Annotated in this window: 53 protein-coding genes (2 of these 53 only partly in view); 33 read left to right on the top strand and 20 right to left on the bottom strand. The window is 56.4% G+C overall.

Annotated features, from left to right (window positions below):
- The 4 genes from mmsB to GS632_RS03525 all read right to left on the bottom strand — a co-directional run.
- Nucleotides 1-198: the beginning of a 3-hydroxyisobutyrate dehydrogenase gene (mmsB, locus tag GS632_RS03540; RefSeq protein ID WP_171237508.1), read on the bottom strand. 675 nt of this gene lie to the left of the window's left edge; 198 of the gene's 873 nt are visible here — the first part of the coding sequence; its start codon is at nt 196-198; the stop codon falls past the left edge of the window.
- 3 nt (nt 199-201) lie between these two features.
- Nucleotides 202-1,242 carry an enoyl-CoA hydratase/isomerase family protein gene (locus tag GS632_RS03535; protein ID WP_171174279.1) on the bottom strand — a complete coding sequence of 347 codons (1,041 nt, stop codon included), beginning with the start codon at nt 1,240-1,242 and terminating at the stop codon, nt 202-204.
- A 7-nt stretch (nt 1,243-1,249) separates the two neighbouring features.
- Nucleotides 1,250-2,392 carry an acyl-CoA dehydrogenase family protein gene (locus tag GS632_RS03530; RefSeq protein WP_171237509.1) on the bottom strand — a complete coding sequence of 381 codons (1,143 nt, stop codon included), beginning with the start codon at nt 2,390-2,392 and terminating at the stop codon, nt 1,250-1,252.
- 101 nt (nt 2,393-2,493) lie between these two features.
- A complete protein-coding gene (locus GS632_RS03525; protein WP_171237510.1) occupies nt 2,494-3,609 on the bottom strand; it encodes a carboxylate-amine ligase in 1,116 nt (371 codons plus the stop codon).
- A 137-nt stretch (nt 3,610-3,746) separates the two neighbouring features.
- On the opposite strand from GS632_RS03525, the gene GS632_RS03520 reads away from it, so the two are divergent.
- Together GS632_RS03520 and GS632_RS03515 are read left to right on the top strand one after the other, a co-directional pair.
- Complete coding sequence (locus GS632_RS03520; RefSeq protein ID WP_171721390.1) at nt 3,747-4,598, top strand: class I SAM-dependent methyltransferase; 852 nt, start codon at nt 3,747-3,749, stop codon at nt 4,596-4,598.
- 71 nt (nt 4,599-4,669) lie between these two features.
- On the top strand, nt 4,670-5,146 hold the full coding sequence (locus GS632_RS03515; protein WP_171237512.1) for a fasciclin domain-containing protein: 477 nt from the start codon (nt 4,670-4,672) through the stop codon (nt 5,144-5,146).
- 67 nt (nt 5,147-5,213) lie between these two features.
- On the opposite strand, the gene GS632_RS03510 is transcribed toward GS632_RS03515, so the two are convergent.
- Nucleotides 5,214-5,798 carry a L,D-transpeptidase gene (locus GS632_RS03510; protein WP_171089788.1) on the bottom strand — a complete coding sequence of 195 codons (585 nt, stop codon included), beginning with the start codon at nt 5,796-5,798 and terminating at the stop codon, nt 5,214-5,216.
- A 201-nt stretch (nt 5,799-5,999) separates the two neighbouring features.
- On the bottom strand, nt 6,000-7,499 hold the full coding sequence (locus GS632_RS03505) for a CoA-acylating methylmalonate-semialdehyde dehydrogenase (protein WP_171237513.1): 1,500 nt from the start codon (nt 7,497-7,499) through the stop codon (nt 6,000-6,002).
- A gap of 104 nt (nt 7,500-7,603) precedes the next feature.
- On the opposite strand from GS632_RS03505, the gene GS632_RS03500 reads away from it, so the two are divergent.
- The 3 genes from GS632_RS03500 (at nt 7,604) to coaD (ending at nt 9,582) form a co-directional block, all read left to right on the top strand.
- Complete coding sequence (locus GS632_RS03500) at nt 7,604-8,506, top strand: LysR family transcriptional regulator (RefSeq protein WP_171234187.1); 903 nt, start codon at nt 7,604-7,606, stop codon at nt 8,504-8,506.
- Nucleotides 8,507-8,567: 61 nt separating this feature from the next.
- Nucleotides 8,568-9,005: a CBS domain-containing protein gene (locus GS632_RS03495; protein ID WP_171174266.1), complete on the top strand. Its 438-nt coding sequence runs from the start codon at nt 8,568-8,570 to the stop codon at nt 9,003-9,005.
- Between the two features lie 85 nt (nt 9,006-9,090).
- Nucleotides 9,091-9,582: a pantetheine-phosphate adenylyltransferase gene (coaD, locus tag GS632_RS03490; protein WP_171237514.1), complete on the top strand. Its 492-nt coding sequence runs from the start codon at nt 9,091-9,093 to the stop codon at nt 9,580-9,582.
- On the opposite strand, the gene gap (GS632_RS03485) is transcribed toward coaD, so the two are convergent.
- The 3 genes from gap (GS632_RS03485) to gap (GS632_RS03475) all read right to left on the bottom strand — a co-directional run bounded on the left by gap (GS632_RS03485) (nt 9,574) and on the right by gap (GS632_RS03475) (nt 11,877).
- On the bottom strand, nt 9,574-10,578 hold the full coding sequence (gene gap, locus GS632_RS03485) for a type I glyceraldehyde-3-phosphate dehydrogenase (RefSeq protein ID WP_171174262.1): 1,005 nt from the start codon (nt 10,576-10,578) through the stop codon (nt 9,574-9,576). The genes coaD and gap (GS632_RS03485) overlap by 9 nt on opposite strands.
- An 82-nt stretch (nt 10,579-10,660) precedes the next feature.
- Nucleotides 10,661-10,804: a hypothetical protein gene (locus GS632_RS03480; protein WP_171174254.1), complete on the bottom strand. Its 144-nt coding sequence runs from the start codon at nt 10,802-10,804 to the stop codon at nt 10,661-10,663.
- Nucleotides 10,805-10,875: 71 nt separating this feature from the next.
- A complete protein-coding gene (gap, locus tag GS632_RS03475) occupies nt 10,876-11,877 on the bottom strand; it encodes a type I glyceraldehyde-3-phosphate dehydrogenase (protein ID WP_171237515.1) in 1,002 nt (333 codons plus the stop codon).
- Nucleotides 11,878-12,058: 181 nt separating this feature from the next.
- Here gap (GS632_RS03475) and GS632_RS03470 point away from each other — a divergent pair, with 181 nt between their 5' ends.
- Nucleotides 12,059-13,021, top strand: a complete 963-nt coding sequence (locus tag GS632_RS03470; RefSeq protein ID WP_171174242.1) for a DUF808 domain-containing protein — start codon at nt 12,059-12,061, stop codon at nt 13,019-13,021.
- A gap of 56 nt (nt 13,022-13,077) precedes the next feature.
- On the opposite strand, the gene tkt is transcribed toward GS632_RS03470, so the two are convergent.
- Nucleotides 13,078-15,102 carry a transketolase gene (gene tkt, locus GS632_RS03465; RefSeq protein WP_171237516.1) on the bottom strand — a complete coding sequence of 675 codons (2,025 nt, stop codon included), beginning with the start codon at nt 15,100-15,102 and terminating at the stop codon, nt 13,078-13,080.
- A 236-nt stretch (nt 15,103-15,338) separates the two neighbouring features.
- On the opposite strand from tkt, the gene GS632_RS03460 reads away from it, so the two are divergent.
- The 3 genes from GS632_RS03460 to GS632_RS03450 are packed head-to-tail and all read left to right on the top strand — an operon-like array spanning nt 15,339 to nt 16,932.
- Nucleotides 15,339-16,193 (top strand): hypothetical protein, encoded by an 855-nt coding sequence (locus tag GS632_RS03460; RefSeq protein WP_171237517.1) that lies wholly within the window; start codon nt 15,339-15,341, stop codon nt 16,191-16,193.
- Nucleotides 16,193-16,585 carry a cell division protein ZapA gene (locus GS632_RS03455; RefSeq protein WP_171174235.1) on the top strand — a complete coding sequence of 131 codons (393 nt, stop codon included), beginning with the start codon at nt 16,193-16,195 and terminating at the stop codon, nt 16,583-16,585. Before GS632_RS03460 ends, GS632_RS03455 begins: the two co-directional genes overlap by 1 nt.
- Entirely contained in the window at nt 16,585-16,932 is a 348-nt protein-coding gene (locus tag GS632_RS03450; protein ID WP_171237518.1) for an MliC family protein, read from the top strand. The genes GS632_RS03455 and GS632_RS03450 overlap by 1 nt, the downstream gene beginning before the upstream one ends.
- 6 nt (nt 16,933-16,938) lie before the next feature.
- Here GS632_RS03450 and grxD read toward each other — a convergent pair whose 3' ends face one another.
- From grxD to GS632_RS03425, 5 genes are all read right to left on the bottom strand, one after another.
- On the bottom strand, nt 16,939-17,301 hold the full coding sequence (gene grxD / locus GS632_RS03445) for a Grx4 family monothiol glutaredoxin (RefSeq protein ID WP_171174231.1): 363 nt from the start codon (nt 17,299-17,301) through the stop codon (nt 16,939-16,941).
- 180 nt (nt 17,302-17,481) lie between these two features.
- A complete protein-coding gene (locus tag GS632_RS03440; protein ID WP_039530494.1) occupies nt 17,482-17,718 on the bottom strand; it encodes a BolA/IbaG family iron-sulfur metabolism protein in 237 nt (78 codons plus the stop codon).
- Nucleotides 17,719-17,863: 145 nt separating this feature from the next.
- On the bottom strand, nt 17,864-20,023 hold the full coding sequence (gene purL / locus GS632_RS03435) for a phosphoribosylformylglycinamidine synthase subunit PurL (protein WP_171721391.1): 2,160 nt from the start codon (nt 20,021-20,023) through the stop codon (nt 17,864-17,866).
- Between the two features lie 180 nt (nt 20,024-20,203).
- The gene (locus GS632_RS03430; protein WP_171174227.1) at nt 20,204-22,444 is read right to left on the bottom strand and encodes a mechanosensitive ion channel family protein; all 2,241 of its coding nucleotides are present in this window, start codon (nt 22,442-22,444) and stop codon (nt 20,204-20,206) included.
- Nucleotides 22,445-22,714: 270 nt separating this feature from the next.
- Nucleotides 22,715-23,623: a LysR family transcriptional regulator gene (locus GS632_RS03425; protein ID WP_171174225.1), complete on the bottom strand. Its 909-nt coding sequence runs from the start codon at nt 23,621-23,623 to the stop codon at nt 22,715-22,717.
- 169 nt (nt 23,624-23,792) lie between these two features.
- On the opposite strand from GS632_RS03425, the gene GS632_RS03420 reads away from it, so the two are divergent.
- The 10 genes from GS632_RS03420 (at nt 23,793) to GS632_RS03375 (ending at nt 35,233) form a co-directional block, all read left to right on the top strand.
- Nucleotides 23,793-27,212: an indolepyruvate ferredoxin oxidoreductase family protein gene (locus GS632_RS03420; RefSeq protein ID WP_171237521.1), complete on the top strand. Its 3,420-nt coding sequence runs from the start codon at nt 23,793-23,795 to the stop codon at nt 27,210-27,212.
- A gap of 78 nt (nt 27,213-27,290) precedes the next feature.
- Nucleotides 27,291-28,169: a lysophospholipid acyltransferase family protein gene (locus GS632_RS03415; RefSeq protein WP_171237522.1), complete on the top strand. Its 879-nt coding sequence runs from the start codon at nt 27,291-27,293 to the stop codon at nt 28,167-28,169.
- A gap of 8 nt (nt 28,170-28,177) precedes the next feature.
- Nucleotides 28,178-28,987: a glutamate racemase gene (locus GS632_RS03410; RefSeq protein ID WP_171237523.1), complete on the top strand. Its 810-nt coding sequence runs from the start codon at nt 28,178-28,180 to the stop codon at nt 28,985-28,987.
- Nucleotides 28,988-29,081: 94 nt separating this feature from the next.
- Nucleotides 29,082-30,110: an N-acetyl-gamma-glutamyl-phosphate reductase gene (gene argC / locus GS632_RS03405; RefSeq protein ID WP_171174217.1), complete on the top strand. Its 1,029-nt coding sequence runs from the start codon at nt 29,082-29,084 to the stop codon at nt 30,108-30,110.
- Between the two features lie 7 nt (nt 30,111-30,117).
- On the top strand, nt 30,118-30,564 hold the full coding sequence (ccmE, locus tag GS632_RS03400) for a cytochrome c maturation protein CcmE (RefSeq protein WP_171089834.1): 447 nt from the start codon (nt 30,118-30,120) through the stop codon (nt 30,562-30,564).
- 144 nt (nt 30,565-30,708) lie between these two features.
- Entirely contained in the window at nt 30,709-31,320 is a 612-nt protein-coding gene (locus tag GS632_RS03395) for a holin-associated N-acetylmuramidase (protein ID WP_171174215.1), read from the top strand.
- Nucleotides 31,311-31,889 carry a holin family protein gene (locus GS632_RS03390; RefSeq protein WP_171237524.1) on the top strand — a complete coding sequence of 193 codons (579 nt, stop codon included), beginning with the start codon at nt 31,311-31,313 and terminating at the stop codon, nt 31,887-31,889. The genes GS632_RS03395 and GS632_RS03390 overlap by 10 nt, the downstream gene beginning before the upstream one ends.
- Nucleotides 31,890-31,964: 75 nt before the next feature.
- Complete coding sequence (locus GS632_RS03385) at nt 31,965-33,929, top strand: heme lyase CcmF/NrfE family subunit (protein ID WP_171174210.1); 1,965 nt, start codon at nt 31,965-31,967, stop codon at nt 33,927-33,929.
- Entirely contained in the window at nt 33,926-34,381 is a 456-nt protein-coding gene (locus GS632_RS03380) for a cytochrome c-type biogenesis protein (protein ID WP_171174208.1), read from the top strand. Before GS632_RS03385 ends, GS632_RS03380 begins: the two co-directional genes overlap by 4 nt.
- Before the next feature lie 75 nt (nt 34,382-34,456).
- A complete protein-coding gene (locus GS632_RS03375; protein ID WP_171237525.1) occupies nt 34,457-35,233 on the top strand; it encodes an enoyl-CoA hydratase-related protein in 777 nt (258 codons plus the stop codon).
- Between the two features lie 11 nt (nt 35,234-35,244).
- Here the strand turns inward: GS632_RS03375 and bmt are convergent, their stop codons facing one another.
- Nucleotides 35,245-36,258, bottom strand: coding sequence for a betaine--homocysteine S-methyltransferase (bmt, locus tag GS632_RS03370; RefSeq protein WP_171174204.1), 1,014 nt, complete (start codon nt 36,256-36,258; stop codon nt 35,245-35,247).
- 122 nt (nt 36,259-36,380) lie between these two features.
- Nucleotides 36,381-36,698 carry a DUF1476 domain-containing protein gene (locus GS632_RS03365; RefSeq protein ID WP_171174201.1) on the bottom strand — a complete coding sequence of 106 codons (318 nt, stop codon included), beginning with the start codon at nt 36,696-36,698 and terminating at the stop codon, nt 36,381-36,383.
- Nucleotides 36,699-36,885: 187 nt separating this feature from the next.
- On the opposite strand from GS632_RS03365, the gene purC reads away from it, so the two are divergent.
- The 7 genes from purC (at nt 36,886) to GS632_RS03330 (ending at nt 46,436) form a co-directional block, all read left to right on the top strand.
- Nucleotides 36,886-37,641 (top strand): phosphoribosylaminoimidazolesuccinocarboxamide synthase, encoded by a 756-nt coding sequence (gene purC / locus GS632_RS03360; protein WP_171234202.1) that lies wholly within the window; start codon nt 36,886-36,888, stop codon nt 37,639-37,641.
- 236 nt (nt 37,642-37,877) lie between these two features.
- Nucleotides 37,878-38,108, top strand: coding sequence for a phosphoribosylformylglycinamidine synthase subunit PurS (purS, locus tag GS632_RS03355; protein ID WP_171234565.1), 231 nt, complete (start codon nt 37,878-37,880; stop codon nt 38,106-38,108).
- A gap of 4 nt (nt 38,109-38,112) precedes the next feature.
- The gene (locus GS632_RS03350; RefSeq protein WP_171721392.1) at nt 38,113-39,156 is read left to right on the top strand and encodes a zinc-dependent alcohol dehydrogenase family protein; all 1,044 of its coding nucleotides are present in this window, start codon (nt 38,113-38,115) and stop codon (nt 39,154-39,156) included.
- Between the two features lie 11 nt (nt 39,157-39,167).
- Nucleotides 39,168-39,836 (top strand): phosphoribosylformylglycinamidine synthase subunit PurQ, encoded by a 669-nt coding sequence (purQ, locus tag GS632_RS03345; RefSeq protein WP_171237527.1) that lies wholly within the window; start codon nt 39,168-39,170, stop codon nt 39,834-39,836.
- Between the two features lie 36 nt (nt 39,837-39,872).
- Nucleotides 39,873-41,651, top strand: coding sequence for an ATP-binding protein (locus GS632_RS03340; protein ID WP_171174196.1), 1,779 nt, complete (start codon nt 39,873-39,875; stop codon nt 41,649-41,651).
- 12 nt (nt 41,652-41,663) lie between these two features.
- A complete protein-coding gene (locus GS632_RS03335) occupies nt 41,664-42,998 on the top strand; it encodes a sigma-54 dependent transcriptional regulator (protein ID WP_050603452.1) in 1,335 nt (444 codons plus the stop codon).
- A 507-nt stretch (nt 42,999-43,505) separates the two neighbouring features.
- Nucleotides 43,506-46,436, top strand: coding sequence for a ribonuclease E/G (locus GS632_RS03330; RefSeq protein WP_171721419.1), 2,931 nt, complete (start codon nt 43,506-43,508; stop codon nt 46,434-46,436).
- Between the two features lie 48 nt (nt 46,437-46,484).
- On the opposite strand, the gene GS632_RS03325 is transcribed toward GS632_RS03330, so the two are convergent.
- On the bottom strand, nt 46,485-46,718 hold the full coding sequence (locus tag GS632_RS03325; RefSeq protein WP_171174194.1) for a sulfurtransferase TusA family protein: 234 nt from the start codon (nt 46,716-46,718) through the stop codon (nt 46,485-46,487).
- Nucleotides 46,719-46,824: 106 nt separating this feature from the next.
- Between GS632_RS03325 and GS632_RS03320 the strand changes: the two genes are divergently transcribed.
- From GS632_RS03320 to GS632_RS03305, 4 genes are all read left to right on the top strand, one after another.
- A complete protein-coding gene (locus GS632_RS03320) occupies nt 46,825-47,577 on the top strand; it encodes a cytochrome c biogenesis CcdA family protein (RefSeq protein WP_171237528.1) in 753 nt (250 codons plus the stop codon).
- A 62-nt stretch (nt 47,578-47,639) separates the two neighbouring features.
- Complete coding sequence (locus GS632_RS03315) at nt 47,640-48,854, top strand: hypothetical protein (protein ID WP_171237529.1); 1,215 nt, start codon at nt 47,640-47,642, stop codon at nt 48,852-48,854.
- Nucleotides 48,851-50,200, top strand: coding sequence for a cytochrome P450 (locus GS632_RS03310; RefSeq protein WP_171721393.1), 1,350 nt, complete (start codon nt 48,851-48,853; stop codon nt 50,198-50,200). Before GS632_RS03315 ends, GS632_RS03310 begins: the two co-directional genes overlap by 4 nt.
- Nucleotides 50,201-50,273: 73 nt before the next feature.
- On the top strand, nt 50,274-51,155 hold the full coding sequence (locus GS632_RS03305) for a fructose bisphosphate aldolase (protein WP_171237531.1): 882 nt from the start codon (nt 50,274-50,276) through the stop codon (nt 51,153-51,155).
- A gap of 127 nt (nt 51,156-51,282) precedes the next feature.
- Here GS632_RS03305 and GS632_RS03300 read toward each other — a convergent pair whose 3' ends face one another.
- The gene (locus GS632_RS03300; RefSeq protein WP_171721394.1) at nt 51,283-51,630 is read right to left on the bottom strand and encodes a hypothetical protein; all 348 of its coding nucleotides are present in this window, start codon (nt 51,628-51,630) and stop codon (nt 51,283-51,285) included.
- A 396-nt stretch (nt 51,631-52,026) separates the two neighbouring features.
- Here GS632_RS03300 and GS632_RS03295 point away from each other — a divergent pair, with 396 nt between their 5' ends.
- From GS632_RS03295 to GS632_RS03285, 3 genes are all read left to right on the top strand, one after another.
- Nucleotides 52,027-52,995: a TAXI family TRAP transporter solute-binding subunit gene (locus GS632_RS03295; protein ID WP_171089876.1), complete on the top strand. Its 969-nt coding sequence runs from the start codon at nt 52,027-52,029 to the stop codon at nt 52,993-52,995.
- Between the two features lie 98 nt (nt 52,996-53,093).
- Nucleotides 53,094-55,703, top strand: coding sequence for a TRAP transporter permease (locus tag GS632_RS03290; protein ID WP_171237534.1), 2,610 nt, complete (start codon nt 53,094-53,096; stop codon nt 55,701-55,703).
- Nucleotides 55,700-56,131, top strand: coding sequence for a universal stress protein (locus GS632_RS03285; protein WP_171234212.1), 432 nt, complete (start codon nt 55,700-55,702; stop codon nt 56,129-56,131). Before GS632_RS03290 ends, GS632_RS03285 begins: the two co-directional genes overlap by 4 nt.
- A gap of 22 nt (nt 56,132-56,153) precedes the next feature.
- Here the strand turns inward: GS632_RS03285 and GS632_RS03280 are convergent, their stop codons facing one another.
- Nucleotides 56,154-57,013, bottom strand: the 3' portion of a protein-coding gene (locus tag GS632_RS03280) for a lipocalin-like domain-containing protein (RefSeq protein ID WP_171237535.1). It continues 181 nt past the right edge of the window; the window shows 860 of its 1,041 coding nt (coding positions 182-1,041); its start codon lies beyond the right edge, outside the window — the gene reads right to left on this strand; its stop codon occupies nt 56,154-56,156.

The following is a 57,013-nucleotide window of genomic DNA, read 5'->3' as shown; positions in this document are numbered from 1 at the left end:
CCTTAGAATAGCGCCGTTTGGCAGCATGGTGATGACCGCATCAGCACCCGCAACCGCGTCAGACGCCGTTTCGACCTGAGTGACACCTTCCACGGTGACGCCAGCCGTATCAAACCCCAGAACCTGATGCCCGGCTTTTGCCAGGTTGGCCGCCATGGGCGCGCCCATATTTCCCAGCCCAATGAAACCGATCTGCATCTTTTAGTCCTCCTCAAATGTCAGGGTATCCGCGCCCAGCGGTTGCAGCATTTTCGAAACGGCCGTCAAAGGGACGTTCATATCGGCAAACTGCCAGTTCGGGCTGCGGTCTTTATCGATGATTTGCGCGCGGATACCTTCCAGAAAGTCACCGTGTTCCATCGACCGGTGGGTGAAACGGTATTCCAACTCCAGGGCGCGCCGTATGGACAAAGCGGGGCCGCGCAGACGGTGCAGCATTTCAACCGTACAGGCCGTGGAAAGGGGGGCGTTTTTTCCCAGAGTCGCTAGGGTTTTCTGCGAAAAATCGTGGTCGCTGTTGCGCAGGCTCGTCACGATGTCGCCAAGTGTTTCGCCCGAGAAATGCTGATCAATGTCGGCCTGCAACTCGGCCAGTTCTCCGGCGGGTGGTGTTTCGGCATGTTGTGAAATCAGCCCTGCGTCGCCAGAGGCCTCAAGCATCTCAGTCAAATCGGACCAGTGTGATTGAGGGATGTAATGGTCCGCGAACCTTGCCAGAATTGCATCCGCAGGGCCCATTCGGAACCCAGTCGTTCCCAAAAACTCGCCCAACCGACCGGGGGCGAGGGCCAGCATAAGCGAGCCGCCCACATCCGGTACCAAACCAATCGAGCATTCTGGCATCGCGATTTTCGAGCTTTCCCCGACAACGCGATGGCTGCCATGGCACCCGATGCCGACACCGCCGCCCATGGTAAAGCCCTGAAGAAAGCTGATGACCGGCTTGGGATATTCGAAGATCATTGCATTCAGACGGTACTCGTCACGCCAGAATGTCTGCCCGTAGGCATAGTCGCCCTTGGTCCCGGTTTCGTAGAGCTCGGCGATGTCTCCACCTGCGCAAAAGGCTTTTTCACCTTCGGCGTCCAGAATGATAAGGTCAACGGCATCGTCTTCGCGCCAGTTGCGCATCGCCGCGTCGATGGCCATGCACATCTCGTAGCTCATTGCGTTCAAAGCATGTTGGCGGGTCAGGGTGATGCGTCCGGCACGGCCTGTGGTGCGGATTTCAATGTCTGACATGTGGCCCTCAGCGGTTGGCAAGCATCTGACGCGATACGATCACGCGCATGATCTCATTTGTGCCTTCCAATATCTGATGCACCCGAAGATCGCGCACAAGCTTTTCAATGCCGTAGTCGGCAAGATAGCCATAACCACCATGCAGCTGCAGGCACTGATCCACCACCTTCGATCCGGTTTCGGTCACGAATTTTTTGGCCATGGCGCAGAACTTAGTGGCGTCGGGCGCGCCGTTATCTAGTTTCCAAGCGGCTTGACGCAGAAAGGTCCGTGCGGCTTGTAGTTCAATCTCCATATCCGCCAGGCGGAACTGAAGGGCCTGGAACTGGTCGATGGATTGGCCAAACGCCTTGCGTTCGGACATGTATTGCAACGTCATATCCAAACCGGTCTGCGCGGCACCAAGGGAACAGGCCGCGATGTTCAGTCGCCCGCCGTCGAGGCCCATCATGGCATATTTGAAACCGTCGCCTTCGGTGCCGACAAGATTGCCTGCCGGGATTTTGCAATCATCGAACTGCACCTGCGCGGTGGGCTGACTTTTCCAGCCCATTTTCTCTTCCAGTGCTCCAAAGCTAAGACCCGGAGTTCCGTCCTCGACATAAACGGTTGAAATACCCTTGGGGCCGTCCTGACCGGTGCGCACCATGCATACATAGGCATCGGAATACCCACCGCCCGAGATGAATGCCTTGGTGCCGTTCAACGTATAGCCTTCGTTCGTGCGTACGGCGCGTGTCTTCAAGGACGCTGCGTCCGAGCCGGAACCGGGTTCGGTGAGGCAATAGCTCAGAACCGTATTGAGGCTCAGAACATCGGGCATGATCCGCGCCTTCAGGTCATCATCCGCGAAATTGTCCAACATCTTGGCGCACATGTTGTGGATCGACAGGAAGGCCGCGACCGAAGGGCAGGCCATTGAAAGGGCCTCAAAAACCAGTGTTGCATCCAGGCGGGTCAGGTTCGAGCCGCCGCTGTTCTCGGAAACATACAAAGCTCCGAAACCAAGCTCGCCGATCTGTGGCCACAAAGTTTTGGGAATGGTGCCATCGGATTCCCACTGCCGCGCAAAAGGTGCAATGTTTTCCTGACCAAATGCATGCGCCATGTCGAAAATGGCTGTTTGTTCTTCGCTGAGTGCGAAATCCATGGCGCTGTCTCCCGTCGGCAATGAATTGAACGGTTGTTTATTTCCGAATTCTTACAGAAATTTTGCAGGTTCAACAATGGGGCGCAAAACGCTGGAGCAGTCTAGAGATCCGCGTGGAATTCCTCGATCAGATGGCGCACGACTGCTTGCCCGGGATCGTCCCCGCGCGCGACGGCCTCGGCGTGAACGCGGCGTTGACGGGTGGCCGAAGTGCCGTTTTCGGCGATCTGCCGTAACCGCGCAAGTTCGGTCATCGTTCCAAGCGCTTCGGTGTCTTCCGCCAACAACCCCATAAGGTCGCCGATCAGTTCGGACATCGGCTTGACCGAGCGGTCGCCGAAGTCAATCAATCCTTCGCCCACGCCATAACGCTGCGCACGCCAACGGTTTTCTCCGATCAGGAAGCGATCATATTGCCGCCAACGCAGGTTGCGGTCTTTCAGTCGACACAACATTCGGGTCAGTGCCTGAACGAGTGCTGCGAGGGACAACGTGTGCTCCAGCCGGGGTTGCACGTCCATGATCCGGGTTTCAAGCGTAGGGAAACGATGCGACGGGCGCAGGTCCCACCATATCTTGGTCGTGTCCTCAATCACGCCCAGTTCGACGAGTATACCTGTGGTGCGCTCATACTCAGCCCAACTGCCAAAAACTGGGGGCAGGCCGGTTCGTGGAAGGTTGTCGAACACGGTCAAGCGATACGATGATAGGCCGGTATCTTCACCGCTCCAAAATGGAGAGGATGTGGACAGCGCCAAAAGATGGGGCAAAAAGTAAGAGAGCTGCGGCATCAGATCGGCGCGCAGGGCGGGGTCTTCGACCCCCACGTGTACATGCATCCCGCAGATCAGCATCCGACGTGCTACGCCGCCTAACGCGTGTTGCAAGGCGTCATATCGTTCCTTGCGGGTGTGATGTTGATCCTTCCAATTGGCGAAGGGATGACAGGATACTGCGATCGGGGACAGATTGTATTCGGCAGCACGTTTTGACACGCAGGATCGCAGGCGTTTCAGGTCTTCCCGCGCCGAGGCGATTGTTGTGTGCGGGCGCGTGCCGACTTCAATCTGACATTGCAGGAACTCGGGGCTTACCTGACCTTCGAAATCATTCTGACAGGCCTCCATCAGCGCTTCCGGGGCCTCTGACAATTGCAGGCTGTCGCGATCCACCAGAAGATACTCTTCTTCAATGCCCAGTGTGAATTCTTGCTGCATGGAGCCCCCTTTGGCTGTCGTAAGTTTCAGTGAATACGGAAATTTGCCTTTTGCCAAGGGTTTGCCCGTCTTGTCCTTGCACTGGCACTGGCGGCAATTGTAAGGAACGGATCAGCACAGACCGTGGAGCCAACGCCGTGAAACCCAGAAAATTCCCAAAGATTAACGCTGCTCTGGACGAGTTGGGGGTGAGGCTGATCGACAAGGTTACCGAACAGGATGAACGCGCGCGGCTTGAGGCTTTTGAAGCTGCCGGAGGGCTGACACGCCCGGCCTACGCGTTATCTCCGGGTATGGAAGGTTTCGATGTCGCGCAACTGGTGGCGGAATATGACCGTCACAAGGCGGAACTGCAGGCGTTGAAAGACCCGGCGCGCAATCAGACTGGCTATCGCACAGGCAACGGCTATTACGACAGCCCGGATGCAGATGCGTTGTATCTGATGATCCGCCGCTTTCAGCCCAAGCGCGTGATCGAGGTGGGGTGCGGGAACTCAACCCGTGTGACCCGGCAAGCGATTATTGACGGCGGGTTGGACACCACGATCACTGCCATTGACCCTTACCCGCGGGCCGACATTGCCCATATCGCGGACCACTTCGAACAAAAACGTCTTGAAGAAGTTGACCCGTCGCTTTTTGCCGAGCTTGAAGCCGGAGACGTTCTGTTCATCGATTCAAGCCATGTTGTGCGGATGAGCAACGACGTCGCCCATCTGTTCTGCCGCATCATTCCTGCGCTGAAAGCCGGCGTGGTCATTCATGTGCACGATGTTTTTTTACCCTACGAATATCCCAAACGTTTCTTCTATGATTGCCCCGGTTGGGGAGAGCAGTACATGCTGCACGCGTTGCTGCAATCTGGCGCGTATTCAATGCTTTGGCCGGGATATTACCTTCAACAGGAACGCCCGGATGCCGTTGCCGCCTTGCCGTTTCTGACTGAGGGACGAGCGCAGAGCATCTGGGTGCAACTCAAAGAAAAATGATCTCAGAGTGATCCGCTGCGGCAAAAGGTCCGTACCCCTTTTCATAACACGCTGGAGAGGAGAAGACAGCTATGTTCCGTCGCACATTCATGGGCGCAGCCGCCGCACTTGCATTTGCCATGCCGCTGAAGGCGCAGGCCGCTGACATTGTTGACACGGCCGTTGCCGCCGGATCGTTCAACACTTTGGTCGCTGCCGTTCAGGCCGCTGGTCTGGTTGATACGTTGAAGGGCGATGGCCCATTCACCGTATTTGCCCCGACTGACGAGGCGTTCGCAGCATTGCCTGAAGGTACGGTGGAATCCCTGCTGCTGCCCGAGAACAAAGATCAGCTTGTGTCGATCCTGACCTATCACGTGGTTCCGGCCAAAGTGATGTCTGGCGACATCGCTGACAAGCGCGCCAAGGTTCTGACCGTTCAGGGCGACCGGCTGAGCGTTAACGCAAAGAACGGCGTTAAGGTGAATGATGCCAAGGTTGTGCAAGCCGACATTGAAGCCAGCAATGGCGTGATTCACGTGGTCGACGCGGTTATTCTGCCGGAATAAGCCACGGATTAAAAAACAACAAAGCCCCGGCGATTGACCGGGGCTTTTGCTTTTTACGACTGGCAAATCAGACCAGACGCACCTGTGTCCCAATCTGAACCAGTGGATACAGCTCTTCCACGTGCTGATTGTAGAGTCCGATACATCCAGACGAGCTCTGACGGCCAATCTTGCGCGTGTCATGCGTTCCGTGAACCAGGTAAGCTGGCCAGCCCAGATACATAGCGCGGGTGCCCAATGGATTGCCAGGGTCGCCACCTTCCATCCGTACAGGCAACGAGGGATCCCGCTCGCGCATGGACGCCGTTGGTGTCCAGCTTGGGAATTCGGTTTTGCGTACGACTTTTGTGTAACCGCGTTTGGTGAGTTCCTCACTCATCGGAACCGAACTTGGGTAAAGCTTATACGTTCCGTCCGGGCTCCAATAATGCACGGCGCGGCTTGTGATATCGGCCAGCAGGCAGCCAACACCAAGCTCATCAAAGTGATCCTGCCAGTTCTGTTGCGAGAACGAGGACACGTTGCGGCGCACTGGCAATTGCGTGCTGATGGCGTCTTCTGTTTCTGGGAAAGCATCTGTGCTTTGTGCCCGAACAAGGGCAGGGGTTGCCACCAATGATGCTGCGCCCAACAGGGCGGAACGACGGGTCATACGGGAATGGGACAAGACTGCCTCCGATAATTTCACTGCTCGGTACACACTTCCCGACAAAATATTTTGCTTTGATGAGTTTTTCCAGAGTATCAAAGCTGAATTTCTCGTGAGATTGGCACGTGAGCCTGCTTATCGGCGGAAAAATGCAAAACCCGGCCCAAGATAAGGCCGGGTTTGTCAGCGTAATGATCGTTCCAATCAGTCCATGGCTTTGAAGTTGAACTCGCCACCTTCTTTGATGCCCGACGGCCAGCGCGAGGTCACGGTTTTGGTTCGGGTGTAGAATTTGAAGCTGTCAGGGCCGTGCTGGTTCAGGTCCCCGAACATCGATTTCTTCCAGCCACCAAAGGTGTGATAGGCCAGCGGAACCGGGATCGGCACGTTGATGCCAACCATGCCGATATTGATCCGGCTGGCAAAATCACGCGCGGTGTCACCGTCACGGGTGAAAATCGCGGTTCCGTTGCCATATTCATGGTCCATCGCCAGCTTCAGCGCCTCTTCATACGAACCGGCGCGTACGGTGGACAGGACCGGGCCAAAGATTTCCTGTTTGTAGATGTCCATGTCCGGGGTGACATGGTCGAAGAGGTGGGGGCCAACAAAAAAGCCATCTTCATAGCCCTGCAGGCTGAAGTCACGGTTGTCGACAACCAGCTTGGCGCCTTGCTCAACACCCGAGTTGATCAGACCTAGGATGCGTTCTTTTGCGGCCCCGGTGACGACCGGACCCATATCGACATCATCACCGGCCGTGTAAGGGCCGACTTTCAGCTTTTCGACACGCGGGATCAGCTTTTCGATCAGCTTGTCCGCAGTTTCTTCACCAACGGGAACCGCGACCGAGATTGCCATGCAGCGTTCGCCTGCCGCTCCAAATCCGGCACCAACCAGAGCGTCAGCCGCCTGATCTAAGTCAGCGTCGGGCATGACGATCATGTGGTTCTTGGCACCGCCAAAACACTGGGCGCGTTTGCCGTTGGCGGTTGCGCGGCTGTAGATATATTGCGCAATCGGGGTAGACCCCACAAAGCTGACACCCTGGATGATTTCGCTGTCGAGGATCGTATCAACGGCTTCTTTGTCACCGTTCACGACCTGGAACACACCTTTGGGCAGACCGGCTTCGATGAAGAGTTCAGCCAGCATCAGCGGAACCGACGGGTCACGCTCGGACGGTTTCAGGACCACGGCGTTCCCACAAGCCAGCGCCGGTCCAACATGCCAAAGCGGCATCATGGCGGGGAAGTTGAAGGGCATGATCGAACCCACAACACCCAAAGGCTGGCGCATCGAATACATGTCTATGCCGGGGCCTGCGCTGTCGGTGAACTCACCCTTAAGCATTTGTGGCGCGCCGATGCAGTACTCGATCACTTCAAGACCACGCTGCAGGTCGCCCTTGGCATCGGGAAGAGTTTTGCCGTGTTCGCGGCTTAGCGCCTCGGCCAGTTTGTCCATGTCGCGGTTCATCAAGCCAACCATGGCCATCATGACGCGCGCACGTTTCTGCGGGTTGGTTGCGCCCCATGCGGGCTGGGCCGCTGCTGCCGCTTCAATTGCTGCCGTGGTTTCTGCCGCGCTGGCCATTGGGCATTTGTATTGAACTTCGCCCGTCGCCGGGTTGTAAACGTCGTCGAAACGACCGGATGTACCGGCGACCATTTCGCCGTTCAGGAAATGGGTCAGATCTTGCATCAATAGCTCCTCCGATAGATTTGCGCGCAGAATAGGCTTGCAGAAATCCCGCGAACAGAGGCAATGTCTCAAAGGAGTTTTGCAAAAATGCAAAAGAGTGTGAGATGACCCCAAACTGGGACGATATGCGGATTTTTCTGGCCGTGGCACGCGAAGAAAGCTTGTCTTCTGCTGGTCGTATCCTGAAAATTGATCCTGCCACTGTCGGGCGTCGTGTGGCGCGGCTCGAATCCACTTTGGATTCTTCGTTGTTTACCAAGTCCCAGCAAGGCTATGTTCTGACACCGGCTGGGCAACGTCTTTTAGAGCACGGGCTACACGCCGAAGAGGCGATGCGTGCCGCTGCCGGAGCTGTCACCGGACCGACCAAATCACTCAGCGGACAAATCAGGATCGGCGCACCGGATGGCAGCGCCAATTACCTGCTGCCGCAGGTCTGCGCAAAAATCAGCGATGCGAACCCTGATCTGGACATTCAGATTCTTGCACTTCCGCGGGTAATCAACTTGTCCCGGCGCGAGGCGGACATGGCTGTGACAGTCAGTGCGCCAACAGCCGGCCAACTGCGTGTGAAAAAGATCAGCGACTATAAACTGCATATGGTTGCGACCGAAAACTACCTGCACCGACATGGTCCGATCCGCTCCGTCACAGACCTGAAAGGGCACAGGTTGATCGGCTATATCCCCGACATGATCTTCGACCGAGAGTTGGATTACCTCAACGACATTGGTATTGACCGTGTCGCGCTTGCATCGAACTCGGTCTCGGTTCAATTGCGGCAGGTGACGCTGGGAACCGGGGTTTGTGTGGCCCATGATTTCACGCTGCCCTTCCATCCCGATCTGCGGAAAATCCTGACGGAACAAGTGAGTTTGACGCGCAGTTTCTATCTTGTGCGGCATGAAGGTGACCAACGCAACGAACGGTTGAACCGCTTTGCCGAAGCTCTGACGCGCGGCATTCGCGAGGAAGTGCTTCGTTTGGAAGCAGTGGCCGACGCTTGACAGGTCGCGACAATCGCGCAACGCTTTGGAATAAGTGTGATTATTTCCGGAGGTATTCTTCATGCTAGTACAGGCCATCCTGAAGTCTAAGGCGACCGATGGTGTCGTGACCGTGGCGTCGACAGCGACTGTCTCAGAGGCCTCGAAGATTCTTGCGGAGAAGCGTATCGGTACAGTCGTGGTTTCCGACGATGGTGGCGAAACCGCTGCAGGTATATTGTCGGAACGTGACATCGTTCGCGAATTGGCGGCCAGCGGCAGTGGCTGTCTGAACCAGCCAGTAAAGTCTTACATGACGCAGGACCTTGTGACAGCGACGCGTCAGACCACAGTTGAGGACATCATGTCACAAATGACGGAAGGGCGTTTCCGCCATATGCCGGTTGTTGAAGATGGCAAACTTGTTGGCATCGTAACCTTGGGCGATGTGGTGAAGGCCCAGCTTTCCGAATTGGCCATGGAAAAAGACGCTTTGGAAAGCATGATAATGGGCCACTAGCGGCCAGAGCTGCCAAAGCAATCACTTGCACCTGCAGCAAAGTTGTGTTTGCTTGCGCAGAAATTTTGTTGCGCAGGAGGGCGTGATGCGGGTTGGATTGTATCCTGGAACCTTTGATCCCATCACAATGGGCCACATCGATATCATTCGTCGGGCGGCAGCTTTGGTCGACAAGCTGGTCATTGGTGTTGCCATCAACCGGGATAAAGGACCTTTGTTCTCGTTAGAAGAGCGCGTGGCCATGATTGAAGCCGAATGTTCCCAGCTTTCTGAACAGACCGGGACCGAGATTGTCGCGCATCCGTTTGAAAACCTGCTGATCGATTGCGCGCGGGATGTTGGGGCGCAGATCATTGTGCGTGGCCTGCGCGCTGTTGCCGACTTTGAGTACGAATTTCAGATGGTTGGAATGAACCGTGCATTAGACGATTCAATCGAGACCGTCTTTTTGATGGCAGAAGCGCGCCATCAGGCAATTGCCTCGAAACTGGTCAAGGAAATCGCCCGGTTGAATGGGGACGTGTCGAAATTCGTCACGCCCCGCGTCAACACCGCGCTGAAAGAACGGTTAGGCTAGGGCGCCCATTGCGGCGGCCGTGTCCAACATCCGGTTCGAGAAGCCCCATTCATTGTCATACCAGGCCAGTACGCGAACAAGTGTGCCATCGGTGACTTTGGTTTCGGCCAGCGACACGGTCGAGCTGTGCGGGTCGTGATTGAAGTCAACGGAAACCAGCGGCCGGTTTTCAGCAGCCAACACGCCGGGGATTTTTGCTGCGGCATCGATGAACAGCTGATTTACCTCTTCTTCGGTGGTTGGGCGGGATACTTCAGCCACCAGGTCAACAACTGAAACGTTCGGGGTAGGGACGCGGATCGCCTGCCCCGTCAGTTTGCCTTGCAGTTGCGGCAGCACCAAGCCAACGGCGGCAGCCGCGCCGGTTGTGGTGGGGATCATCGACAACGCCGCGGCGCGTGACAGGTAAGGGTCTTTTCCAACTAAGTCATGTACGGGCTGGCTGGCCGTATAGGCGTGGACAGTCGTCATATTACCATGCTTGATGCCAAGCCCCGCATCCAGGGCAGCAGCGACCGGCGAAAGGCAGTTGGTGGTGCAGGATGCGTTCGACACGACCAGGTCTTCGGCGGTCAGTTCGTGATCGTTTACACCAAACACGACGGTCTTGATGTTGCCATCACCGCGGGCCGGGGCCGAGATCAGAACCTTTTTCGAGCCGTTTTTGAAGTGACGCTCAGCGGCCTCTCGCGTACGGAACACACCGGTGCATTCCAGAACGACATCAATATCCGACCAAGGTAGGTCTTCGGGGTTGCGTTCGCTGGTCAGGCGGATCGGCCCACGACCAACGTCCAAACCTGCGTCGCTGAGTGTAACCGGGTTGGCGTAGCGACCATGCACGCTGTCGAACTCAAACAGATGTGCGTTCATGTCAGGTTTGCCCAGATCGTTGATCGCCACGATTTCAACGTCTGTGCGACCGCTTTCCATCACTGCGCGCAGAACCCCGCGCCCAATCCGTCCAAATCCGTTGATGGCAAGTTTCAGGGTCATGGTCTGCTCCGTCGGAAAACCTATATCAGATTAGTTAGCGCTAACAACTCCAGATCAGCGAAAGAGTCAAGAGAAACCTCGATCAGCGCCAGAAGGCGAGCCAGTCCAAAAATTCGTAGAGCTTCTTGGCAAGGAACAGCAGGTGGTCGCCGCCGTACAGGGTCATATCCAGCATTGCGCCCCCAAGCAGTAGGATGCCGAGCCAGATGGCGATAAGATTGGTCATGGCCGTTCCGAACAAAAATGCCCGCCCAGATAACCTGAGCGGGCATTAAGGTACAAGCGAAGTCCGAATGGTCAGTTAAGACGCCCCATCGCTACGGCCACGTCGGCCATACGGACTGAGAAGCCCCATTCGTTGTCATACCAGGCCAGAACACGGACCAGGCGATTGTCTACAACGCGGGTCTGATCCGGTGCGAAGATAGAGCTTTCTTCGGTGTGGTTGAAATCTGTTGAGACCAGCGGTGCGGGCTCAAAACCTAGTACGCGCTGCATTGGGCCTTTGGCAGCTTCTTCGACGATAGCGTTGACTTCCTCGACGGTTACATCGCGCGCGGCACGGAAGGTCAGGTCAACAGCCGAGACATTCGGGGTAGGGACGCGGATCGCGGACCCGTCCAGACGGCCTTTCAGGTTTGGCAAAACTTCGCCCAACGCCTTGGCGGCTCCGGTCGAGGTCGGGATCATCGACATAGCTGCGGCGCGGGCGCGGTACAGGTCGCTGTGGCGACGGTCCAGGGTCGGCTGATCTCCAGTATAGGCGTGGATCGTGGTCATGATGCCGTTTTCGATGCCAATACCTTCGTCCAGAACTTTGGCCAGCGGGGCCAGGCAGTTGGTGGTGCAGGAACCATTTGAAACCATGTTGTCGTTTGCGGTCAGCGTGTTGTGGTTCACGCCGAAGACGATGGTCTTGTCGACATTCTTGCCAGGGGCGGACAACAGAACCTTGCCAGCGCCACGCTCAATGTGGGTTTTCGCCTTGGTGCCGTCGTTGAACTTGCCTGTGCATTCCAGAACGACGTCGCAGCCTTCCCAGTCCAGCTCGTTCATGTCGTAGGTCGAGAACATCTGCATCGGGCCGCGACCCAGATCCATCGTGTTTCCGTCAATGGAGACTTCGCGCGGGAAACGCCCGTGAACACTGTCGTATTTCAAAAGGTGCGCCGAGGTTTCCAATGGGCCGGTGGCGTTGACTTTGATCACTTCGATGTCGTTACGCCCCGAAGCGGCGATGTGCGACAGGGTGCAGCGGCCAATACGGCCAAAACCATTGATACCGACCTTGATGGTCATATGACGTCTCCAGATGCGCTTGCTTTGTGGGCCATATAGCGGCGAAATGGGAATCTCAAAAGGGCAAAAACGGCATATTTTTAAGGTGTTAGCGCAAACCTGCGCCGATTGCGCTAACGCTTGCGCTAGCTGAGAGATCAGGTAGGGTCCCGGTGCGGCAGGTGACAGGAAAGGACACGCGATGAGCGGACTGTTGGCCCTTTTGGACGATGTGGCGGGAATTGCCAAAGTGGCGGCGGCTTCGGTCGACGACGTGGTTGCGGCGGCAGGTAAGGCCGGGGCCAAGACTGCCGGGGTGATCATCGACGACGCGGCGGTCACGCCCAAATATGTTCAGGGGTTTGCGCCTGCGCGAGAGTTGCCGATCATCTGGCGCATTGCGCGCGGGTCGATTTTCAACAAGATCATATTGCTGCTGCCGGTGGCGCTGCTACTGGCCAACTTCGCGCCGTGGCTGATCACACCATTACTCATGATTGGAGGGTCTTACCTTTGTTTTGAAGGGGCCGAAAAGATATTCCACGTCTTGTTCCCGCACGGCAGCCACGCCATTGAACAGGACATGGATGTCCGTGACCCCGGTCACCTCGAGGAACAAAAGGTCAAAGGCGCGATCAAGACGGACTTTATCTTGTCGGCCGAGATCATGACGATTGCTTTGGCGGCGATCGAAGCGCCGAACCTGTGGATGCAGGCGGCGACTCTGGCCGTTGTTGGGATCGGGGTGACGGTGGCTGTTTATGGTTCTGTTGCGCTGATCGTAAAAATGGATGATGTCGGGCTTTATCTGGCGCAAAACGCACCGACCCCGATTGGTCGTGGTCTTGGCCGTGGGTTGGTCAAAGCGATGCCCGGCGTGATGAAAACCCTGTCCATTGTTGGGACAGCAGCGATGCTGTGGGTCGGCGGGTCGATTGTGATCCACGGGATGGAGGTGTTGGGCTTCGGATGGTTGGGCCATCACATCCACGATTGGGCCTACGCCATTGGTCATTCGGTTTCCGATCAATGGGTTGGCGCAGTTGAGTGGATGTCCAAGGCCACGATGGATGGCGTATTTGGTTTGGCTTGGGGATTGGTTTTGATCCCGGTGGCGACCAAAGTGATTGGGCCTTTGCTTTCGAAGAAGTCACAAACACATTGAAACCCAAATGAAAAGGGCGGCCTAAGCCGCCCTTTGCTTGATCAGATGCGTCTGTTTTACAGGCCCAGCAGTTCTTTGACTTTGGCTACGGTTGCTTCGGCGGTGATGCCGAAATGCTTGTAAAGCTCTCCTGCCGGGGCTGAAGCACCAAAGCTTGACATGCCGATGAACCCGGCTTTGGCCTCGCGACCACGCTCACCCAGAAGCCAGCGATCCCAGCCTCCGGCGCGAACGGCGGCTTCGATGCCGACGCGAACCGCACCGGCAGGCAGAACGCGTTTGCGGTAGGCTTCGTCTTGTTCAGCGAACAGTTCCATACAGGGCATCGAGACAACACGGGTTCCGATGCCCTCGGCTTCGAGCATCGCTTTGGCTTCCATCGCCAGGGACACTTCGGACCCGGTCGCGATCAGGATGGCCTGACGTTTGCCTTCGGCTTCAGCCAAGACATAAGCACCTTGTGCAACAAGGTTCTTGGTTTTGTGCTGGGTCCGCACGGTCGGAACACCCTGACGGGTCAGAGACAGGACCGAGGGGCTGTCCTTGAAGGTCAGCGCCATTTCCCAGGCTTCAGCCGTTTCGACTGTGTCGGCGGGGCGGAAGACATAGGTGTTCGGCGTCGCGCGCGAGATAGCCAGATGTTCAACCGGCTGGTGGGTCGGGCCGTCTTCGCCCAGGCCGATGGAGTCATGGGTCATCACGAAGACAGATGGGATTTTCATCAGGGCCGCCAAACGCATGGACGGGCGAGCATAGTCGGTGAAGGCCATGAATGTACCGCCATAGGGGCGGATGCCACCATGCAGCGCCATGCCGTTCATCGCAGCGGCCATGCCGTGTTCGCGAATACCGTAGTGGATGTAGCGTCCTTTGCGGTTTTCCGGCAGGAACACACCCATATCGGCCGACTTGGTGTTGTTCGAGCCGGTCAGGTCAGCCGAGCCGCCAACGGTTTCGGTCATGATCGGGTTTACGACGTTCAGAACTTTTTCCGACGAGGCGCGGGTAGCCAGCTTTGGTTGATCTTCCGAAACTTGCTTTTTGAAAGAACGAATGGCGCCAACCAGCTTTTTAGGGGCTTCAAACGCGTAGGCACGGTTGAACTCGGCCTGCTTGCGTTCAGAAAGTTGCGCGAAACGCTCTTCCCAGGCTGCTCGTTCAGCAGCACCACGTGCGCCAATGGCTTCCCACGCAGATTTAACATTGGCCGGGATTTCAAATGCGTCATGCGGCCAGCCATAGCCTTTTTTGGCGGCTTTCAACTGATCCTGATCGGTCAGAGCACCATGGCCTTTGGATGTATCCTGTGCTGCGTGACCCAAGGCGATGTGGCTTTCGCATGCGATCATGGTCGGCTTGCTGGACTTCTTCGCGTCCACAATCGCTGCGTCGATCGCATTTGGATCGTGGCCGTCAATCTCGATTACATGCCAGCCTGAGGCCGCAAAACGGCGCACCTGATCAGTGCGGTCGGCAATATCGACGGTACCGTCGATGGTGATGTTGTTGTTGTCCCAAAAGACGATTAGTTTGCTCAGTTCGTGGCGACCGGCCAGCGTGATCGCCTCTTGGCTGACGCCTTCCATCAGACAGCCGTCGCCAGCAATCACATAGGTATAGTGATCGACGACCTTCTTGCCGTAATGCGCGCGCTGAATCTCTTCGGCCATGGCAAAGCCCACGGCGTTCGAAATGCCCTGACCCAGCGGGCCGGTTGTGGTTTCAACACCTTCAATCAAAAAGTTTTCCGGGTGACCGGCGGTTTTTGCCCCCAATTGGCGGAAGTTTTTGATCTCGTTGAGGGTCACGTCAGCGTGGCCGGTGAGGTACAGCAGCGAGTAAACCAGCATCGAGCCGTGTCCGGCGGACAGGATGAACCGGTCGCGGTCCGGCCAGCTTGGGTTTGAAGCGTCGAATTTCAGGTGCTTTTCGAACAGTACGGTCGCAACATCGGCCATGCCCATGGGCATACCGGAATGGCCGGAATTGGCGGCGGCGACGGCATCAAGGGTCAGAGTGCGGATGGCCGCAGCTTTGTCCCAGTGTTCGGGGTTGGCTTTGCGCAGCGCAGTCAGGTCCACGGGCGTTGTTCCTTTGGGTTTGAAGCAGATTGCGGGCTCAATACCACTCAGTACCCAAAGTGCAAGCGGAACCGGGGTGAATCGGGCCGCACTGCATGAAGAGCGGGGCTCAAGTGTTTGAAAGCAAACAGTGGGTATTTTCTGTCGCATTCCGCTAGACTGTCTGCAGGCGGGATTCGGTTTTGATTCGGATCGCATCGAAACAGAATGAACCTTGATAAAGAGGTGACAGGGGCATGAGCCAGATAGAAGACTTACAGCACCGCATAATTGCCGCGATGGATCGTATTGGCGCGGGGGTCGAGGCATTGGGCGCTGAATCTCGGGGCACCGGGCCGGATGACGGACTTCAGACTGCGCTGGAAGATGAACGCATTGCCAATGCGCAACTTCAGGAACGGCTGAAATCTCTGAAACAGCAGCACGAAGAGCAAATGGATGGCTTACGCGCTGATCTGGAAGAGCTGCGTGCGGCACCGTCTGACGGTTCGGAAACCGACGCACTGCGCGCAGAGTTGGAAGAAGCCCGCGCCAAGATTGCCTCGGTCGAAGCTGCGCGCGCCGAGCTGGCCGAAGCCAAGGCGGCACTGGACAACAGCACCGAGTTGGACGCATTGAAAGCCGAAAACGAAGAAATGCGGGCAGAGCTTGATGGAAAGGAAGATCCCGAGCCACTGAAAGCCGAGTTGGAAGAGCTGCGTGGCATGTTGGATCAGGCTAAAGCAGTGGAGGCCGAAAACAGCCGCCTCAAGGCCGAGTTAGAAGACACGGAACGTGTCGGTGACCTGAGCGCCGAGTTGGAAATGCTGCGTGCTGAACGCGCAAGCCATGGTGCTGCAATGTCTCGTTTGGACGACGATCTTCAACGTATGCGAAAGGCAAATGAACAATTGCGCAATGCCGTTGACGAGTTGCGCGCGGCCGCAACTGAGGGCCTGACGGATGCAGAGCTTCTCAACAAGGCCACGGTCGCCGAACTTGAAGCCACGCGAGCAGCGCAAGCCTCGGACGCGGCCGAGGCGCAGGCCGTTCTTGCGCGTCTTGAGCCGTTGCTGTCGCAGGCGAAACTTGTAGAAGGTGAGGTAGAATAATGCCCGAAGTGACCATAAATATCGGCGGTCGCGGCTTTGACGTCTCGTGCAGGGACGGTGAGGAGCCCTTTCTGCATTCCGCAGCCAAAATGCTGGACGATGAAGCCCAGGTTTTGTCCGATCAGATCGGCAGGATGCCTGAATCCCGTATGCTTTTGATGGCCGGGCTCATGCTTGCCGACAAAACGGCAGCAACGGAAGACAAGGTCAAATCGCTTGAGGCAAAGTTGGCCGAGGTCGAGGCCCAGCTTCAGAACCTCAGGAACGCTCCTCCGCCGGAACCAGAACGCGTCGAAGTGGCAGTTGTTCCGCCATCTGTCACCGACACACTGGCAGAGCTGGCCGCGCGGGCAGAAGCGCTTGCGGCAGTTGTCGAGGAGAAGAAAGCCTGATGACTGTGTTGCGAAACGCCTTGTTTGCGGCTGCACTGGCTGTGCCTGCGACTTCCGCTTTGGCAGAGATTGACATACTGTCAGTCACATTCACTTGCGAAAACGGGATACCCTTGCCGGTGACCTATTTCAACGCGTCCGACGGTTCGGGTGCCGCAGCGACGATCGTGGACAATACTCTGGTTGCCATGCGCCAAGTGGAAAGCGGGTCAGGTATCCGCTATGAATCCAGCGGAGATCAAGGAACCTATATTCTGCGCTCAAAAGGCTGGAACGCATCGATCAGCTATTTGGCGGCGGGCGCCGCCAATGAGCAGGCAATTTTTCAGGACTGTTCCAGCCGATAAGCAGGCTTACGCGTTTGCTTCACGAATTTTGTCGGCTGCATCTTTGTTGTAGCCGACACCGTTTTCGTCAAACAGCGTGTCCAGCTCACCCGACAGGGTCATTTCGGTGATGATGTCGCAACCGCCAACAAATTCGCCTTTGACGTAAAGCTGAGGTACGGTCGGCCAGTCAGAGTAGTCCTTGATACCCTGACGAACTTCCTCGTCGGCCAGAACGTTCACGTCAGCGTAGTCAACGCCCATATAGTTCAGCACACCGGCCACGCGGGAGGAGAAGCCACACTGAGGCATCTCCTTGGTGCCTTTCATGTACAGCACCACGTCATTGGCTTTGACGGTTTCGTCGATCTGGGTCTTCACATCGGTCATTTCGCGTTTCCTTCAAAGATCGCGTCTTTGGCTGTCGATTACTACTTGCCGCCACGCGTGTCGTCGTTTGTTTTCTTTACTAGATTTAGGTCAGTTGCTTCTATTCCCAATGGTGGTTTTTCATTAGGATCGGGCGGTTGCCATCCACCCATTGATTTAAGCACATTCCTAAGAAATATATTATTCCGGTACTTTGGTGGTCAGCGCCAGCGCGTGCAGTTCACCATCTGGGCCGTCCATTTTGCCTTTCAAGGCCGCGTAGACAGCGCGCTGCTGCTGTACGCGGTTCTTGCCGCGAAAGCTTTCGTCCACGACCATGGCGGACATGTGAACGCCATCGCTGCCGCCAACCTGAATTTCCGCGTTGGGAAAGCTCTCGCGCAGCAGGGTTTCAATTTCGTGGGCGCTCATCGGCATGTAGGTTTACTCCTAAAGGTCTTTATCAAGATGTAGAGCGGTGGGGCGGGGCGTGCAAGATGGCACGTGCGGACAAATCCGGTAAATCCTGCGCCTTTTTAGACGCGCAGGATTTCCGTATTTGGGACGAGAAGAAGCCTGTATTTTAGGCCACTGCGGCGGCAAAGCTGGTGCGGAAGGTCTCTGTAAGCTCGGCTAGCGGTGCCTCGGAACCGCCGACCTTCACGCAATCACCTGTAAAGCGACCGACAGAGACAAGCGGTACACCGGTTTGGCCGGCTGCAATCATAAGTGCCTCTGCCTGGTCAAAGTTGCAGGCGACCAGATAGCGCGCCTGATCTTCGCCAAACAGGAATTCGGTTGGGGCTTCGTCGAGATGGACACCAACGCCAGCCGCTTCGGCCAGTTCAAAGGCGGCCAATGCAAGACCGCCATCGCCAAGGTCGGTACAGGCTTTGATCATCTCGCGGTTGGCGCGAATGAAGTCACCGTTGCGCTTTTCGGCATCCAGATCAACACGCGGCGCATCACCGTCTTCACGGTTGAACACCTCAGCCAATAGTGCGGACTGGCCCAGATGGCCCTTGGTTTCACCGATGACCAGGGCGACGTGACCCTCACGGACTTCATTGCCGATAATCTCATCTGAATGGTTCAGCAGGCCAACCGCACCGATTGTTGGGGTGGGTAGGATCGCCTGACCATCGGTTTCATTGTAAAGCGACACATTGCCCGAAACGATTGGCATATCCAACGCGCCAACGGCGGCACCGATGCCTTGAATGGCACCGACGAACTGGCCCATGATTTCGGGCTTTTCGGGGTTTCCGAAGTTCAGGTTATCGGTGGTGGCCAGAGGTTTGGCACCAACAGCGGTCAGGTTGCGATAGGCTTCGGCCACAGCTTGTTTGCCGCCTTCAACCGGGTTTGCGCGTACATAGCGCGGTGTCACGTCTGAGGTAAAGGCAAGCACCTTGTCGGTGCCGTGGACACGCACCATGCCAGCGCCCAGACCCGGTGTGCGGGCGCTGTCCGCCATCACCATGGTGTCGTACTGTTCGTACACCCACTGCTTTCCAGCGTAGTTGGGCGAAGAGAGCAGGGCGCGCAGCCCATCGATCGGGTCGATCTGAGGCACATCGGCCAATTCTTCGGCAGCAGGCGTCGGCTCCCACGGACGGTCATATTCTGGCGCGGTGGAGGAGAGCTTGGACAAGACAAGGTCCGCCTTGACTTCGCCGTTATGCATGATCAGGAAGCGGTCTTCGGCGATGGTTTCACCGACGATGGCGAAGTCTAGATCCCATTTTTCGAAAACAGCGCGGGCCTCGGCCTCAAGTTCCGGCTTGAGAACCATCAACATACGTTCCTGAGATTCCGACAGCATCATCTCATAGGCTGTCATATTCTCTTCGCGCTGGGGTACGTTTTCCAGATCGAGGCGTACGCCCAGACCACCCTTGTCACCCATTTCCACGGCAGAACAGGTCAGACCCGCCGCGCCCATATCCTGGATCGAGATCACTGCTCCGGTCCGCATCAGTTCGAGCGTCGCTTCCATCAGGCGTTTTTCGGTGAAGGGGTCGCCAACCTGTACTGTCGGGCGCTTTTCTTCGATGGTGTCGTCGAATTCAGCAGAGGCCATCGTCGCGCCGCCAACGCCGTCTCGACCGGTTTTAGCGCCCAGATAGACGACGGGCATCCCGACGCCGGACGCGGCGGAGTAGAAAATCTTGTCGCTGTCGGCCAGACCAGCAGCAAATGCGTTCACCAGACAGTTGCCGTTATAGGCCGGATGGAATCGGACTTCGCCGCCGACGCATGGCACGCCAAAACAGTTGCCATAGCCGCCGATGCCTTCGACCACGCCATTCACCAGCTGACGGGTCTTGTGGTGGTCGGGTTCGCCGAATGACAACGCGTTCATCGATGCAATGGGGCGCGCGCCCATGGTGAAGACGTCGCGAAGAATGCCACCAACGCCCGTTGCCGCACCCTGATAGGGTTCGATGTATGACGGGTGGTTATGGCTTTCCATTTTGAAAACAACAGCCTGACCGTCGCCAATATCAACAACGCCTGCGTTTTCACCAGGTCCGCAAATCACCTGAGGCCCCGATGTAGGCAGGGTGCGCAGCCATTTCTTGGACGACTTGTACGAGCAATGCTCGTTCCACATCGCGGAAAAGATGCCCAGTTCGGTAAAGGTCGGTTCACGCCCGATGATCTCGAGGATCATGTCGTATTCCTCGGGCTTGAGCCCGTGTGCAGCAATCAGATCGGGTGTGATGGCGGGCTCTTGCATCTTCTGTCCTGTGTCCAAGTGGGCCGAGATTGCGCGCCTTGTAGGGCAAGCGCGCGCGTGTGGAAAGGGTCAAGACGGCGCAGGCTGCGTCTTTCAAAGAAAAACGGAACCGACGGCGGCGCCGGTTCCGTATGAAAGCACCGAAGCTTTGGTGCAGATCGCAGGAACAAACCGCGAAGGTTACGCCTGTCCCTGGTCCTTGTTGAGTTCAGCTGCCGCGGCGGCACCAACAGCTGTTTTCTGTTCGGGGGTCAGGTTTTCAGCATCATCCAGGCCCGGGATTGCAACGCGCACCTCACGGCGGGCAAAGTCGATGCCGTTCTCCTTGAAGGCGGCCTTGACCCGGTTGAAGATTTCCTTGCGCAGGGTGAACTGCTTGCCCGGCTTTGCCATGAACTTGCCGCGGATGATCATGCCGACATCGTCAAAGTCGAACACGCCCTGAGACTTGAAGGGCTGAAGGAAACCATCCTTATGAGTTTCGTCTTCCATCATCTCGGCACCGATCTTCTTGAAGATCTTTTTGACCTTGTTGGGGTCAGTGTCGAAAGGCACGGTGAACTTCAGCTTCATGATCACCCAGTCGCGACTGAAATTGGTCAGTTTCTGAATCTCACCATAGGGAATGGTGTGAACGGGACCGCGGTGGTGGCGTAGTTGCATCGAGCGGATCGAGATTTTCTCAACCGTGCCCATTGTGCCGCCCACATCCACATACTCACCTACGCGGAAGGCATCGTCGATCAGGAAGAAAATCCCGCCCACGATATCGGCGACCAGTTTCTGTGCGCCAAAACCGATGGCCAGACCCAGAACACCGGCACCGGCCAACAGAGGTGTGATGTTGATACCCAACGCACCCAAAGCCAGAAGAACAAAGATAACGGCAATGGCTACTTGTGCAGTAACGCGTAGCAGTGGCAGAACAGTCGCCAGACGTGATCCGCCGGAACCTCCGCCTTCACCGGCTTCTTCATCCGGGCTTTGTTCGGCGGCTGTTTGTTCTTTTGCGAGGCGGCGGTTTATCCAAAGTGAAACGATTTCGTTCAGGATGTACCCGACCGCGATTATAATAAAGAACTGGATCACTTTGCTGCCGGACTCAGTTCCACCGCCTGCGATTTCCTGAAGGTCAAGGTCCCACGCATTGGCGATCATAAGAATGACCAAAACACCGGCCAGAACCCGCCCGATACGAATGTAGCTTCGCTTGGTGGACTTATAGGCGCGCTCTGCGACAGGGCCGTCGCCAAGCATAGGTGGTTGAAGGTGACGTACCAGGCCACGGATCAGCGTATCCAAAGCAGGAGCGATCAGCAGCCAGAACATGGTGACGAAGTGTGCTCCATGTGCCAGAAGGCCAAATACCACAGGGTTGTTCTGCGCTGCGAGATACTCGACCAGCAGCCAAGTGCCGGCGGAAACACCGATAGCAATGTAAGGGTAGAGCCTCGCTACCTCTTCATCAAACCGTGTACGATCAGGGTCTGAACCACGCATCATGTCGGACAATCCATCACGTGCCGTCCAGGCAATCACCGCGATGTAGATGTGAATCGCTGTATTCAGCCAGAAACCCAAACGGGATTCACCCGGTGGGACGCCGTTGATGGCGTTGAAGTCCAAAATGAACATGGTGAACCCAATCAGCAGGAATAAGCCGATCAAGTTGCGATGCAGGTAGCTCGCCCAGTGGTCGCTAACATTGACCATACGAAGATCGTGCTGTTGCGGGGCTAGAATGAAACGCGAAATGGCTGCACCCAAACGAGGGAACCAAATTAGGAAGAAAACAAATGGTGCAGCCTGCGCGATCTGAGGCTCGTCCAAAAGCCGACGCCCTACAAAAACCAGAGTGTAATAAAAGACCAGAAGGCCAAGAAACTCACCGCAAAAGCGTTTGAACAAATAGGTGGCCGCACCTCGAAGGTTTGTAGAAGCATCTCCATCAACTACTTTAAGCCATCGGCGCGTCCACAGCCCAACGATCTTCTCGGCGGCAAAACCAACCGCTAGGGCGATGAAAGTGAAGCCAAAAAGACTAACTAGCCCGCTGGACCCAAAGCTACTTCCGAAATTCGAGAATGCTTGAACCTGAGCTGAAATTAACAGAGGGATCTTTCTGATAACATCCATCCAGGACGCGGCCATGGTGCTAACGGTGTCCGAGATGGCCTGAAATATACCCTTTTCGGTCGTGCCACTTTCGGCCCGCTTTTCTGCAACAGCATCAAGCCGCTCCAACAGAATCGCGCGCACCTGGTCGTCAGACATCCGCGCAACAAGGTCGTCGACCTGTTCGGGTGTCAGATCTTCGGGAATCGTCACTGAGGACGGCGTGCTGGTGCCTTGTGCCAGAAGTGGGGTCGCTAAAAATAAAGCGGAAATGATCGCCAGCATGAGGCGGAGTGGGTGGAACATTGATTTTCCCTCGAACACGAAATTGTTTCGTTTTTTGGGGATCATATGCCTATGCGTGTATTTTTCCCAGAGCTTTCGCTGGCTAAATGCTTTTGGCCGCGCAAAAAAAAGGCCGAGCTATAAGCTCGGCCGTAGTCCAACAGGGAGGTATGAAGATGATGAGCGTTTCAGCATCACCGCCTTCGAGTGCTCATTTAGGTGTCAGTTTGTGAAGGTTCAAGGAGTTTAACCCTGTTAAGACCTCATGCCCGATATGCTATGGGTGCATATCTAGAGTTTACCCATCTGTTTCAATTGCTTGCGCTGCGCAATGATCTCATCCTGAACGAAATCACGGAACGCGCCGACGCGCTTCGAATGCCTGAGCTCTTCGGGATAGGCCAAGTATACAGGAACATCAGCGGTTTCGATGTCGGACAGTACCGGCACCAGATGCGGAAAATCCTGCGTTACATAATCAGGAAGAACCCCAATACCCAGATTGTGCAGAACGCCCTGAAGTACTCCGAAATAGTTGTTCACGGTCAGTAACGACCCTGGATTGTAGGTCATCAGGTGGCGCACCATCGCTGCGCTGGCTCCGACTTGCGGTGCTGCGGGGGTTTGGCAAATCAGTCGATGGTCTTTGATTTCGTCCAACGAATTCAACGTTCCACCATGAGCCTCGATATAGTCCTGCGTCGCGTACAGCATCATTTGCACCGTCATCAAACGCTTGCGAACCAAGTCGGCTTGACTGGGTTCTTTCATGCGAATGGCGACGTCCGCCTCACGCATAGGAAGGTCCAAAACGCGTTCTTCCAGCATCAAGTCGATGTTGAGATCGGGGTACTGCTCGTACAGTTTAGGCAGGCGCGGGGCCAGCCAGAGAGTTCCGAAGCCGAATGTGGTCGTAACCCGCAGGACGCCAAAGACCTCTTCTTCGCTGTCCCGAATGCGCGCGGCTGCAGCGTCCAGTCGTTTCGACATGGCAGATGTGGCGTCAAACAGCAATTCACCTTGTTCGGTAAGAATCAGTCCCCGCGCATGACGATGAAAAAGGGTCGCATCCAGCGATTCTTCCAATGCACGGATCTGTCTGCTCACGGCGGATTGAGACAGATTGAGCTTGTCACCCGCGTGGGTCAGGCTGCCTGCATCGGCCACTGCGTGAAATATTCTAAGCTTGTCCCAATCCATCACCGCAACTTTCGTTATCCTTTTGGATGCCTATATGAAAGAGGTGACAAGTTCCACATTCAAAGGGCGAAATCGTTACTTATCAGTGGATAAATCCTATACAGGTCAGAAATTATGACCTAAAATGCATCGAAATGAAGCACACTGATCTGACGAGGGGAGACGTCTGATGAGTCAGCCACAGATAACGTTAAACGACCGGTTTGATCTTGAGAAAAACCCCGTTCTTTTGAACGGAACTCAGGCGCTTGTCCGGTTGATGCTGATGCAGAAAGCAAGGGACCGGCAAGCGGGCCTGAACACGGCGGGCCTAGTTACCGGTTATCGAGGTTCGCCCCTTGGTGCGGTCGATCAGCAGATGATGCGCGCCCAAAAGCCGCTGGCTGAAAACGATGTGACGTTTCAGTTCGGATTGAACGAAGATCTGGCTGCAACTGCGCTTTGGGGCAGTCAGCAGGCGGGATTGCGCGCGGATGGCAAGTTCGATGGCGTTTTCGGGCTTTGGTACGGCAAAGGTCCTGGCGTTGACCGGTCCGGCGACGTTATGCGCCACGCGAACATGGCCGGAACGGCCAAACATGGCGGCGTCCTTATGGCGATGGGTGATGACCATACCGGTGAAAGCTCGACGGTTTTGCATCAGTCCGAATGGTCGCTGGTTGACATGTATATGCCGATTGTCAGCCCCGCTGGCGTTCAGGAAATTCTGGACTACGGCATATACGGCTTCGCACTCAGTCGCTTTGCTGGGGTCTGGGTCGGTTTGAAAACGATGAAAGACACAATCGAGGTCACTTCGGTTGTGGATGGCAGCCCGAACCGGATGCAGGTCGTTGTGCCTGAATTCGACATGCCGGAAGGTGGGTTGAACATTCGGTTGGGTGACACTCCGCACCTGCAGGAAACGCGCGTCATCGACTACAAAAGGTTCGCGGCCGAAACGTTTTCCCATGCCAATAAGCTCGACAAGCGGATGTGGGGCAAACCCGGTGCCAAGATCGGCTTTGTGGCTGCAGGCAAGAACTGGCTAGATCTGACACATGCTCTTTCGCTTTTGAATATCGACGAGGCCGAGGCCGAACGGCTGGGGATCACCACTTACAAGGTGGGGCAGACTTTCCCGTTGGATATGGCCGGGTTCCATGACTGGGCCGAAGGGCTGGACTTGATTGTGATCGTAGAGGAAAAGCGCAAGCTGATTGAGGTTCAGGTCAAGGAGGCCATCTTTGACGATCGGCGTGGTCGCAGGGTTTATGGCTGGTACAAAGGTGGGGCAGGGGCGCTGCACCGGGAAGAACTGTTCCCGACGCGTGGTGCGCTTGATCCGATCATGATTGCCGAAAAACTGGGCGAAATCCTGATCGAAGAGGGGCGCGAAACTGAAGGCATCAACGCCGGGCTTGCATCGTTGTCCGAAGCTCGCCGGGCCGATAACGCGCAGGAAATCGCGACAAGGCTTCCGTATTTCTGCTCGGGCTGTCCGCATAACAGTTCGACGAAAGTGCCGGATGGCAGCCGCGCCTATGCCGGTATCGGCTGTCACTACATGGTTCAGTGGATGGACCGCGAGACGACAGGTTTCACCCAAATGGGCGGTGAAGGCGCGAACTGGATTGGTGAAGCTCCGTTTTCGACCACCAAACACGTGTTCCAGAACCTTGGCGACGGCACTTATAACCATTCGGGCGTTCAGGCGATCCGGGCGGCGTTGTCGGCAGGAACGAACATCACCTTTAAAATCTTGTTCAACGACGCGGTCGCCATGACCGGTGGGCAGGACAACGAAGGCGACCTGACCGCAGAACGGATCGTTGCAGAGGTCAAAGCGATGGGGGTCCGCGAGGTCGCTCTGGTTTATGACGAAAAGGAAGACGTTAACTTCAAGGCTCTGCCAGCCAGCGTTCAGACATATGAGCGCGCGGATCTTATGCAAGTGCAGGAGAAATTCCGCGAGATCGAAGGCGTTTCGGTCATTGTCTATGTTCAGACCTGCGCGGCTGAAAAGCGCCGCCGTCGCAAACGGGGCACGTTCCCGGACCCGGACAAACGAGTGTTCATCAACACTGATGTCTGCGAAGGCTGTGGCGATTGTGGGGTGCAGTCGAACTGCGTATCGATCGTGCCGAAACAGACCGAACTGGGCCGTAAGCGAGCCATTGATCAGTCAAGTTGCAACAAGGACTTTTCCTGCCTGAACGGGTTTTGCCCCTCGTTCGTGACGCTTGAGGGCGCGAAAATCCGCAAAGAGGCAACGACCGAGATCGACCTGCCGGATTTGCCGATGCCGGAGCTTCCCGAGATCAAGGGAACGCACAACGTGGTAATTACGGGTGTTGGTGGAACAGGCGTCGTCACCCTTGGTGCAATTCTTGCTCAGGCCGCGCAGATTGATGGCAAAGGCGCGGGCATGATGGAAATGGCGGGCTTGGCACAGAAAGGTGGTGCGGTTCATATCCACTGTCGTCTGGCCAATCGCCCCGAAGATATCAGCGCGATCCGCGTTGCCACCGGTGAAGCCCACGCGCTGATCGGCGGCGATTTGGTGGTTTCCGCCGGGGCGAAGACCTTGGGCCTGACGCGCACCGGACGCACCGGCGCAGTCGTAAACAGCCATGAAACGGTCACGGGCGACTTCACACGCAATACGGAGTTTCGCATTCCAGCCGATCAGTTGGAACTGGCCTTGCAGGCGCGGCTGAAAGAAGATGTCTCATTGTTTGACGCAACCGATCTGGCGCGCGCCGTGATGGGGGATTCGATCTATTCCAACATGATGATCTTTGGCGCGACCTGGCAGCGCGGGTTGTTGCCCGTCAGCCATCAGGCGATCTTTGACGCCATTGAGTTGAACGGAACGGCGGTCGAACGAAACAAGCGTGCGTTTGATATCGGCCGCTGGGCAGTACTGCATCCAGATGAAGTGCAGTCTATTCTGTCCCCAACCGTGGCGGAGATGCCGAAAACGCTGGACCAGATCATCGAGTTCCGTGCACAGCACCTGACCGATTACCAAAGTGCGCGGCTCGCGAAACGGTATCGTAAGTTGGTCGACAGCGTTGAGGACGCTGAGGTGCGCGAAGCAGTGGCAAAGGGCTATCACAAGCTGTTGTCCTACAAGGATGAATACGAGGTTGCCCGCCTTCTGCTGACCAGTCGGGAAAAGGCGGCGGCCGAGTTTGATGGCGATTTCAAGATGACGTTTCATCTGGCGCCGCCGATTTTCGGAGGATCGGGCAGCAACGGCAGGCCCAAGAAGCGCGCATTCAGCGAATCTGTCATGGGCCCATTGAAGCTGCTGACCAAGTTGAAGGCCCTGCGCGGCACACCGTTCGATGTTTTCGGATATTCGTCCGAACGCAAGATGGAGCGCGCTTTGATCCGGCAGTACGAAAAGGACATGCGCGAAGTGTTGCCGTTATTGTCGCAGGACACGCGTGATGCGATCTCTGCCTTGGCTCGACTGCCATTGGATATCCGTGGTTTCGGACCTGTTTTGCAGGAAAACGAGGCCAAGGCAGCCAAAAGGCGCGAGGAGTTGCTGGCATCCATCCGAAGCGGCGGGCCCGAGTTGCAGGCAGCGGCGGAGTAAATCGTCACAAGGGCGTCACGATAGCTAGGCAAAATTGTTACTTACACCTATTTTGCAGGCAACAAACCGGAGACCCACATGCCATCGCGTCGTGATGCCGTTCGTGACATTTCTTATGCCCATTCTGCCGAGACCAAAGGCGGGCGAATGGTTATTAAGCTTATGGAGAATACGACTGGCCGTATGCGCCTGATCAAACGCGCCGACGGATACGAGAAAGACGTTGCCAACGGGCGCGACTTTTGGGCCGTTATGGTCGAACGCTATGGGCTGACATTGGATGTTGAGGGGGGATCGCTTGCAAACGTTCCGACGGATGGCTCCCTGATCCTGATCGCCAATCATCCCTATGGCATTCTGGATGGCCTTATGATGGGGCACATTCTGTCTGAGACACGCGGAGATTTCCGAATTCTTGCGCATCGGGTTTTTCGCAAGGCCGAGGATCTGAACCGTATCATTCTGCCTATTTCGTTTGATGAGACGAAAGAAGCGATGAAGCTGAATTTGGAGACGCGCAAAACGGCTCTCAACTATCTGGGCGAGGGCGGGGCGATTGGTATTTTCCCCGGAGGCACGGTCAGCACCGGCGTCAAGCCGTTTGCCCATCCTATGGATCCGGGTTGGCGCGGCTTTACCGCTCGGATGGTGGCAAAGTCCAATGCCACCGTGGTGCCGGTTTTCTTTGATGGGCACACGTCGCGCCTGTTCCAGATCGCAAGCCATTTGCACAACACGCTGCGCATGGGCCTGTTGATCAAAGAATTCAAAAAGCGCGTGGATACGCCTGTCAAAGTGGTGATCGGAGAGCCTATAGGGCGCGACGTTCTGGATCCATTGGGTAAGGATACGCGCAAGATGATGGATTTCCTGCGCAAAGCCACGTATGAGCTGTCTCCGAAGCCGTTGGAGTCCTATGACTACGGCTATGAATTTGAGGAACGGCATCGCGCCTGAAGGGGCTAATGGCAGTAGGTATCTTTGATTCCGGTTTGGGCGGTTTGACCGTCCTGAACGCCGCGCAGCAACGGCTGCCCGACGTGGATTTCCTGTATTTCGCGGACAGCGCACATGCGCCCTACGGTGTACGCGACGCCGAGGATATTTATCAGCTGACCCGCAAGGCCGTGCACAGTCTTTGGGGTCGCGGCTGCAATCTTGTGATTCTGGCCTGCAATACCGCAAGTGCCGCCGCGCTGCGCAGGATGCAGGAAGAGGGCGTGCCCGAGGGTAAGCGAGTGCTAGGCGTCTTTGTTCCCTTGATCGAAGCGCTGACCGAGCGGCAATGGGGCGACAACTCTCCACCACGCGAAGTGGCCGTTAAGCATGTGGCCTTGTTCGCGACGCCTGCCACTGTGTCCAGCCGCGCCTTTCAGCGGGAACTGGCATTCCGCGCGATTGGCGTGGACGTCGAAGCGCAGGCCTGTGGTGGTGTGGTTGATGCTATTGAAGATGGCGATATGATCTTGGCCGAGGCGCTGGTGCGGAGCCATGTTGATGCGTTGAAACGCAAAATGCCGGACCCGCAGGCCGCAATTCTGGGCTGTACGCATTACCCGTTGATGGCCGAGACGTTTCAGGCGGCCCTGGGTTCGGATGTTCAGGTCTTTAGCCAAGGGGATCTGGTGGCCGAAAGTCTGGCCGATTACCTGCAACGTCACCCCAACATGCTGGGCGACGGCGGCGGTGGTTTTCTGACCACGGGCAAGCCAGGGTTTGTCAGTGACCGAGCGACGCAGTTCCTCCGACGACAAATATCGTTCGAGGCGGCCTGATTTAGGTCAAGGACGCACTTCCCCGAATTTTCTAGTTCAAAGACCGTCACATCGGCGGTCGTGATATGTGACACACGTAAAGAAGAGGTCTGACATGACCCATAAAATCGCAATTCTGGGCGCTTCTGGTTACACCGGCGCTGAACTGGTGCGGCTGATCGCCGAGCACCCGAACATGGACATCGTTGCTTTGGCCGCCGAACGTAAGGCTGGGATGAGTATGACGCAGGTCTTTCCGCATCTGCGGCACATGGACTTGCCGGATCTGTGCAAGATTTCCGAGATCGATTTTTCCAATGTTGATCTGTGTTTCTGTGCTTTGCCGCACAAAACCAGCCAAGAGGTGATCCGGGACCTGCCGAAAGACTTGAAGATCATTGATTTGTCAGCGGATTTCCGGCTGCAAGACCCGGATGAATATGAGAAGTGGTATGGCAACCCGCACAGCGCTTTGGAACAGCAGGGCGAGGCCGTTTATGGCCTAACTGAGTTCTATAGGGATGAGATAAGGTCGGCGCGCTTGGTCGCCGGTACAGGCTGCAACGCCGCGACAGGGCAATATGTGCTGCGGCCGTTGATCTCGGCCGGGGTTATTGATCTTGATGACATCATTCTGGACCTGAAATGCGCAGTTTCCGGGGCCGGGCGGTCGCTCAAGGAAAACCTGCTGCACGCTGAGTTGAGTGAAGGGTACAATGCCTATGCGGTCGGCGGTGCACACCGGCATCTGGGTGAATTCGATCAGGAATTTTCGAAGCTGGCCGGGCGGACAGTGCATGTGCAATTCACACCGCATCTGGTCCCGGCTAACCGGGGCATTCTGGCAACGACCTACGTCAAGGGCGACCCGCAAAGCGTCTATGAAACGTTGGCAAAGACCTATGTGGATGAGCCTTTCATCCAGATGCTGCCGATGGGACAGGCGCCGTCGACCCACCATGTACGCGGGTCGAATTTCTGTCATATCGGTGTGGTGGCTGACCGGATCGAACGGCGCGCGATTGTGATTGCCGCGCTGGATAACCTGACAAAAGGTAGCAGTGGCCAAGCCTTGCAGAACGCCAACCTGATGTTAGGTGAAGATGAAACTGTGGGTCTGATGATGGCCCCTCTATTTCCGTGAGGACGGTATGAAAACGCTTAAGAAACGTCGTCGAGTACAAGTCATTTTGGTAGCGGTCGTTGCCTTGGTGGCATCGACGGCGTTGATTGGGTGGGCCTTGCAGGATGGCATCAATTTCTTCCGTTCGCCCAGCGAGGTAATTGCGGAGCCGCCCAAACCGACCGAGGTGTTCCGCATAGGCGGGCTTGTTGAAGAAGGCTCGATCATTCGTGGGCAGGGCGAAACCGTTCATTTTGTGGTTACGGATGGGGGGGAGAGTGTCCCGGTCTCGTTCACGGGCGTTCTGCCGGATCTGTTTACCGAGAACCAAGGCATGGTTGGCACCGGAAGCTACGTAAACGGCGTGTTTGAAGCAACTGAAATCCTTGCCAAACATGACGAAACTTACATGCCGAAAGAGGTAATGGACGCGCTGAAAGAGCAAGGTGTTTACAAAGAAGCGGAAGGCAGCTGATCGTCGGGCTTCTCGGGCAAATGTAGCCATTGAACAAAAGAATAAAGGGCGTTGCACGTGTTCAAACTGCAGCGCCCTTTGTCGTTTCTGGATGTTAACAGGTTTGTCGGACCGTTGCCGCGATTGTTAAAATTGGGGGATGTCATGCAAACGGTTCGGCAGATCGCAGAAGACATCGTTGCACGAGAAGGCGGGTTTGTGGATGATCCGGACGACCCCGGCGGTGCCACGAAATACGGTGTGACCATTCACACAATGCGACGTCTGGGATTGGATTTGACTGGCGATGGTGCTGTGGATGTTGCCGACGTGCGGTTGCTCACGCGGCAAAAAGCGGTCGACATCTTTGTTCAGCATTACTTTGATAAGCCACGTGTTTCGTCGTTGCCGAATGTGCTGCACGCTTCGGTCTTTGACATGTATGTGAACGCCGGATCTCAGGCAGTGAAAATCTTGCAACGACTTTTGCGAGACATGGGCTTCAATGTGGCAGTGGATGGCGTGATTGGTCCAAAGACCGCAGCAGCTTGTGTAAGTGCAGCCCAGCCGGACCCATCCACACTGCGGGATGCATACGGGATTGCGCGGCGGAATTACTACTTTCGTCTGGCGGATCGACGACCGGCGTTAAGAAAATATGCGCAAAGCCGGTCAGGGGGCAAAGGTGGCTGGATTAAACGCGCCGAAGAATTTCTGTCGCACCGCTATCACATGTCAGATGACGCGTTTCAAAGAAGGGTGGAAGCATGGGATTGATCTCGGGCGTCTTGGCGCTGTTGTTTGGGAATGGACGCAATGCGGTAAGAGAAACCGTTGAGCTTTACCGCGAAAACGCCGAAGCAGGCGCGCAGAGAGGAGCCGAGGTTCAAGCGCAAGCCATGTTGCAATTTGGTGGTGAATTCCAAACTGCGCAAAAAGGTTCATTTGACCGGTTTATGGATGGTGTGAATCGACTGCCACGTCCGGCTTTGGCCTTGGGGACGCTGGGGTTGTTCATCGCGGCCATGGTCGATCCGCTGTGGTTTGCGGCTAGGATGCAAGGCATGGCTTTGGTGCCGGAACCTTTATGGTGGTTGTTGGGCGTTATCGTTTCCTTTTACTTTGGAGCACGGCATCAGGTGAAGATGCAGGAGTTTCAAAGGGATATCGGTGTTTCAATGCTGCGATTGCCTGCCGTCCTGAACAATATCGAGCAGTTGCGCGCCCTGCGAGCCGACAGCCCGGGGGCTGCGGATCCTGGCCCGGATTCAGCTTTGACGCAAGACATCACGCGCCCTGATGCCAACCCTGCGCTGGAAGACTGGCGCAAGCGTCGCGGGACCTGACCCGCGACACTATGTGCCCCCGGATCTGGCGAAAGTTATTGGCCCCCGGATTGGCCCCGGAGTATATTCCGGAGCATGATTACAGAACTCGGCCACTTTGCCCTAATTCTCGCCTTCTTTGTCGCAATCGTGCAAAGCGTGGTGCCCCTGATCGGTGCCTCGAAACGTTGGACCGGATGGATGGCATTTGCCGAGCCTTCGGCCATTGTTCAGTTCCTGCTAACGGCATTTTCCTTCGGTGCTCTGATCTGGGCTTTCGTCGTGTCCGACTTTTCCCTGAGGATCGTGGTTGAGAACAGCCACTCGGCCAAGCCGATGATCTACAAGATAAGTGGGACATGGGGGAACCACGAAGGGTCCATGTTGCTTTGGGTGCTGATTGTCACCTTGTTCGGTGCGATGGCTGCGTTTTTTGGGGGCGGTTTGCCGCCAACGCTTAAGGCACGTGTGTTGGCCGTGCAGTCTTCAATTGCTGTCGCATTTTTTGCCTTCATTTTGTTCACGTCAAACCCGTTTGATCGGCTTGCAATTGCGCCGTTTGACGGGCGCGACCTGAACCCACTGCTTCAAGACCCCGGTTTGGCCTTCCATCCACCGTTTCTCTATCTCGGATATGTGGGGCTGAGTATGGCGTTCAGCTTTGCCGTTGCCGCCCTGATCGAAGGCCGCGTCGACGCTGCGTGGGGGCGGTGGGTGCGGCCTTGGACACTGGCAGCATGGGTCTTTCTGACGATCGGGATCGCGTTGGGTTCCTGGTGGGCGTACTACGAACTCGGCTGGGGCGGTTTCTGGTTCTGGGACCCGGTCGAGAACGCCTCTTTCATGCCGTGGCTTCTGGCAGCCGCGCTGTTGCACTCTGCTATCGTTGTGGAAAAGCGCGAGGCGCTGAAGAGTTGGACCATTTTGCTGGCAATCATCGCATTCGGATTTTCACTGATCGGTACATTCATTGTGCGGTCTGGGCTTCTCACGTCTGTTCATGCCTTTGCAACCGATCCCGAACGTGGCGTGTTTATCCTGATGATCCTGGTGTTCTTTATCGGCGGGGCATTGACGCTGTTTGCCGCGCGCGCCCAAGCGATGGAGGCCAAGGGTGTGTTTGGTATGGTCAGCCGCGAAAGCGCTTTGGTGGCGAACAACGTGCTGCTGGCTGTCAGCTGTTTTGTTGTGTTCGTAGGCACCATGTGGCCGATGGTGGCTGAGATGATGTTCGACCGGAAGCTCTCGGTCGGTGCTCCGTTCTTCAATGCGGCGTTCTCTCCGTTCATGGTGCTGCTCGGGTTGATCCTGCCGATTGGGTCAATGTTGCCTTGGAAGCGGGGAAGGATTGGCAAGACCGCGTGGTCGCTGCGCTATGCCTTTGGCCTTGCGCTGGCAATTGCTCTGCTGGTTTGGGCGATGCAAACCGGACGAAGCGCGCTTGGGCCGGTTGGGCTGTTCCTTGGGGCCTGGATCACCTTTGGTGCAGCGCTTGATTTGTGGAGCCGCACAGGCCGCAATGGCAGCCTTAAGCGCCTGTTCCGTTTGCCGGGCGCGGATTGGGGAAAAGCGGTTGCTCATACCGGTTTGGGCGTCACCATCTTCGCGGTCGCTGGTCTGACTGCGTGGGAGGCCGAAGATATTCGCGTGGCGCAACCCAACAAGCCGTTCGTGGTGGGGCAGTTCACGCTGACCCTGCAAGATGTGCGGCAGGTTGAGGGGCCGAACTATTTCTCGACCACGGCAGATGTCCTGGTTGAAAAGAATGGACGTCTGATTGGCACCCTGCACCCGGAAAAACGCGACTATCCGGTGGCGCGTATGCCCACGACTGAGGCTGCGATCGACTATCGTTTCCTGGGCGACCTTTACGTCGTGATCGGCGATCAGCAGGCCGATGGGGGCTGGGTCATGCGGACCTATATCAAACCGCTCGCAAACTGGATCTGGGGTGGCTGCATTCTAATGTCGCTAGGCGGTATCCTAAGCCTATGTGACAGACGATTCCGTGTTGCGGCTGGGGCCAGAAAAACCCCGGTTGGCGGAGTGCCCGCAGAATGAAACGCCTTGTACTGATCCTAATGCTGCTGGCGACACCCGTGTTTTCGGTGCAGCCCGACGAGGTGCTGGATGATCCGGTCCTCGAACAGCGGGCGCGCGACCTCAGCACTGGCCTACGCTGCCTTGTTTGCCGGAACGAGAGCATCGACGAAAGCAATGCAGATCTTGCGCGTGACTTGCGCCTGTTGCTGCGTGAGCGTTTGGTCGCGGGTGACAGCGATGAAGAGGCAATTGCCTTTATCGTAGATCGCTATGGCGAATACGTTCTGCTGAAGCCGACGACCAGCGGTTCGAACCTGTTTCTATGGCTCGCCGGACCCATCATGTTGCTGATTGCAGCCGGGGTCGGGCTGAACTTTCTGCGCAACCGCGCCAAAGCCCACGCTTCAGTTGAGAGCACGACGCTGAGTGAGGACGAAAAGGAACGCCTGCGCCGAATTCTTGAAGACTGACGTTTGGTTCTGCTTTTCCCATCCCGTTTGGGTCAGTAAGTGTGCAAAAACGCAAGGCGCGACGGGAGGGTTTTAATGAAATACGAAACGGTTGTTCTGGATATTTCTGACGGGCTGGCAGTTCTGACATTGAACAGACCTGACAAGATGAACGCTCTGACAACTCAGATGCGAGCTGAAATCACTCACGCAATGAAAGATGCGGCGACCCGAGCCCGGTGCATCGTGATCACCGGCGCTGGACCTGCTTTTTGCTCGGGACAGGATTTGGGTGATGCGTCGTCAACCGGCAAGATTGACTTGGAACGTTCGTTGCGGGACGAATATGAGCCGATGCTGGAGACGATTCACAGCTGTCCGGTGCCCACGATTGCGGCCGTGAACGGAGCTGCGGCTGGGGCAGGAGCCAACCTTGCCCTGTGCGCGGATGTAGTGATTGCTGCCGAAAGCGCCTATTTCCTGCAGGCCTTTTCGCGGATTGGGTTGCTGCCCGACGCCGGCGGAACCTGGTTCATGCCGCGTCAAATGGGGCTGGCCAAGGCGATGGGGGCGGCCTTGTTTGCCGACAAGATCAGCGCACGGCAGGCAGATGATTGGGGTCTGATCTGGGAGGCCATCCCTGATGAAGGCTTCGCTGCGCATTGGCGCAAACGGGCGGAATACCTGGCCAAAGGTCCGACCGCCGCCTATGGCGCGATCAAGCAAGCTGTTCGTGGGACATATGAAAACACCCTGCCTCAGCAGCTTGCGACCGAAGCGCATCTGCAAGGCGAATGCGGTCGCTCGCGCGATTTCGCCGAAGGTGTGGTGGCATTCATGGAAAAACGCCCTCCGAAATTCGAAGGGCGCTGAATAGGTCGAATTTAGGCGCGGCGGCGGCGGCGCGCTCGGCGCTCGGGTGCAGCATCATCGCCGGTTCCGTCCGAGGCCGAAGTAAACGGACCAAGCGCATCAGTGATTTGTTCCAGGGTGGGGCGCTCGCCGCGGGATGTGGTGTCCAGCGCCTCGCGCATCTTGCGCAGGTGATCGGGCATGGTCCCGCAGCAACCGCCAATGATCGTAGCACCTGCGTCGCGCGCCATAGCTGCATACTGCCCCATCAATTCGGGTGTACCGTCATAGTGGATGTGGCCATCCACGTATTTCGGAATGCCCGCGTTACCTTTTGAGATCAGAGGACGTTCCGTGCCCTGTGCGCCAAAGCCCAGAACAGTGCGCAGAATATCCGATGCGCCGGTTCCACAATTGGCTCCGAATGCGATGGGCGGGTTTGGCAGCGTTTCAACCAGTTGCGCCAGATCAGCCGAGGTGACACCCATCATTGTGCGACCCGCTGTGTCAAAGCTCATGGTGCCACACCAGGGCATATCGGCCAGCGCAAACGCTTCGGCGGCGGCGCGGAATTCTTCGGGCGCGCTGATGGTTTCGACCCACAGCACATCCACTCCGCCTTCTTTCAGTGCTGCGGCTTGTTCGTGGAACATTTCCACCGCTTCGGAATGAGACAAGCTTCCGACGGGTTCCATGATCTCGCCGGTCGGGCCAACGGATCCAGCGACCACAACGGGGCGTCCCGCCTTGTCCGCAACTTCACGCCCAAGTTCCGCACCGATGCGGTTCAGTTCGCCCACGCGATTCTGTGCGTCATGCAATTTGAGCCGCGCCGATGTGCCACCGAACGTATTGGTCAAGAAAAGATCGCTGCCCGCATCGACGGAACCCTGATACAGGGCTTTGATTTTTTCGGGAGCGTCCACGTTCCAGAGTTCAGGCGCATCGCCGGATTGCAGGCCCATGTTGAACAGGTTTGTTCCAGTCGCTCCATCCGCCAGAATGGCATCATTGGTGTCCAGAAGCTTGCTCAGCGCATTTGTCATTGGGGTATTCCAGAAAAAGGCGCAAATCGCCGTTAAAAAATAGAGACGCCCCATGTCACACGACAGGGGCGTCAAATCAAATTCATAAAACTCATGAAGATCATGAGTCAGGCGCTAATCGTTTAGTCGGTCTCGCTCAGAACCTGCGCTTTGGCCTCTGGCAAAAGCTCGGCCATTTTCGCCCGAATTTCGTCATCCGAGGACAAGCTACCCAAATCGCCTGAAACCTTGCGCACAACATCCTCGTGCCCGGCTTCTTCAAAATCGGCGATTACAACCGTCTTTGCGTATTCTTCGGCATCGGCACCGGTTTTGCCCAGTTTCTCTGCCGCCCATAGGCCCAGTAGTTTGTTGCAGCGGGCCTGGGCCTTGAACTGCATTTCTTCGTCATGAGCAAATTTGGCTTCAAAGGCGTTTTCGCGTTCGTCGAACGTGGTCATTGGGTGAGGACCTCTTGGGTTACATCTTGTTTCCTGATGATATGACCATACGACGTCCCGTGCGCAAGGTATTTGCGCTGCGTCAAAGCCTCTCGGGTACATGAACTTGCGAGAAAAGGGGGCTTGCACTAAGAGAACGCCAACGAGAGGGGACTCAATCCCTCTGCTCAGACTGGAAAGGTCGCTTATGGCGCGTCGCAAAAAAATTTACGAAGGTAAGGCCAAGATTCTGTATGAAGGTCCCGAACCGGGCACAATTGTGCAGTATTTCAAGGATGACGCCACCGCGTTTAACGCGGAAAAGAAGGACGTTATTGACGGCAAGGGCGTATTGAACAATCGCCTGTCCGAGTTCTTTATGAACGGCCTAACCCAAATCGGTATTCCGAACCACTTTATTCGCCGCCTGAACATGCGCGAACAACTGGTGCGCAATTGCGAAATCGTTCCGTTGGAAGTGATCGTTCGAAACTATGCCGCCGGATCGATGTCAAAACGTCTGGGCATAGCAGAAGGGACACAGCTGCCGCGCCCGATCGTCGAATATTGCTACAAGGACGACGCGCTGGGTGATCCTCTGGTTACAGAAGAACATATCGCGGCCTTTGGTTGGGCCAGCCAGCAGGACATGGACGACATCCTCAGCATTGCTCTGCGGGTGAACGATTTCATGAGCGGCGTGATGCTGGCAGTTGGTATTCGGCTGGTGGACTTCAAGATCGAGATCGGACGCGTGTTCGATGGCGACTATCAGCGCCTGATCGTGGCTGACGAAATCAGCCCCGACAGCTGCCGCCTGTGGGATATTGAGACCGGCCAGAAGCTGGACAAGGATGTGTTCCGCCGCGATCTGGGCAACCTGACCGATGCATATTCAGAAGTCGCGCGCCGGTTGGGTGTGCTTCCGAATACCAATGTCACCAAGCCGACACTGATCAACTGATCCGTTCCGGAGACTTATGTGTCAACTAAACTGCGCTGCGGCAAAAACCGCGGCGCATTTTGGTTTTTGCGTTATCGGAAGGTTCATCTGTTGGTGATTAACCGAAAGAGTCGCTTCGCTTGATGACAACTGCGGCAAACTGCTTGGGAAACAGGGTTGTCGAAAACGGTCAGGCACGCTATCCCCCGCGCAACGAAATGGGCCATGGATTGCGGCCCGAAGGTGGAGTTGCCAAAATGAAAGCACGGGTGCATGTGATGCTCAAGAACGGGGTACTGGACCCGCAGGGCGAAGCTGTTCGGCACGCATTGGGCGCAATGGGCTTTGATAAGGTCGAAGGTGTACGTCAAGGCAAGGTGATCGACCTTGAACTGACCGAAGGTGCAACCGAAGCGGATGTCACCGAAATGTGCGAAAAGCTGTTGGCCAACACGGTCATTGAACGCTACGAGATCGAACTGGTCTGACCGAATGCGGGCCGCGCGTCTGATCACCTATCGCCAACCACTTGAGGTTACGACGGTACCCGACCCCGAACCCGCCGAAGACGGTGTGGTGGTTCGGGTTCTGGCCTGTGGCGTATGTAGGTCTGACTGGCACGCGTGGTCCGGCGCAGATCCAGACGTTATTCTGCCAATGACACCTGGTCATGAATATTGTGGCGAGGTTGTTGCGGTCGGCGCGCGCGTTACCCGGTGGCGGGTTGGCGACAGGGTGATTGCTCCCTTCATTCTGGCTTGCGGGCATTGCGCGGATTGTGCGCAGGGGCATCAGACAATCTGCAACGATCAGATTGTGCCTGGGTTCACCTGCGATGGCGCCTTTGCCGAATACATTGCTGTAGCCCATGCGGATGCTAACCTTACATTGTTGCCCGACAGCATTGCGCCCGAAGTGGCGGCCGCCCTTGGGTGCCGGGTGACGACAGCATGGCAGGCATTGGTCGGACGGGCGCAGGTTCAGGGTGGGGAATGGATTGCGGTCTTTGGTGGCGGTGGCGTTGGAATCTCGACCCTGCTGTTGGGCAAGGCCCTTGGTGCACGGGTTGTGGTGGTCGATATCGCAGACGACAAGCTGGATTATGCCATGTCTCTGGGCGCGGACGCGGTCGTGAATGCGACGACCTGTGATGCGTCGCAAGCCGTGAAGGACATCACTGGCGGCGGCGCGTACGTTGCAATTGAAGCCTTGGGCATTGAAGTGACGACTGTCTCCGCGATGCGGTCCCTTCGCAAACTGGGGCGCATGGTGCAGATCGGAATGCCTGCGGGGGATCACACCCAGATGGCACTGCCAATGGATGTGCTGTACTCTGGCCAGCTTTCTGTTTTCGGTACACGGGGAATGCCAAGCTGGCGTTATCCGTCCTTGTTGTCGATGATCGCAGGGGGCGGGATCGACCTGAGCCCACTGGTCACGCGTAAAATATCTCTCAACCAGGTAAGCGCTGAGCTTGCCGCCTTTGATCATCCGACCCCTCCGGGCGTTGCGGTGGTTACTGATTTTGTCTCGTAGGAGGGCCCGCCATGCGCGCAGCCGTAATCGTATTCCCCGGATCCAACTGTGACCGAGACCTCGCCGTCGCTTTTGAGCAGGCCGGTTTCAAGGTTGATATGGTCTGGCACAAAGACGCAGCGTTGCCCGACGGTGTAGATATCGTGGGCGTACCGGGCGGCTTTTCGTATGGCGACTATCTGCGCTGCGGGGCCATCGCTGCCAAGTCACCGATCTGCAAAGCGGTTGTGAATCATACCGAACGTGGCGGATATGCAGTTGGTATCTGTAACGGTTTCCAGGTTTTGACAGAAACGGGCATCCTGCCAGGCGCGTTGCTGCGCAATGCCGGGCTGAAGTACATTTGTAAAACAGTGGGCCTGAAGGTTGAAACCAGCGATAGCGTGTTTACCGCCGGCTACAATGCGGGTGACGTGATCGGCATTCCGATTGCACATCACGACGGCAATTACTTTGCGGACGACGAAACGCTGTCGGCATTGCAGGATCAAGACCGTATCGCGTTCACCTATACCGAGAATCCCAACGGCTCGGTGGGTGATATTGCTGGCATTCTGTCGGAAAACCGCCGTGTGCTGGGAATGATGCCGCACCCCGAACGGGCCGCTGACGAAGGTCACGGTGGCACCGACGGGGCGGCGCTGTTCCGCGCATTGTCGGGCGTGTTTGAAGCGGCGTGACTTGAGGTCACGCGCGCCCGCGCTTAACGTCTGGACATGAACTCGGACGTGCGATCAGCCTGGTCAAATCTGTTGAAACCGTTTCGTGGTGCGCCACTGGGCTGGCGGCTGCGCCTGTCTGTGCTGGTGTTGCTAGTCGCAACAATCGCAACGGTCTGGATTACCAACCGCCTGTTGACTGACAGGTTCACGGAATCCACCCGAAACCGGGCTGAACTACGGCTGGCCTTGTATTCCGGAAACTTGCTCAGCGAATTGCGACGAAACTCAATCGTGCCGCAGTTGCTGGCTCGTGACCCAACCTTGATTTCCGCCCTACAATCCAGTGACTACACGCTTTCAACGCAGCGGTTGATCTCTTTTGTAGAAGAAATCGGCGCCGCATCCTTGATGCTGCTGGACAGCGACGGTCGGACAGTCGCGGCGACCGATCGGAACAGACTAGGCGAAGGGCACAGAAATACCGCATATTTTGTGGACGCCGTCCGATCAAACGCGACAATTTTTTCCGTCATTCCGAAGGAATCCGGCGGATACAGTTTTGTGTATTCCCGGCGACTGGAAAATGGATCGGAAATTCTGGGTGTCATCGTTGTTGAGGTGGATCTTCAGAAATTCGAGCGCGCATGGGCCGGTATATCAGACGCGGTGATGGTCACGGACAGCACCGGAACGATCATCCTGTCCACCGAGCCACGTTGGCGCGGCTTGGAAGAAAGCACGGCAATGCTGCGCCAGCCGCCGCAGGGCGCAATTCAACGCGCCATTCGGGCCACAACCGACTGGACGGCTTTGCCACCTGACGCGTACCTGCAAGGCGAGGCGGTGATGCGGATGGAAACACGCATCCCGTTCCGGGGTTGGCAGATGACATCTTTCACCACCTTTGAGTCGATCCGCGAAAAGGTGAACAGCGTTCTTGCGCTGGAAATCATGGGTTTTGCGATTCTTCTGGCGCTGACGTTCTATGCGCTCAGCCGTCGGGCCACCTTGCGCATGGCCCTGTTTCAGCGCGAGTCGGCAGAGCTTCGCGCATTGAACGCGCGGCTACAGCGAGAAATTGCTGAGCGGGAACGGGTTGAAAAGACGCTGGATTTGGCAGAACAGACCCTCGCGCAAAGCTCGAAATTGGCGGCGTTGGGCGAGATGTCGGCTGCGGTCAGTCACGAGCTCAATCAACCTCTGGCTGCAATGAAAACATATCTCGCCGGGGCGCGTCTGTTGTTGCGGCGCAACCGACCGGAAGAGGCGCTGGCCAGCTTTGGGCGCATCGATGGCCTGATCGAACGGATGGGTGCGATCACGCGCCAGCTTAAGTCTTATGCACGCAAAGGGGCGGATGCGTTTTCGCCTGTAAATCTTGGTGAAGCGCTGGCCTCGGCCTTGTCTATGATGGAGCCCCAACTGCGTCAGCGTCATGTGAAGATCACTCAGATCCTGCCGGAAGAACCTGTGATGGTGATGGGGGACCGGATGCGGATCGAGCAGGTGATGGTCAACCTCTTGCGAAATGCGCTGGATGCCACCAAATCAGTAGCAGAGCCGGATGTGGAAATCATCCTGGCGGCGGGCGACATGGCGGTCCTGACCGTGCGCGACAACGGGCATGGTATCGAGGATATCGAGAACCTGTTCGAGCCGTTCTATACCACCAAACAGCCTGGAGATGGCGTAGGTCTGGGGCTTGCTATCTCGTCTGGGATCGTGAACGACCATGGGGGACGGCTGACTGCGCGCAATGCACAATACGGCGGCGCGGTGTTTGAAATGCAGTTGCCAGCACTGGGAAGCGACGGCCTTGAGGCCGCGGAATAACGAGGAATGACTATGGCACAGGCCATGAAAATTGCCATTGTGGATGACGAACAGGACATGCGCCAGTCGATCAGCCAGTGGCTTGCTTTGTCCGGATATGACACTGAAACCTTTGCCAGTGCGGAAGATGCGCTCAAGGTTTTGGGGCCGGATTACCCGGGGATCGTGATTTCGGATATCAAAATGCCGGGGATGGATGGCATCCAGCTTCTGAAAAAATTGATGGGCGCCGACAGCACCCTGCCTGTGATCATGATCACCGGACATGGTGATGTTCCAATGGCGGTCGAGGCGATGCGTGTCGGTGCGTTCGATTTCCTCGAAAAGCCATTCAATCCCGATCGCATGTCCGAACTGGCCAAGCGCGCCAGCAATGCCCGTCGCCTGACATTGGACAACCGTGCACTGCGACGCGAGCTGTCGGGTGGCACGCAGATCATGAATAAGCTGATCGGTGCCAGCCCGGTGATGGAGCGGTTGCGAGAGGATATTCTGGACCTTGGGCAGGCCGACGGACATGTGTTGATCGACGGCGAGACCGGAACCGGCAAGACGCTGGTGGCGCATGCGCTGCATGCGGTGGGCAGCCGCGCGGGCAAGAAGTTTGTTTTGGTATCCTGCGCAGCGCTCGAGGAAGATGCGCTGGCCAAACGGTTGTTTGGCCCGATGATGCCCGAGGATGCGCAATTGCCCGCAATCGAAGAAGCGCGCGGTGGCACGCTGGTGCTGGAAGATGTTGAGGCGCTGAGCGATACGTTACAGGCCAAGCTGCTGAGCGTGATGAACGAGCAGGGCACGCCTGCCGAGACCCGGATCGTTGCGATTTCGAATCTGCAGGAAGCGGGAAAAACCTCTGAGGATGTTCTGCGCCCTGATCTGTTTTACCGACTGGCCGCGTTGCGGATCACGATGCCGCCACTGCGTCAGCGAGGTGAGGACATTCTGACCCTCTTCACGCGCCTCAGCGAGCAGTTTGCCGAGGAATACGGTTGTGATGCGCCTCAGGTCAGCGCTCAGGAAGCAGCGCAGCTGTTGCAAGCGCCCTGGCCGGGCAACGTGCGCCAATTGATCAATATTGCCGAGCGCGCCGTGCTGCAATCGCGCCGTGGATCGGGAACGATTGCGTCGCTGTTGATGTCGGACCATGAAGAGATGCAGCCGGTGATGACCACCGAAGGTAAGCCGCTGAAGGAATATGTCGAAGCGTTCGAGCGGATGCTGATCGACAATACGATGCGCCGCCACAAAGGCTCGATTGCGTCTGTTATGGACGAACTCTGCCTGCCGCGCCGGACGCTGAATGAAAAAATGGCCAAATATGGTCTTCAGCGTTCAGACTATCTTTAAGTGACGCGAATGGGGGCGCTGCCCCCGTCGCCTTGGGCGACTCCCCCGAGGTATTTTTAGCCAGATGAAAGGGATCCGCCCGCGCGCATTTTCGCGGAATGCAGTTTGCCCATTGTCTTTTCCACAGGGTTGCTTTTATGGTGTGCGAACGGGCCAGGCGAATTTGACGCCCATAAGACCCGAATTTTTGAGTTTCGCTGCTGATCTGTTGATGAGGATCAAGCCCTCGCGGTTCAGCAGGCCGATTGTGCCCCGAACGGGGCAGTGTAGTACCTGAGCCCAGGACCCTTGGGCGAAAGGAATAAATGGGCAGGCAGCGGTCATACGCGCCTGTCGGAGAAGAACCGCGATGACGCGCGCGCAACGATTGAGAGAACGGGCAGGGGGCCACAGCGCCAGACCTTGCCGCGCGCCGTCCGAAATCGCCCTGACAAGACACCTCCCCAAATGCGCCTGTCCGCCTGGACAGGTCAGGACAACGCGTTTGGCGCGGTGCACCAAGGAAACATGGCTAAGAAAATGCTTATCGATGCCACCCACTCGGAGGAAACCCGCGTCGTGGTGGTCGACGGAAACAAGGTCGAGGAGTTCGATTTTGAGTCCGAAAACAAGCGCCAGCTTGCTGGCAACATCTATCTTGCAAAAGTAACACGGGTTGAGCCGTCGCTTCAGGCGGCGTTTGTCGATTATGGCGGGAACCGGCATGGATTCCTGGCGTTTTCGGAAATTCATCCAGACTATTACCAGATCCCCGTCGCCGACCGTGAGGCATTGATGGAGGAAGAACGCGCCTACGCCGAGGCGATGAAGGCGCGTGATGAAGCCGAAGAATCCAAGCCCAAGAAACGGCGGTCTCGGTCGCGGTCCAAGGCGGCCGATGTGAAATCGGACGATCCGGTTGAAACGATGGAAGTTTCATCCGAGCCGACTGGTATGGAAACCATCGATCTGGCCGACGGCGAAGATACGGATGCAGAGGTGCCCGAGGGAACCTCGCCCATGGAGATTGTCGCGGAAACACCGGTAGAAGAGCCGGAAGACAGCGATGCGACCCCGTCGGACGCTGTATCTGACGACGCTGAGCAAGCGGCTGTTGTTGAGGTCGATGACGCGACTGATGAAGCTGAAGGGGTCAACGACGCTGCTGGTGAGACCACCGAAGAGCCTGCTGAAACCTCGGATGAGGCGTCAGCAGATGTCGTAGATCAAGCCGAGGAAGCTTCGGACAAAGCGAATGAGGAAGCGGCAGAGGCTTCGGCTGTTGAAGATAATGATACCTCGGCTGAAACCTCCTCAGACTCCGCCGATGATCAGGACGCGGATGAAGAAGGCGCCGAAGGCACGGGGGCCGATGCGTCTTCGAAGGATGATTCAATTGAATCCGTAGCGGATGAGGATGACAGCGAAGACATCCGTCCACCGCGCAAACCTCGACCGCGTCGCTATAAGATTCAGGAAGTTATCAAGGTTCGTCAGGTCCTGCTGGTGCAGGTGGTCAAGGAAGAGCGCGGCAACAAGGGCGCTGCACTGACAACCTACCTGTCTTTGGCCGGTCGCTATTGCGTATTGATGCCGAACACTGCGCGCGGTGGCGGTATCAGCCGCAAAATCACCAACGCCGCCGACCGCAAGAAACTGAAAGAAATTGCCGCGGACATTGATGTCCCGACCGGGGCCGGTTTGATCATTCGTACAGCGGGCGCCAAGCGCACCAAGTCCGAGATCAAGCGCGACTACGAATACCTGCAGCGCTTGTGGGAGCAGATCCGCGCCCTGACACTGGAATCGATTGCGCCTGCAAAGATCTATGAAGAAGGCGACCTGATCAAACGGTCAATCCGCGATCTTTATAACCGCGATATCGACGAGGTCCTGGTCGAGGGTGAGGGCGGATACCGCATCGCCAAGGACTTCATGAAAATGATCATGCCGTCTCACGCTAAGAACGTGAAACGGTATGAGGATGCCCTGCCTCTGTTCGCGCGGTATCAGGTCGAAAGCTATCTGGCAGGGATGTTCAACCCGACGGTTCAGCTGAAATCCGGTGGCTACATTGTGATCGGTGTCACTGAGGCTTTGGTGGCGATCGACGTGAACTCGGGTCGGGCGACCAAGGAAGGCTCGATCGAGGAAACCGCGCTGAAGACCAACCTGGAGGCCGCCGAAGAAGTTGCCCGTCAATTGCGTCTGCGTGACTTGGCCGGTCTGATTGTCATCGATTTCATCGACATGGACGAGCGCAAGAACAACGCAGCGGTTGAAAAGCGTCTGAAGGATAAGCTGAAAACTGATCGGGCGCGTATTCAGGTTGGCCGGATTTCGGGCTTTGGTCTGTTGGAGATGAGCCGTCAGCGCCTGCGCCCTGGTATGATCGAGGCCACGACTCAGCCATGCCCGGCCTGTCATGGAACCGGCTTGATCCGTTCGGACGACAATATGGCCCTGTCGATTCTGCGTCAGATCGAAGAGGAAGGAACCCGCCGTAGGTCGCGTGAGGTTCTGGTGCGCTGCCCTGTCAGCATCGCCAACTTCCTTATGAATCAAAAGCGCGAGCACATTGCACAGATTGAGGCGCGGTACGGTCTGTCGGTGCGGATCGAGGGTGACGTTCATTTGGTCAGCCCCGATTTCTCGATGGAGAAATTCAAGACCGCCAGTCGGATTGTGCCGGAAGCCACTGCGCCTGTTGTATCCGTCGATGCATCACTGATGGATTTGGTGGATTCGTCGGACGAAGAAGTCGCCGAAGACGAAGTTGCCCAGGCAGAGGAGGAATCCAAGCCCAAGCGCAAGCGCCGTCGTCGTCGCCGCAAGAAGGGCGGGGGCAATGGGGATGCGACAGAGCAATCCAGCGACGGCAATGACGACGAGACACAGGAGGCTTCTGAGGGCGAGGCCACCGATGAAGAAGCTGCGACTGAGGTTGTCGAGGCAGAAGCCGCTGACGAAGAAAAACCTGCCAAGCCCAAGCGCAAGCGCGCGCCACGTCGTCGGAAGAAAGACGCAATAGCAGAAGAAACGGTCGAACAGGCTGAAACAGCAGTTGCCGAAGCTGAGACGGTAACGGATGCACCTGCGGCAGAAAAAGGTGCCGAAACCCCTGAGGGTGACGTGACAGAGGTCGCTCAGGAGCAAGGCGAGGCGTTTGTTGCGGCACCTGAACCTGCGGTTGAAGAACCGGTGATTGCCGAAGAGGCCAGCGTTGCGGATGCGGCCGACAAAGCCATCGTTGCGGATGCAACCGTCGAAGAACCCGCTGCGGATGTGGAATCAACCGCAGCAAAAGCGGTTGAAGAACCTACTGCGAATGAGGTTGAGCCCGCCGCAGAAGCGCCAGTGGAAGAAACGCCCGAACCCGTGCTGGAAACCGTAGCGGAAGAACCGGAACCGGGACCTGCCAAGCCGAAACGGCGCGGATGGTGGTCATTGGGTAAATAATGAAAGGCGGGCTGATGGGCCCGCTTTTTTTCGTTGGCGCAAGGGTTTTCAGACAGATTTTTGAATCAAGTAAATCTGATGCGCACCATCAAGATCTTGCGACAACAATGTATGCCCAGCCTCGGCGCAGAAATGCGGGACATCGACGATAGCCGCCGGGTCATCGGCCAAAACACGCAGTACGGCCCCTGCAGGCAAGGATTTAAGCCGTTTGCGGGCTTTGAGGACGGGCAGAGGACACAAAAGCCCAAGGGCGTCCAACGTTTCTGTAATCTCGGTCATGTCATTCGGGATAGGACCAAGTTGAAATATTGTCCAGATTCCAACCACGAGGATGTGACTGAATGGCCCCGTGACGGATCGACCTTCATCACTTATGTGCAGAGACATGTTCGGAATTGAAATCATAGACGCGGGATTGATCCCCGCCATGTTCGTCGCCCTTCTGGGCGGCTTGATCAGCTTTCTATCGCCTTGCGTGCTGCCCATTGTGCCGCCCTATCTGGCGTATATGAGCGGCGTCACAATCAACGAGATGCAGGATGAAGCCCGCGCGCGGCGTAAGGCAACCCTGTCGGCGTTGTTTTTTGTGATGGGGCTGTCGACCGTCTTTCTGCTTTTGGGCTTCACCGCGTCGGCCTTTGGGGCGTTTGTTCTGCAAAATCAGGTGCTTTTCGCCAAGCTCTCGGGCGCGGTGGTGATCGTGTTCGGCCTGCATTTTCTGAACGTTTTCCGCATCCCGTTTCTGGACCGCGAGGCGCGGATTGATACCGGTGAATCCGGTGGCTCGGTTTTTGGCGCCTACATTCTGGGTCTGGCGTTTGCTTTTGGCTGGACACCCTGCATTGGGCCTCAGTTAGGTGCAATCCTTTCGCTAGCAGCAAATGAGGCGTCAGTGGCGCGTGGTACAGTGTTGCTGGGCGTCTATGCGGCAGGCTTGGGCATTCCATTCCTTCTGGCGGCCATGTTCCTGAATCGCTCCATGACCGTCATGAACCGCATCAAGCCTTACATGGGCACGATCGAAAAGGTTATGGGCGGCTTGCTGTTGTTCGTGGGTATCATGCTGATCACAGGCCTCTTTACCCGGTTCAGTTGGTGGTTGCTGGAAACCTTCCCGGCTTTGGCAAATTTTGGATGAGCCGCTGACCCCCTTACCTTGACCTCAAGCCTGCGTTAACCTGCACGACAGAAGGTAAGGGCATGAGCAGTCAGACAAATCAGCCTCGGGTGCGCAAACGTCGGGTGTTTTACATACCCGGTTATGATCCCTTTCCGCCCCGACGATATCGCGAGTTGTATCGGTCTGAGTCACAGGCCCAGGCCGAGATTTCCGGCTACGAGATTTCTGTCTCAGCCAAGCAGCGGTCCGAGGTTTTTGGCTGGCATGTCACGTCGCTTCAGGATGGTGAACGGGTGCACACGGATGTTGATGTGCTGGTCTGGTCGGACATCGTGCGGGACAGCATGACGGGATCGATCCTTTCCACCTATCTGCAACTGGCTCGAACCGCTTGGACCTACATCTCAACGGGTACTCTGCGTCGGTTGATGGGGCTGAGGAAAGGGCCGGTGATTGCTGCGCTGTATCCGGTTGGCATGTTGCTTTTGCAATTGCTGGCCGCGCTGCTGGTTGCGTGGGCGATGGCGAAACTGCTTGCCCCAATGGTCGGGCCGTGGGCTTTGGTTCCGGTGGGTGTCCTAGCTTATGCCGTGTTGCGTTGGTTTCGCACAATCGACAACCGGCTGTTTGCCTATTACCTGATGCATGACTACGCGTATTCTGCGCAGTTGAAGGGGGAAACTCCGCCGCAGTTGCAGGCGCGGCTGGACACATTCCAAGACCTGATCAAAGACGCTTTGACTGAAGAGGTAGACGAGGTTTTGGTGATCGGCCACAGCTCTGGCGCGCATCTGGGGGTGTCGGTTCTGGCCGATTTGATCCGCGATTGTGGCGTGTATGACCGAGGCCCGGTTTTGTCGTTTCTGACTTTGGGGCAGGTGGTTCCCATGGTTTCCTTCCTGCCAAACGCACACCGTTTACGCGCGGATTTGCAGTTTCTGTCCCAGCAACCCACTGTGACATGGGTCGATTTTACCGCCCCCGGCGATGGCTGCGCCTTTGCGCTATGCGACCCGGTTGCGGTCAGCGGTGTGGGCGGCCCAGAAAAGAAATGGCCCTTGGTTTTGTCGGCAGCGTTTACTCAGACACTGTCCCCTGAGCGCTGGAAGGCGGACCGCTGGCGGTTCTTCAAGCTGCATTTTCAGTATCTCTGCGCCTTTGACCGTCCGGGTGCATACGATTATTTTCGGATCACCGCGGGCCCCCAAACCTTGGCTGCACGATTTGCCGGGCGCGCGCCTTCACCGTCACGTATTGATCAGCCCGTTTCAAAATACACTACGGTTCACGCATGATCCCGCCAAAACCGACCCCACGCCCAGACAAAGTTTCGCTTTGGCAGTATCTGAGACTGTTTCGGAAAGACCTGCTTTCAGCACAACCCCATCGTCTCTATCGCGCGTGGATGGCGGAATTTCGAACGCCGTTCTTTAGATCTTACATGATCAATCAGCCGGAACTTGTTGATCTGGTGTTGAAAAAAAGATCTGATGATTTCCCGAAATCCAACCGGATCAGCGAAGGATTGCGACCGCTTTTGGGTGAGTCTGTTTTTCTGACAAACGGTGAAGCATGGAAGCGACAACGTCGTATCATTGACCCAGCTTTCGCAGGAGGGCGGTTGAAAGACACGTTTCCGGCGATGCGAGACGCCTCACAAGCCTGCGCGGGTCGGCTGCACTCCTGTGTTGGAGCGGAGATTGAAGTAGAAGAAATCACCAGCCATGTCGCCGCAGATGTCATTTTCAGAACACTGTTCTCGGTACCCATTGAGCATGAAACAGCGGCGAAAGTGTTTCAGAAGTTTCGTGCCTATCAACGGCAGCAACCACTTTTGAACCTTGCGGCCTTTGTGCCTCTGCCGCGTTGGGTTCCCCGTCTGCATTCCAGAGACACACGGCGGAATGCGCATGATATCAGGAAATTGATCCAGAAACTTACAGCGGATCGTGCTGCAGCCATTGCTGATGGGACGGCACCAAACGACCTGGCCACGAAAATCATGACAACTCCCGATCCCGCCACGGGGAAGTGTTTTGAAACCGACGAGATGATTGATCAGGTCGCGATCTTCTTTCTGGCGGGCCATGAAACCAGCGCCTCGGCCCTAGCCTGGGCGCTTTATCTGCTGGCTCTGTACCCCGACTGGCAGGAGAAAGTCGCGGAAGAGGCCCAGGCATTTCAGAATCCGTCTTTTACAGCCATGTCCAGGCTGAACGTCACCCGAGATGTGTTTCGAGAGGCGTTGCGGCTTTATCCACCGGTGCCGATGATGGTGCGCCAGTCGCAATGTCCCGAACGGTTCCGGGACAGGGACGTTCCAAAAGGCTCTCCAATTGTCGTCAGCCTCTGGCACCTGCATCGGCAAGAAAGGCTTTGGGACAATCCCGACGGGTTCGATCCCTCGCGCTGGAAGACAGAGAACGGCAAAACATGTCAACGCAATGCCTACATTCCGTTCTCTGCCGGACCAAGAGTGTGCACTGGGGCGGGGTTTGCGATGGTTGAGGGGCCCTTGATCCTGTCGATGCTGTTGCGCCAATTCAAATTCGAAACAATCCCCGGAAAAACACCGGTTCCGGTGGCGCATCTGACCGTTCGGTCCAAGGACGGGATATGGTTGAGGTTGGTTGAGCGCTAACAAACTACCATCGTCCATCGCCGTGCTGTATGCGAGGAATGAAATCGGAATCATTCTTGAACGGGAAATCATTATGTCCAAAGCAGAACAGCGCGCGCAGATGTCCAACGGAGCAGGCTTTATCGCCGCACTGGATCAAAGCGGTGGATCGACCCCCAAGGCGCTGGCGCTTTATGGGGTGGACGCGTCGGCTTACGCGTCGGAAGAAGAGATGTTCGGCGAAATCCAGAACATGCGCGCGCGGATCATTCTGGCGGACGATTTCACCAAGGACAAAGTGATCGGTGCGATCCTGTTCGAACGTACGCTGGGTGAAGAAATCGACGGCCGCAAGGTTGCAGATTACCTTTGGTCGGTCAAAGGTATCGTTCCGTTCCTGAAAATCGACAAAGGTCTGGAAGAGACTGCCAATGGCGTCCAGATGATGAAACCGATCCCGGGTCTGGCCGAAACGCTGGCCAAGGCAGAGGGTGTGTTTGGCACCAAGGAACGTTCGGTAATTCATGAAGCCAACGCCGAAGGCATCGCTGCCGTTGTGGCACAGCAATTTGACGTGGCCCGCGAGGTTGTTGCGGCAGGGATGGTTCCGATTGTCGAGCCCGAGGTCAATATCAACTCGGAAACCAAGGCCGAGGCGGAAGAGATGCTGAAGGCTGAAATCCTGAAAAACCTGGATCAGTTGACCGAGGGACAGGACGTCATGTTGAAACTGACGATCCCGAGCACGGCAAACCTTTATGATGAAGTGGCTGATCACCCGCGTGTCGTGCGCGTCGTTGCTTTGTCAGGTGGGTATTCGACCGAACAAGCGTGTGATCTGCTGGGTCAGAACGGCAAGATGATCGCGTCGTTTTCGCGTGCGCTGACAGAAGGTCTGTCGAAACAGCAATCTGATGCCGAGTTCAATACAGCTTTGGGTAGCAACATAGATAAAATCTTTAAGGCATCGGCCTAACTTTCAGAAATAAATGATAAAAGCGGCGCAGTTGCGCCGCTTTTTCCGTTTCAACCGTGCGTCTGAATTCCACCAGTTGAAATCAACACAGTGTAAGAGAAGTATAGACTTCGGCCTTGTGCGTGCTTCAGGACGCGGGGCAGGTGCCGCGATCAAATTTCTGGGCCGCACCTTTGACCATCATGTCGTATTTCAAACTGTCGTAGTTCACCACAAATGTGACGACCTGTCCGTCCTGCATCAACAGAAATGTCATCGATTCTCCGACAGGGTAAATTGCAGCCTCGCCTTCAAGATCACCTGTGGAAATGAAACCTTTGTCCGAACCACCTGACCTTTTCATTGTAACGTTGCTGCCATCTACATCCGAGACACATTCCATCGAAAAATCATCGTCGTGTAGTGTGCTCTTGGCCAAAGCCGGAGTGGCCGCCATCGCTGTTATTGCGAGCACGCAGAGGTATTTCTTTGCCATTTCGAGTTCCAAATTTGGGGGTTTTCTGTTCGCTCGGTCCGGCAAAATGGGCAATCATTATGACCGAACCTGGCGTGCAGGTGCCTGTTATTTGCGCCAGGAATGAGGCGTATGTTTGAACTTAAAGTGTTGCCAGGAAAACAGGATGGTTTCTGGCAGGCCGAAGGGGAAACTTTGGAAATTAAGCTCATATATGCGGATTGGCGGGATCAATCTTGGCGCTGGCCTTGACAATCGGTGTCTCTGAATGAAACCTCTTAAGGGTTGGGAGACAATGGAAAATTCAAAGAGTTGTACCTGTTGCGGGACGGGCCGGTTTGTATTATCGGCACGCTTCCCTGAGCAGGACGACTTATTTGGGTTCCAACTGCCAGATAAAAAAGTGGGAGTTAACACATGAAAAACAGCAGCAAACTGAGCCTCGGCGCGTTTGTGACCGCAGCCATGATGGCGCCGGCCGCATATGCGGAAGAGTTCATCACAATCGGCACCGGTGGCGTAACCGGCGTGTATTACCCGACAGGGGGCGCAATCTGCCGTCTGGTGAACAAGGGCCGCAAGGAACATGGCGTGCGCTGCTCGGTCGAATCGACCGGTGGTTCGGTCTACAACATCAACACCATCCGCGAAGGCGAGCTGGAGTTTGGTGTGGCGCAGTCCGACTGGCAGTACCATGCCTATAACGGCACCTCGAAGTTTGAAGAGGCTGGCCCGTTCGAAAACCTGCGTGCGGTATTCTCGGTTCACCCCGAGCCGTTCACCGTTGTGGCCCGCGCAGATTCCGGCATCACCAATTTCGAAGATCTGAAAGGTAAGCGCGTCAACATCGGCAACCCCGGTTCCGGTCAGCGGGGCACAATGGAGGTTCTGCTGGGTGAAATGGGCTGGACCACGGGCGATTTCGAACTGGCGACCGAACTGAAGGCGGCTGAACAGTCGGCCGCACTGTGCGACAACCAGATCGATGCGATGGTTTACACCGTCGGTCACCCTTCGGGTTCGATTCAAGAAGCCACCACCGCGTGTGACTCGGTTCTGGTGAATGTCAGCGGGGAAGCTGTGGACAAACTGGTCAACGACAACTCGTTCTACCGCACCGCAACCATTCCCGGTGGCATGTACCGTGGATCTGACGGCGACACGTCGACCTTTGGTGTGGGCGCAACCTTTGTGACTTCGGCGGACGTGTCGGAAGACGCTGTGTACGCGGTTGTCAGCTCGGTCTTCGAGAACTTCGATGACTTCAAAAAGCTGCACCCTGCATTTGCCAACCTCAAGCCTGAAGAGATGATCGCGGACGGCCTGTCGGCACCGCTGCATCCGGGTGCCGAGAAGTACTACAAAGAAAAAGGCTGGATTCAGTAAGCCAGACCTGACGCAGGGTGCCCTCGGGCGCCCTGCACGCAACCCGTGTTAAACGGGGTTCCAAAAGGCCGAAAAAGGCCGTGACGGGGAGACATTGCATGAGTTCCGACACACAATCCAATCGTCCGCTATCCGAAGAAGAGCTTCAGGATCTGGTCGCATCTTCCGACGCCGGTGGGCGTAATCCAGTCGGGAATGTAGGGATATTTCTGGCCATCGTGGCGGCGATCTGGTCGATTTTTCAGGTTGTTCTGGCCTCACCAATCTCGAACTATGTTCTTCCCGGAAGCGTTGTGAACAACTCGCGTCAGTTCCATCTGGCCTTTGCGATGTTCCTGGCCTTTGCGGCTTACCCGGCGTTAAAATCAAGCCCGCGCGGTTATATCCCGATCCAGGACTGGATTATGGGTCTTTTGGGCGCGTTCGTCGCACTTTACGGCTATTTCTTCTACGACAAGATCGTCAATGCGGGTGGGCTGGCCGATGATACGGACAAGTGGGTCGCTTTGGGCGGTTTGCTGTTGCTTTTTGAGGCCGCGCGTCGTGCGCTTGGCCCAGCCATGGCGATCATCGCGACGATCTTTCTGGCCTATGTTTTCTTTGGTTCATCCGAATACGTTCCCGAGGTGATCCGCTGGAAGGGCGCGAGCCTTAAAAAGGCCATGAGCCATATGTGGATCACGTCCGAAGGCGTGTTTGGCATCGCACTTGGCGTTTCCACGAAATTCGTCTTTTTGTTCGTATTGTTCGGGGCCTTGTTGGATAAGGCCGGGGCAGGGAACTATTTCATCAAGATGGCCTTCGGGGCGCTTGGCCATCTGCGTGGCGGTCCTGCGAAGGCGGCTGTTGTGGGCTCGGCTGCTACTGGTCTGATCTCGGGTTCATCAATTGCCAATGTTGTAACCACCGGCACATTCACCATTCCGTTGATGAAACGCGTGGGTTTTTCCAGCGAACAAGCTGGCTCGGTCGAGGTCGCGTCTTCGGTGAATGGCCAGATCATGCCACCGGTTATGGGCGCTGCGGCCTTCCTGATGGTGGAATATGTGGGCATCTCGTATGTCGAGGTCATTACCCACGCCTTCCTGCCTGCTGCGATTTCCTACATCGCTCTGGTCTATATCGTCCATCTTGAAGCGGTTAAGCGGAACATGCCAACTCTGGGCGATCGGGATGTGCATCTGGCGCGGACCGTAGTCGGTATGTTGTCTTTCTTCTTGGTGTTTGCCGGTCTGTGCTATAGCTCGCAATTCCCGGTGGATGCGGTGACAAGTTGGGCACCTTCCGCGGCGGGATTGATCCTCAGCCTGATCGTTTGCGCGATCTATGTTGTGCTGCTTTATCTGGCCGCTCAGGTGCCGGATCTTGAGCCCGACGATCCAAACGCCAAAGAAGTCACACTGCCGGTCATTGCTGACATCTACAAGGCAGGTCTGCACTATCTGTTGCCGATTATCGTGCTGGTCTACTTCCTGATGATCGAACAGAAATCTCCCGGTTTGTCGGCCTTTTGGGCAACCGCGTTACTGTTCGTGATCCTGCTGACGCAAAAACCGCTCAAGGCGATCTTCCGCGGCGAAAGCGATGTGTACAATCGCTTTATCGACGGTGTGGCTGACCTGTGGCAGGGCCTGATCGACGGGGCGCGGAACATGATCGGGATCGCTTTGGCCACCGCCACGGCGGGTGTGATCGTGGGTACGGTGACGCTGACCGGTGTAGGACAGGTTATGGCCGATCTGGTCGAGTTCCTTTCGGGCGGCAATCTGATCCTGATGCTGATCATGGTCGGTATCCTCAGCCTGATCCTGGGCATGGGCCTGCCGACCACGGCGAACTATATCGTCGTCAGTTCGCTGATGGCGGGCGTTGTGGTCGAACTGGGTGCGCAAAGCGGGCTGATCGTTCCTCTGATCGCCGTCCACCTGTTTGTCTTTTACTTCGGCATCATGGCGGACGTGACGCCGCCTGTGGGTCTGGCCAGCTTCGCGGCCGCTGCTGTCTCGGGCGGGGACGCGATCAAAACCGGCTTCACGGCGTTCTTCTACAGCTTGCGCACCGTGGCCTTGCCGTTTGTGTTCATCTTCAACACGGACCTGTTGTTGATCGATGTGACATGGGTCGAAGGCATAATCGTCGCCATATTCGCGACCATAGCCATTCTGGTCTTTACCGCCGGTACAATGGGTTACTTCCTGACGCACAGCCGGATCTATGAAAGCATCGCGCTGATCTTTGTGGCCTTTGCCTTGTTCAGGCCGGACTTTTTCATGGACCGCATTTCACCTCCGTTCCAGACGGTTGAGCCTGCTGCGTTCGAAGAAACAATCGGTCAGGTTCCACCCGGTACAGAGATGCGGCTTGTGGTGTCCGGGCCTGACTTCGATACGCTTGAAATGGTGGATACAACCGTTGTCGTCACTGTGGGCGAAGAAGAAGGTGGTGCTGCACGGGTCGAGGCGATGGGCCTGCTGCTGTTCCCCGAGGACGGTCTGGTTAAGTTGGAAGAACCGCTGTTTGGCACACCTGTTGCGGACGATTTGGGCAACTTCGACTATTATGGGGATGAGGCCGTGCGTTTGACCTCGGTCAGCCTGCCATCCAGCCAGCCACCTAAGCAGCTGATCTATATTCCCGCGATGGTTCTTCTGGGCCTTATCGCGCTGTTGCAACGCGGCCGCGCCGCAAGACAAGAGGTGCTTGCATGACACGTTCGGTTCTATGTGCCATTGACATCAGCAATGGCGAGATTGATGTGCCGGTCCTCCAAAAGGCGGCCGCGCTTGCGGATTTGGAAGGCGCGCAGTTGGATGTTGTGACAGTGTTACCGGATTTCGGTGAGAGCTGGGTGTCGGGTTTCTTTGAGCCCGACTTCCACGACAAGGCACTGGAAGAGGCGCAGACCACTCTGACCGCCCTGTGTATCAAGGCTCTTGGGGCAGAGCAGAATGAGCATATTCGCCACGTCGTCGCGACAGGAACGGCCTATCAGGAGATCCTGAAAACTGCTGAAAGCGCTGGATCAGATCTGATTGTGATCGGCGCGCATAAACCGGATTTCAAGGATTACCTTCTTGGCCCCAATGCCTCGCGCGTGGTGCGACATTCGACGGTTTCGGTTTACGTCGTGCGCTGAGCCGATTGCGTAGCTTGACGTTTCAATACCCTGTCATCTCAAGGTATCCGATACCTTCATGACTGCCGGTTACGATGACAGGGCCTTCCCAATACTCAAAGCGGGTTCCCATCCATGCGTTGGGGGTCAGGGCTGAGACCTCGATTTCGACACCTCGATCCGGCAATACAACGCGCCACTGTGTTGGAACCTCGCGCCCTGCGACCTGATCGGTTCGCAGTGGGATCAATTGGACGGTGCCGTTGGGGATAGCTTCGGTACTGCCATCGGCATTGATCCATGTGGCCGAGGTGAAATCCCCACGCCCCCCACGCAACCGAAAAGCCATCATCTTGTCGCCCCCCTCGAAGCTGAGCGAAAACCAATCCCATCCACTTTGATCTGCGGCAAGCGGCTGCGAAGACCACTCGCGGTCCAGCCACCCCTGTCCGGTGACGCGTACATCACCGCCCGCCAGTCTAAGGACACCTTCAACCGCGTAAAAGGGCTGCGAATAATAATAGCTGGCTTGACCATCGGCTGACTTCACGGAATAGCCAGCATCACCGTGAAACACTAATGGCCCTTGAGCAGTCAGTGACAGGTCATAGCCAAAATCCTCTCCGTTGGCCGTGAGAGTCAGGGTGTCGAAATCTGGACCGGCCATACGCCATTCGTCGATCCACGCCTCAAAGGGTTGAGAAATTACGCCTGCCTGACCGATTCCACCGCGCGAAAGGCGCTCGGCAAAGAAATGACCGTCGGGCGTTGTGGTGGCTGCGTGACCCATCCAGATTTGTGGACTTTGCCAGTCATCTGTTTCAAACGGTTTCAGTGCTGACCGGAACAGGGTCCACTGAATTCCATAATCGCGCCCGTCCTCACCTTTGAGGTTGGCCGTCA

The sequence above is a fragment of the Ruegeria sp. HKCCD7296 genome, assembly GCF_013110775.1.
Classification (GTDB): domain Bacteria; phylum Pseudomonadota; class Alphaproteobacteria; order Rhodobacterales; family Rhodobacteraceae; genus Ruegeria.
Note: the sequence above shows the minus strand (reverse complement) of the source record. Positions and strands in the feature narration are given on the sequence as shown.

Coding starts and splice junctions, on each gene's coding strand:
- purQ (WP_171237527.1), top strand. CDS start 39,168: ATGCGCGCAGCCGTAATCGTATTCCCCGGATCCAACTGTGACCGAGAC.
- GS632_RS03295 (WP_171089876.1), top strand. CDS start 52,027: ATGAAAAACAGCAGCAAACTGAGCCTCGGCGCGTTTGTGACCGCAGCC.
- gap (WP_171174262.1), bottom strand. CDS start 10,578: ATGACCCTGAAACTTGCCATCAACGGATTTGGACGGATTGGGCGCGGG.
- GS632_RS03285 (WP_171234212.1), top strand. CDS start 55,700: ATGACACGTTCGGTTCTATGTGCCATTGACATCAGCAATGGCGAGATT.
- GS632_RS03385 (WP_171174210.1), top strand. CDS start 31,965: ATGATTACAGAACTCGGCCACTTTGCCCTAATTCTCGCCTTCTTTGTC.
- GS632_RS03365 (WP_171174201.1), bottom strand. CDS start 36,698: ATGACCACGTTCGACGAACGCGAAAACGCCTTTGAAGCCAAATTTGCT.
- GS632_RS03515 (WP_171237512.1), top strand. CDS start 4,670: ATGTTCCGTCGCACATTCATGGGCGCAGCCGCCGCACTTGCATTTGCC.
- GS632_RS03535 (WP_171174279.1), bottom strand. CDS start 1,242: ATGTCAGACATTGAAATCCGCACCACAGGCCGTGCCGGACGCATCACC.
- GS632_RS03425 (WP_171174225.1), bottom strand. CDS start 23,623: ATGGATTGGGACAAGCTTAGAATATTTCACGCAGTGGCCGATGCAGGC.
- GS632_RS03430 (WP_171174227.1), bottom strand. CDS start 22,444: ATGTTCCACCCACTCCGCCTCATGCTGGCGATCATTTCCGCTTTATTT.
- GS632_RS03460 (WP_171237517.1), top strand. CDS start 15,339: ATGAGCCAGATAGAAGACTTACAGCACCGCATAATTGCCGCGATGGAT.
- GS632_RS03510 (WP_171089788.1), bottom strand. CDS start 5,798: ATGACCCGTCGTTCCGCCCTGTTGGGCGCAGCATCATTGGTGGCAACC.
- GS632_RS03310 (WP_171721393.1), top strand. CDS start 48,851: ATGATCCCGCCAAAACCGACCCCACGCCCAGACAAAGTTTCGCTTTGG.
- GS632_RS03390 (WP_171237524.1), top strand. CDS start 31,311: ATGGGATTGATCTCGGGCGTCTTGGCGCTGTTGTTTGGGAATGGACGC.
- ccmE (WP_171089834.1), top strand. CDS start 30,118: ATGAAAACGCTTAAGAAACGTCGTCGAGTACAAGTCATTTTGGTAGCG.
- GS632_RS03315 (WP_171237529.1), top strand. CDS start 47,640: ATGAGCAGTCAGACAAATCAGCCTCGGGTGCGCAAACGTCGGGTGTTT.
- GS632_RS03320 (WP_171237528.1), top strand. CDS start 46,825: ATGTTCGGAATTGAAATCATAGACGCGGGATTGATCCCCGCCATGTTC.
- GS632_RS03300 (WP_171721394.1), bottom strand. CDS start 51,630: ATGGCAAAGAAATACCTCTGCGTGCTCGCAATAACAGCGATGGCGGCC.
- purC (WP_171234202.1), top strand. CDS start 36,886: ATGGCGCGTCGCAAAAAAATTTACGAAGGTAAGGCCAAGATTCTGTAT.
- GS632_RS03395 (WP_171174215.1), top strand. CDS start 30,709: ATGCAAACGGTTCGGCAGATCGCAGAAGACATCGTTGCACGAGAAGGC.
- GS632_RS03420 (WP_171237521.1), top strand. CDS start 23,793: ATGAGTCAGCCACAGATAACGTTAAACGACCGGTTTGATCTTGAGAAA.
- grxD (WP_171174231.1), bottom strand. CDS start 17,301: ATGACCGATGTGAAGACCCAGATCGACGAAACCGTCAAAGCCAATGAC.
- bmt (WP_171174204.1), bottom strand. CDS start 36,258: ATGACAAATGCGCTGAGCAAGCTTCTGGACACCAATGATGCCATTCTG.
- GS632_RS03340 (WP_171174196.1), top strand. CDS start 39,873: ATGAACTCGGACGTGCGATCAGCCTGGTCAAATCTGTTGAAACCGTTT.
- GS632_RS03335 (WP_050603452.1), top strand. CDS start 41,664: ATGGCACAGGCCATGAAAATTGCCATTGTGGATGACGAACAGGACATG.
- purS (WP_171234565.1), top strand. CDS start 37,878: ATGAAAGCACGGGTGCATGTGATGCTCAAGAACGGGGTACTGGACCCG.
- GS632_RS03305 (WP_171237531.1), top strand. CDS start 50,274: ATGTCCAAAGCAGAACAGCGCGCGCAGATGTCCAACGGAGCAGGCTTT.
- GS632_RS03525 (WP_171237510.1), bottom strand. CDS start 3,609: ATGCAGCAAGAATTCACACTGGGCATTGAAGAAGAGTATCTTCTGGTG.
- GS632_RS03330 (WP_171721419.1), top strand. CDS start 43,506: ATGGCTAAGAAAATGCTTATCGATGCCACCCACTCGGAGGAAACCCGC.
- GS632_RS03415 (WP_171237522.1), top strand. CDS start 27,291: ATGCCATCGCGTCGTGATGCCGTTCGTGACATTTCTTATGCCCATTCT.
- gap (WP_171237515.1), bottom strand. CDS start 11,877: ATGACCATCAAGGTCGGTATCAATGGTTTTGGCCGTATTGGCCGCTGC.
- coaD (WP_171237514.1), top strand. CDS start 9,091: ATGCGGGTTGGATTGTATCCTGGAACCTTTGATCCCATCACAATGGGC.
- GS632_RS03455 (WP_171174235.1), top strand. CDS start 16,193: ATGCCCGAAGTGACCATAAATATCGGCGGTCGCGGCTTTGACGTCTCG.
- argC (WP_171174217.1), top strand. CDS start 29,082: ATGACCCATAAAATCGCAATTCTGGGCGCTTCTGGTTACACCGGCGCT.
- GS632_RS03505 (WP_171237513.1), bottom strand. CDS start 7,499: ATGCAAGATCTGACCCATTTCCTGAACGGCGAAATGGTCGCCGGTACA.
- GS632_RS03450 (WP_171237518.1), top strand. CDS start 16,585: ATGACTGTGTTGCGAAACGCCTTGTTTGCGGCTGCACTGGCTGTGCCT.
- GS632_RS03530 (WP_171237509.1), bottom strand. CDS start 2,392: ATGGATTTCGCACTCAGCGAAGAACAAACAGCCATTTTCGACATGGCG.
- GS632_RS03440 (WP_039530494.1), bottom strand. CDS start 17,718: ATGCCGATGAGCGCCCACGAAATTGAAACCCTGCTGCGCGAGAGCTTT.
- purL (WP_171721391.1), bottom strand. CDS start 20,023: ATGCAAGAGCCCGCCATCACACCCGATCTGATTGCTGCACACGGGCTC.
- GS632_RS03380 (WP_171174208.1), top strand. CDS start 33,926: ATGAAACGCCTTGTACTGATCCTAATGCTGCTGGCGACACCCGTGTTT.
- GS632_RS03480 (WP_171174254.1), bottom strand. CDS start 10,804: ATGACCAATCTTATCGCCATCTGGCTCGGCATCCTACTGCTTGGGGGC.
- GS632_RS03290 (WP_171237534.1), top strand. CDS start 53,094: ATGAGTTCCGACACACAATCCAATCGTCCGCTATCCGAAGAAGAGCTT.
- GS632_RS03500 (WP_171234187.1), top strand. CDS start 7,604: ATGACCCCAAACTGGGACGATATGCGGATTTTTCTGGCCGTGGCACGC.
- GS632_RS03495 (WP_171174266.1), top strand. CDS start 8,568: ATGCTAGTACAGGCCATCCTGAAGTCTAAGGCGACCGATGGTGTCGTG.
- GS632_RS03410 (WP_171237523.1), top strand. CDS start 28,178: ATGGCAGTAGGTATCTTTGATTCCGGTTTGGGCGGTTTGACCGTCCTG.
- GS632_RS03325 (WP_171174194.1), bottom strand. CDS start 46,718: ATGACCGAGATTACAGAAACGTTGGACGCCCTTGGGCTTTTGTGTCCT.
- GS632_RS03350 (WP_171721392.1), top strand. CDS start 38,113: ATGCGGGCCGCGCGTCTGATCACCTATCGCCAACCACTTGAGGTTACG.
- GS632_RS03470 (WP_171174242.1), top strand. CDS start 12,059: ATGAGCGGACTGTTGGCCCTTTTGGACGATGTGGCGGGAATTGCCAAA.
- GS632_RS03375 (WP_171237525.1), top strand. CDS start 34,457: ATGAAATACGAAACGGTTGTTCTGGATATTTCTGACGGGCTGGCAGTT.